The organism is Pseudoalteromonas sp. 31A1, assembly GCF_011378815.1.
Taxonomy (GTDB): Bacteria; Pseudomonadota; Gammaproteobacteria; order Enterobacterales; family Alteromonadaceae; genus Pseudoalteromonas; species Pseudoalteromonas arctica.
This window is the reverse complement of record NZ_WTKY01000024.1, coordinates 1-49482: the sequence shown is the minus strand read 5'-3', so window position 1 is coordinate 49482 and position 49482 is coordinate 1. Positions and strand designations below refer to the sequence as shown.

Annotated in this window: 42 protein-coding genes and 10 tRNA genes; 16 read left to right on the top strand and 36 right to left on the bottom strand. The window is 39.6% G+C overall.

Features of this window, described 5'->3' with window-relative positions; all coding sequences use genetic code 11:
• Nucleotides 1-334: 334 nt before the first annotated feature.
• On the top strand, nt 335-1750 hold the full coding sequence (locus GQR52_RS17895; protein ID WP_165729316.1) for a sodium:alanine symporter family protein: 1416 nt from the start codon (nt 335-337) through the stop codon (nt 1748-1750).
• A 926-nt stretch (nt 1751-2676) separates the two neighbouring features.
• Here the strand turns inward: GQR52_RS17895 and GQR52_RS17890 are convergent.
• From GQR52_RS17890 to GQR52_RS17835, 12 genes are all read right to left on the bottom strand, one after another.
• Nucleotides 2677-2763 (bottom strand) — tRNA-Leu (locus GQR52_RS17890).
• A 38-nt stretch (nt 2764-2801) separates the two neighbouring features.
• Nucleotides 2802-2875 (bottom strand) — tRNA-Cys (locus GQR52_RS17885).
• Nucleotides 2876-2894: 19 nt separating this feature from the next.
• A tRNA-Gly gene (locus GQR52_RS17880) sits at nt 2895-2970 on the bottom strand.
• Nucleotides 2971-3019: 49 nt separating this feature from the next.
• Nucleotides 3020-3106: transfer RNA gene (locus GQR52_RS17875), tRNA-Leu, on the bottom strand.
• 39 nt (nt 3107-3145) lie between these two features.
• Nucleotides 3146-3221: transfer RNA gene (locus tag GQR52_RS17870), tRNA-Gly, on the bottom strand.
• Nucleotides 3222-3285: 64 nt separating this feature from the next.
• A tRNA-Leu gene (locus GQR52_RS17865) sits at nt 3286-3372 on the bottom strand.
• A 37-nt stretch (nt 3373-3409) separates the two neighbouring features.
• Nucleotides 3410-3483, bottom strand: a tRNA-Cys gene (locus GQR52_RS17860).
• 32 nt (nt 3484-3515) lie between these two features.
• Nucleotides 3516-3591, bottom strand: a tRNA-Gly gene (locus tag GQR52_RS17855).
• Nucleotides 3592-3803: 212 nt separating this feature from the next.
• Nucleotides 3804-4349: a CDP-diacylglycerol--glycerol-3-phosphate 3-phosphatidyltransferase gene (gene pgsA / locus GQR52_RS17850; RefSeq protein WP_032827134.1), complete on the bottom strand. Its 546-nt coding sequence runs from the start codon at nt 4347-4349 to the stop codon at nt 3804-3806.
• Nucleotides 4350-4391: 42 nt separating this feature from the next.
• Nucleotides 4392-6215, bottom strand: a complete 1824-nt coding sequence (uvrC, locus tag GQR52_RS17845) for an excinuclease ABC subunit UvrC (protein ID WP_021032122.1) — start codon at nt 6213-6215, stop codon at nt 4392-4394.
• 9 nt (nt 6216-6224) lie between these two features.
• Nucleotides 6225-6875 (bottom strand): UvrY/SirA/GacA family response regulator transcription factor, encoded by a 651-nt coding sequence (uvrY, locus tag GQR52_RS17840; RefSeq protein ID WP_002963136.1) that lies wholly within the window; start codon nt 6873-6875, stop codon nt 6225-6227.
• A 108-nt stretch (nt 6876-6983) separates the two neighbouring features.
• A complete protein-coding gene (locus GQR52_RS17835) occupies nt 6984-8135 on the bottom strand; it encodes a dicarboxylate/amino acid:cation symporter (protein ID WP_165729315.1) in 1152 nt (383 codons plus the stop codon).
• A gap of 362 nt (nt 8136-8497) precedes the next feature.
• On the opposite strand from GQR52_RS17835, the gene cysK reads away from it, so the two are divergent.
• Together cysK and GQR52_RS17825 are read left to right on the top strand one after the other, a co-directional pair.
• A complete protein-coding gene (cysK, locus tag GQR52_RS17830) occupies nt 8498-9466 on the top strand; it encodes a cysteine synthase A (protein ID WP_002963138.1) in 969 nt (322 codons plus the stop codon).
• A 142-nt stretch (nt 9467-9608) separates the two neighbouring features.
• Nucleotides 9609-10043 (top strand): hypothetical protein, encoded by a 435-nt coding sequence (locus GQR52_RS17825; protein WP_007587009.1) that lies wholly within the window; start codon nt 9609-9611, stop codon nt 10041-10043.
• A 76-nt stretch (nt 10044-10119) separates the two neighbouring features.
• Here GQR52_RS17825 and GQR52_RS17820 read toward each other — a convergent pair whose 3' ends face one another.
• Nucleotides 10120-12396, bottom strand: a complete 2277-nt coding sequence (locus tag GQR52_RS17820) for an acyl-CoA dehydrogenase (RefSeq protein ID WP_165729314.1) — start codon at nt 12394-12396, stop codon at nt 10120-10122.
• A gap of 167 nt (nt 12397-12563) precedes the next feature.
• Here GQR52_RS17820 and GQR52_RS17815 point away from each other — a divergent pair, with 167 nt between their 5' ends.
• Nucleotides 12564-14411, top strand: a complete 1848-nt coding sequence (locus GQR52_RS17815; protein ID WP_165729313.1) for a M2 family metallopeptidase — start codon at nt 12564-12566, stop codon at nt 14409-14411.
• 67 nt (nt 14412-14478) lie between these two features.
• Here the strand turns inward: GQR52_RS17815 and GQR52_RS17810 are convergent, their stop codons facing one another.
• The 8 genes from GQR52_RS17810 to GQR52_RS17775 form a co-directional block, all read right to left on the bottom strand.
• Complete coding sequence (locus GQR52_RS17810; protein WP_165729312.1) at nt 14479-15282, bottom strand: putative porin; 804 nt, start codon at nt 15280-15282, stop codon at nt 14479-14481.
• 666 nt (nt 15283-15948) lie between these two features.
• A complete protein-coding gene (locus GQR52_RS17805) occupies nt 15949-16743 on the bottom strand; it encodes a putative porin (RefSeq protein WP_002962833.1) in 795 nt (264 codons plus the stop codon).
• A 201-nt stretch (nt 16744-16944) separates the two neighbouring features.
• Nucleotides 16945-17319: a PH domain-containing protein gene (locus tag GQR52_RS17800; protein ID WP_165729311.1), complete on the bottom strand. Its 375-nt coding sequence runs from the start codon at nt 17317-17319 to the stop codon at nt 16945-16947.
• A complete protein-coding gene (locus GQR52_RS17795; RefSeq protein WP_007377980.1) occupies nt 17319-18227 on the bottom strand; it encodes an ABC transporter ATP-binding protein in 909 nt (302 codons plus the stop codon). The genes GQR52_RS17800 and GQR52_RS17795 overlap by 1 nt, the downstream gene beginning before the upstream one ends.
• Nucleotides 18224-19051 carry an ABC transporter permease subunit gene (locus GQR52_RS17790; protein ID WP_165729310.1) on the bottom strand — a complete coding sequence of 276 codons (828 nt, stop codon included), beginning with the start codon at nt 19049-19051 and terminating at the stop codon, nt 18224-18226. Before GQR52_RS17790 ends, GQR52_RS17795 begins: the two co-directional genes overlap by 4 nt.
• Before the next feature lie 143 nt (nt 19052-19194).
• Nucleotides 19195-20376: a cystathionine beta-lyase gene (locus GQR52_RS17785; RefSeq protein WP_165729309.1), complete on the bottom strand. Its 1182-nt coding sequence runs from the start codon at nt 20374-20376 to the stop codon at nt 19195-19197.
• Nucleotides 20377-20385: 9 nt separating this feature from the next.
• Nucleotides 20386-21306, bottom strand: a complete 921-nt coding sequence (gene nudC / locus GQR52_RS17780) for an NAD(+) diphosphatase (protein ID WP_165722920.1) — start codon at nt 21304-21306, stop codon at nt 20386-20388.
• Nucleotides 21307-21480: 174 nt separating this feature from the next.
• Nucleotides 21481-21984 (bottom strand): NYN domain-containing protein, encoded by a 504-nt coding sequence (locus tag GQR52_RS17775; protein ID WP_007586991.1) that lies wholly within the window; start codon nt 21982-21984, stop codon nt 21481-21483.
• Nucleotides 21985-22134: 150 nt separating this feature from the next.
• On the opposite strand from GQR52_RS17775, the gene GQR52_RS17770 reads away from it, so the two are divergent.
• Together GQR52_RS17770 and GQR52_RS17765 are read left to right on the top strand one after the other, a co-directional pair.
• A complete protein-coding gene (locus GQR52_RS17770; protein ID WP_165729308.1) occupies nt 22135-22758 on the top strand; it encodes a hypothetical protein in 624 nt (207 codons plus the stop codon).
• Nucleotides 22758-23501: a DUF3307 domain-containing protein gene (locus tag GQR52_RS17765; protein ID WP_010555314.1), complete on the top strand. Its 744-nt coding sequence runs from the start codon at nt 22758-22760 to the stop codon at nt 23499-23501. The genes GQR52_RS17770 and GQR52_RS17765 overlap by 1 nt, the downstream gene beginning before the upstream one ends.
• Nucleotides 23502-23628: 127 nt before the next feature.
• On the opposite strand, the gene GQR52_RS17760 is transcribed toward GQR52_RS17765, so the two are convergent.
• Nucleotides 23629-25023, bottom strand: coding sequence for a DEAD/DEAH box helicase (locus GQR52_RS17760; protein WP_165729307.1), 1395 nt, complete (start codon nt 25021-25023; stop codon nt 23629-23631).
• Nucleotides 25024-25223: 200 nt separating this feature from the next.
• Nucleotides 25224-26063 (bottom strand): 2OG-Fe(II) oxygenase family protein, encoded by an 840-nt coding sequence (locus tag GQR52_RS17755; RefSeq protein ID WP_024594124.1) that lies wholly within the window; start codon nt 26061-26063, stop codon nt 25224-25226.
• Nucleotides 26064-26590: 527 nt separating this feature from the next.
• Here GQR52_RS17755 and GQR52_RS17750 point away from each other — a divergent pair.
• Nucleotides 26591-27793, top strand: coding sequence for a bifunctional alpha/beta hydrolase/OsmC family protein (locus GQR52_RS17750; RefSeq protein WP_165729306.1), 1203 nt, complete (start codon nt 26591-26593; stop codon nt 27791-27793).
• 56 nt (nt 27794-27849) lie between these two features.
• On the opposite strand, the gene GQR52_RS17745 is transcribed toward GQR52_RS17750, so the two are convergent.
• Nucleotides 27850-28599 carry an alpha/beta hydrolase gene (locus GQR52_RS17745; protein ID WP_165729305.1) on the bottom strand — a complete coding sequence of 250 codons (750 nt, stop codon included), beginning with the start codon at nt 28597-28599 and terminating at the stop codon, nt 27850-27852.
• A gap of 129 nt (nt 28600-28728) precedes the next feature.
• Between GQR52_RS17745 and GQR52_RS17740 the strand changes: the two genes are divergently transcribed.
• Nucleotides 28729-29052, top strand: coding sequence for a hypothetical protein (locus GQR52_RS17740; protein WP_010555318.1), 324 nt, complete (start codon nt 28729-28731; stop codon nt 29050-29052).
• Nucleotides 29053-29124: 72 nt separating this feature from the next.
• On the opposite strand, the gene GQR52_RS17735 is transcribed toward GQR52_RS17740, so the two are convergent.
• The 3 genes from GQR52_RS17735 to aspS form a co-directional block, all read right to left on the bottom strand.
• Entirely contained in the window at nt 29125-29721 is a 597-nt protein-coding gene (locus tag GQR52_RS17735; RefSeq protein WP_165729304.1) for a pentapeptide repeat-containing protein, read from the bottom strand.
• A gap of 16 nt (nt 29722-29737) precedes the next feature.
• Entirely contained in the window at nt 29738-29968 is a 231-nt protein-coding gene (locus GQR52_RS17730; RefSeq protein ID WP_165729303.1) for a hypothetical protein, read from the bottom strand.
• Between the two features lie 130 nt (nt 29969-30098).
• Complete coding sequence (aspS, locus tag GQR52_RS17725) at nt 30099-31877, bottom strand: aspartate--tRNA ligase (protein ID WP_165729302.1); 1779 nt, start codon at nt 31875-31877, stop codon at nt 30099-30101.
• A 512-nt stretch (nt 31878-32389) separates the two neighbouring features.
• Between aspS and GQR52_RS17720 the strand changes: the two genes are divergently transcribed.
• Both GQR52_RS17720 and GQR52_RS17715 read left to right on the top strand, forming a co-directional pair.
• A complete protein-coding gene (locus GQR52_RS17720; RefSeq protein ID WP_165729301.1) occupies nt 32390-33238 on the top strand; it encodes a DUF72 domain-containing protein in 849 nt (282 codons plus the stop codon).
• Between the two features lie 22 nt (nt 33239-33260).
• Nucleotides 33261-33761 carry a YgjP-like metallopeptidase domain-containing protein gene (locus GQR52_RS17715; RefSeq protein WP_165729300.1) on the top strand — a complete coding sequence of 167 codons (501 nt, stop codon included), beginning with the start codon at nt 33261-33263 and terminating at the stop codon, nt 33759-33761.
• A gap of 7 nt (nt 33762-33768) precedes the next feature.
• Here the strand turns inward: GQR52_RS17715 and GQR52_RS17710 are convergent, their stop codons facing one another.
• Both GQR52_RS17710 and GQR52_RS17705 read right to left on the bottom strand, forming a co-directional pair.
• The gene (locus GQR52_RS17710; protein WP_165729299.1) at nt 33769-34557 is read right to left on the bottom strand and encodes a hypothetical protein; all 789 of its coding nucleotides are present in this window, start codon (nt 34555-34557) and stop codon (nt 33769-33771) included.
• A gap of 164 nt (nt 34558-34721) precedes the next feature.
• On the bottom strand, nt 34722-35411 hold the full coding sequence (locus GQR52_RS17705; protein ID WP_165729298.1) for a DUF3334 family protein: 690 nt from the start codon (nt 35409-35411) through the stop codon (nt 34722-34724).
• A gap of 116 nt (nt 35412-35527) precedes the next feature.
• On the opposite strand from GQR52_RS17705, the gene cmoA reads away from it, so the two are divergent.
• From cmoA to GQR52_RS17680, 5 genes are all read left to right on the top strand, one after another.
• The gene (gene cmoA / locus GQR52_RS17700) at nt 35528-36253 is read left to right on the top strand and encodes a carboxy-S-adenosyl-L-methionine synthase CmoA (protein WP_007378000.1); all 726 of its coding nucleotides are present in this window, start codon (nt 35528-35530) and stop codon (nt 36251-36253) included.
• A 12-nt stretch (nt 36254-36265) separates the two neighbouring features.
• Nucleotides 36266-37234, top strand: a complete 969-nt coding sequence (gene cmoB / locus GQR52_RS17695) for a tRNA 5-methoxyuridine(34)/uridine 5-oxyacetic acid(34) synthase CmoB (protein WP_165729297.1) — start codon at nt 36266-36268, stop codon at nt 37232-37234.
• Between the two features lie 191 nt (nt 37235-37425).
• A complete protein-coding gene (gene purM / locus GQR52_RS17690; RefSeq protein ID WP_165729296.1) occupies nt 37426-38478 on the top strand; it encodes a phosphoribosylformylglycinamidine cyclo-ligase in 1053 nt (350 codons plus the stop codon).
• Nucleotides 38478-39125 (top strand): phosphoribosylglycinamide formyltransferase, encoded by a 648-nt coding sequence (gene purN / locus GQR52_RS17685; protein ID WP_165729295.1) that lies wholly within the window; start codon nt 38478-38480, stop codon nt 39123-39125. The genes purM and purN overlap by 1 nt, the downstream gene beginning before the upstream one ends.
• Before the next feature lie 16 nt (nt 39126-39141).
• On the top strand, nt 39142-39876 hold the full coding sequence (locus GQR52_RS17680) for a DUF3108 domain-containing protein (protein ID WP_165729317.1): 735 nt from the start codon (nt 39142-39144) through the stop codon (nt 39874-39876).
• Between the two features lie 31 nt (nt 39877-39907).
• Here the strand turns inward: GQR52_RS17680 and GQR52_RS17675 are convergent, their stop codons facing one another.
• Nucleotides 39908-40672, bottom strand: a complete 765-nt coding sequence (locus GQR52_RS17675; protein WP_165729294.1) for a class II glutamine amidotransferase — start codon at nt 40670-40672, stop codon at nt 39908-39910.
• A 324-nt stretch (nt 40673-40996) separates the two neighbouring features.
• Between GQR52_RS17675 and fadE the strand changes: the two genes are divergently transcribed.
• Nucleotides 40997-43453: an acyl-CoA dehydrogenase FadE gene (gene fadE, locus GQR52_RS17670; protein ID WP_165729293.1), complete on the top strand. Its 2457-nt coding sequence runs from the start codon at nt 40997-40999 to the stop codon at nt 43451-43453.
• Between the two features lie 125 nt (nt 43454-43578).
• Here the strand turns inward: fadE and GQR52_RS17665 are convergent, their stop codons facing one another.
• The 6 genes from GQR52_RS17665 to GQR52_RS17640 form a co-directional block, all read right to left on the bottom strand.
• On the bottom strand, nt 43579-44700 hold the full coding sequence (locus tag GQR52_RS17665; protein WP_165729292.1) for a PepSY-associated TM helix domain-containing protein: 1122 nt from the start codon (nt 44698-44700) through the stop codon (nt 43579-43581).
• An 18-nt stretch (nt 44701-44718) separates the two neighbouring features.
• Nucleotides 44719-46755 carry a TonB-dependent receptor gene (locus tag GQR52_RS17660; RefSeq protein WP_165729291.1) on the bottom strand — a complete coding sequence of 679 codons (2037 nt, stop codon included), beginning with the start codon at nt 46753-46755 and terminating at the stop codon, nt 44719-44721.
• A gap of 209 nt (nt 46756-46964) precedes the next feature.
• On the bottom strand, nt 46965-48323 hold the full coding sequence (locus GQR52_RS17655) for a histidine kinase sensor domain-containing protein (RefSeq protein WP_165729290.1): 1359 nt from the start codon (nt 48321-48323) through the stop codon (nt 46965-46967).
• A complete protein-coding gene (locus GQR52_RS17650; protein ID WP_165729289.1) occupies nt 48320-49033 on the bottom strand; it encodes a response regulator transcription factor in 714 nt (237 codons plus the stop codon). Before GQR52_RS17650 ends, GQR52_RS17655 begins: the two co-directional genes overlap by 4 nt.
• Nucleotides 49034-49262: 229 nt before the next feature.
• Nucleotides 49263-49339: transfer RNA gene (locus GQR52_RS17645), tRNA-Asp, on the bottom strand.
• Between the two features lie 54 nt (nt 49340-49393).
• Nucleotides 49394-49470: transfer RNA gene (locus GQR52_RS17640), tRNA-Asp, on the bottom strand.
• Between the last annotated feature and the right edge of the window lie 12 nt (nt 49471-49482).

The following is a 49482-nucleotide window of genomic DNA, read 5'->3' as shown; positions in this document are numbered from 1 at the left end:
TCAACACTTAGTTTTAAACTTTCTTTTGGAAGATTTAAAACCGAAGTTTTATTTAACTCTCTGAGTTGTTCCTGCCTCGCTATGCGTTGTCCGCTGCGCGTCGCCATATCCCGTCTCAGTGGGGTCGCATTATAGGGAGCTGCGGATTTTACGCAAGCGTTATTTGCATAAAATAGTAATTAAAATTAAGCCCCAAGCAAGCGCACACGATAAGCACAAGTTACCCACAAAACCCTGTTGATAACTCTGTTTTTGAACTTTAAAACTAAACACTTTTATCCTGATGTGATAAGTTGCGGTCACTTTTTTTAACTCATGTATTTAGGCAGTATCCATGACAGACATAATAAACAGTATAAGTGCCCTTCTATGGGGCCAAGTTCTCGTCTACTTATTAATAGCAGCGGGCCTCTTCTTTACTTTTCGACTAGGCTTTATTCAATTTGTGCAATTCCCGCATATGTTCAAAGTTATGTTTGGATCTCGTAAATGTGCCGATAACGAAATTTCATCCTTTCAGGCTTTTTGTACTTCATTAGCAGCTCGTGTCGGTACTGGTAATATGGCTGGTGTTGCTGTTGCTTTATATCTAGGTGGTCCAGGTGCTATTTTCTGGATGTGGCTTATTGCATTAATAGGTATGGCTACAAGTTTTGCCGAGAGTACTTTAGCTCAGGCTTATAAAACAAAAGATGCAGATGGTAATTTTAGAGGTGGCCCTGCTTATTACATGCAAAACGGTTTAGGCAAACGTTGGATGGGGATTTTATTCTCGTTATGTTTAATTTTAGCCTTTGGTTTAGTATTTAACGCAGTACAGTCAAACTCTATTGCTGCAGCATTTGAAGTAGCGTTTGATGTACCTAAGTATATAGTAGGCATTTGCTTGGTTATCGGCTCTGGTATTATTATTTTTGGTGGATTGAAAACGATTTCTCGTTTTGCAGAAATGGTTGTGCCGTTTATGGCATTAGCTTACTTATTAGTTGCCCTTTACGTATGCGCTATCAACTTCACTGCATTACCTGATGTAATTGTACTTATAGTAAAAAGTGCTTTTGGTATTGAACAAGCCGGTGCAGGTGCAATTGGTTATGGTGTTACGCAAGCGATGATCCAAGGTATAAAGCGTGGTTTGTTTTCAAACGAAGCTGGTATGGGTAGTGCAGCTAATGCCGCTGCAACTGCAACGCCTTACCCTCCTCACCCCGCATCACAAGGTTATGTGCAAATGCTAGGTGTATTTATTGATACTATTGTTATTTGTACAGCGACAGCTTCTCTTATTCTGTTATCGCAGCAATTAGTACCTGAATCTGGTGTTATGGGGATTGAACTTACACAAGCGGCGTTACAAGAACATGTTGGTGACTGGGGTACTTACTTTATTGCAATCGCTATACTCTTTTTTGCTTTTACTTCTATTGTGGCTAATTACTCTTACGCTGAAACAAATTTAATGTTTTTAGAGCACAACTCTAATAAAGGGATGTTTATCTTTAGGCTTGTTGTTTTGGGTATGGTGATGTTTGGTGCTATTGGTGAGCTTGGTTTAATTTGGACGTTAGCAGATATATCAATGGGTTTAATGGCCATTGTAAACGTTATAGCGTTATTTATGCTTTCAGGAGTTGTTGTATGGCTATCGAAAGATTATAACGAGCAACGTAAGAAAGGTCTAATACCTACCTTTGATAAAAGTAAACATCCAAAACTCGATAAAGAGGTTGACCCCGAAGCCTGGAAATAAACAACAAACAGCGAGCTACGGCTCGCTTTTTTAGTTCTAAAAATAAAAAGTCCTGACACATAGCACTCGATCATTTATAAGTAAAAGCTGTTACGGACGATAAGAACCGTATAGACATTATCTGATTATCAGCCTAGATAAGACAACCTACAAAAACAGATGTTTAATGCCCACAGCTCTGCATTATGTATAAGCACTTTATTGTTTACCTATTTGAAGTTCTCACCATAACTCTAGACTTACTCTTACCCGCGATTTTTAACTTCCAATGAGCATGTGTTAGCAACCAATTCGACAACTATACCAACCTGCATAAATCTCTGAGCAATTTAACGAATTAAATTGCACTATAACGTCGTTAAAAATTTTTATTTAGAACACTAGATACAAAAATTTTTGCCTAAATCTAGCGTAATTTCCTTAACCTTAAATAGACCCCATATATAAGCAGATTGGTATTACTTTATGCTACCAGCACATAAGTGTTTGAACTTTGCTTTCAAGGTTATTTGCTCTCGAGGTGTAGATTGCTTTACTGTTTTGAATTTTTTAAAGCTAATGGCCTACTTTACTGGTTGTTATCATAAGTCTATGACGCTTAGTTCAGTTCAAAGTGTATTCATCAGCATAAAGTACTGTGTGTCGCTAAGGATTGCATGGCTGGTTTATTTGAGGCGCTATAGGATTGGGTTTGGAAATATTACATTATGCTTACTCATATATATCTTTAATACGATAGATATACAAACTCTTAATGAACTATCACACAACCCTATTATTGGGTAGACCATGCATAAAATAGTGCATATCAAGATAATATAAATCATAGAAAACATAAAAATGATAAATCAAGATTTTTACTGGATATTTTATAGATATCAGAAGATTTATTGGATATTTTTTAAGCAGAGCGCTTAATAGAGAGATGGTGCCCGAGGCCGGACTTGAACCGGCACGACTTGTTAGTCGAGGGATTTTAAATCCCTTGTGTCTACCAATTCCACCACTCGGGCATCGAGTTTGCTAATTAAAGCGTGTGGAGTAAATTATATGGAGGCGGAACCCGGAGTCGAACCGAGGTAAACGGATTTGCAATCCGGTGCATGGCCACTCTGCCATTCCGCCTAAATGTATCCAAATAATTTGGAGCGGTACACGAGGCTCGAACTCGTGACCTCGACCTTGGCAAGGTCGCGCTCTACCAACTGAGCTAGTACCGCAAAATACTGTTTTATCAACTTCAAATCATCTTGGTAAAATAATTTAAAGTGGTGCCCGAGGCCGGACTTGAACCGGCACGACTTGTTAGTCGAGGGATTTTAAATCCCTTGTGTCTACCAATTCCACCACTCGGGCATCGAGTTTGCTATTAAAAGCAAGTGGATAAAACTAATATGGAGCGGTACACGAGGCTCGAACTCGTGACCTCGACCTTGGCAAGGTCGCGCTCTACCAACTGAGCTAGTACCGCATCATATTAATTCTAAATTAACTATTTTATAAATTACACTTGGTAATGTAATTAAACCACAAAGTGGTGCCCGAGGCCGGACTTGAACCGGCACGACTTGTTAGTCGAGGGATTTTAAATCCCTTGTGTCTACCAATTCCACCACTCGGGCATCGAGTTTGCTAATTAAAGCGTGTGGAGTGTTGAAATGGAGGCGGAACCCGGAGTCGAACCGAGGTAAACGGATTTGCAATCCGGTGCATGGCCACTCTGCCATTCCGCCCCAATACTGGAGTAATAACCTTGAGATAAACTTGGAGCGGTACACGAGGCTCGAACTCGTGACCTCGACCTTGGCAAGGTCGCGCTCTACCAACTGAGCTAGTACCGCATTTTATTTATCAGTTATTTGAATTAACACATGATGATTTATGTGAACATTCAGGTAACTGATTAATTACCGTTTTGTTTATCTCGGGGGCTATGCCCTCTCAACACGGACGCATTCTACAGAGATTATTAAACGCGTCAATACAAAAAATGCTAGTTTTGAACTGTTTGCTTGTTTTTTATCTAAAACGGTGCGTTATTATACATTTAGAGTTAATTTTTAGTCAATTCACCCCATGCTGCACGTAAATATTGCATCATAGAACTCAAGGTTAAAAAGGTCGCAATGTACAGTAGTCCAAAACTTAAATAGTTCATCCACGTATCATATTGCCAAATCAAACCGATAATGGCTAACATTTGTGCAGCCGTCTTTATTTTACCCATATTTGATACAGCTACATTACCACGCTTACCCTGCTCTGCCATCCATTCACGAAGTGCAGATATGATAATTTCACGGCTTATTATAATAAGAGCAGGTATTGTCATATACATTGACTGGTACTGATCAGATAACGCTACAAGTGCAGCACATACCATTACTTTGTCAGCAACAGGATCTAAAAAAGCACCAAAAGGAGTTGATTGCTCAAGCTTTCTTGCCAAATAACCGTCTAATATATCGGTGATCGATGCAAGCCAAAAAATAAAGGCGGCAGCAAAAAAAGCCCAGCTATAAGGCAAATAAAATATCACCAAAAAAACGGGGATAAGAAAAAGTCTAAATGTTGTGAGTGTGTTTGGAATATTCCACATAACTACTTGGATATGTCTTTTTTGCTATATTCGCATGTAGGGCTAGCCCTTGTCATGCAAATGGTTAAATATCTTCTCAGCCATGTCAGGGCTGATCCCAGGAACTTTCTTTAACTGTTCTATATTAGCAGCTTTTACACCCTGCATGCCCCCTAAATATTTTAATAATGTTTGGCGACGCTTAGAACCTACTCCATTTATTTCTTCTAGTAGTGATTGTGTACGTTGTTTTTGTCGTTTATTACGATGCCCTGCAATAGCAAAACGGTGAGACTCATCACGTATATGCTGAATCAAATGAAGCGCAGGCGCATCTGAATCCATCGGAATGGTTTTGCGTCCACCGTCAATCAATAGTGTTTCAAGACCGGGTTTACGACTCGTTCCTTTTGCAACACCGACTAATAAAGGCATTTTAGTGTGCGGCCAATTAGAAAAGTACTGCTCAGCGCGTCCTAACTGCCCCTTACCGCCATCAATAAAGATAACGTCTGGAATTTTGTCTTCGTCTACTAACTTGTTATAGCGCTTGTTAAGTGCAAATTCCATTGCAGCATAATCATCGCCACCTGTAATACCTGTTACGTTGTAGCGCCTATACTCTTTTGTATTTGGGCCTTGTGAGTCAAATACAACACAACTTGCAACGGTGTTCTCCCCCATGGTGTGGCTTATATCAAAACACTCCATTCGGGTAATATCGTCAAGTCGCAGTGTTGCTTTTAATTGTGCATAACGTTTATTAATAGAGTCTTGGGTACTTTGTTTAACCGCAATACTGTTTAATGCATTTTTATTGGCCAGTTGTAAGTATTGCGCACGCTCACCACGAGTGACCACTTTAAGGATTACTTTGCGCTCACTTATTTGTGTAAGCGCTTCGCCGAGTGCCCCGCTCTCTTCTATTTCAAACGGTAATATGATTTCTTTTGCAATACGCCCTGTTGCTCCTGGCGCTAAATAGTACTGTCCTAAAAATGAAGTCAATATTTCTTGCTCACTCGAATCTTTAGGTACTTTTGGAAAATAGGTTTTACTACCCAGTACTTTATGATCGCGGATCATTAATAAATGAATGCCGTTTAACCCGTTTAAATGCGCAAAACCGACAACATCCATTTCTGCAAAGTTACCAGAAATAGACTGTTGCTCCTGCATTTTACGAAGTAGCATTATTTGGTCGCGAACTTTTGCCGCCAATTCAAAGTTTAATTGCAGGCTGGCTGCTTCCATTTTTTTTATTAAATCAGCAATAACTTCGTGAGATTTACCCGTTAAAAATTTACGAACATAGTCAACTTGCTCACTGTAATCATCATCAGTTACTTTATTTACACATGGAGCTGAGCAACGTTTAAGTTGATATTGCAGACACGGGCGACTTCTTGCGCGGTAATAAGCATCTTCACATTGACGAACAGGAAATATTTTTTGCATTAACCGCAAGCTTTCAGATACCGCTCCTGCGCTTGGGAAAGGCCCAAAGTACTCACCTTTAATTTTACGACTGCCACGATGAAATGCTAAACGAGGGTGTTTATGGCTAGTGAGTAAAATATAGGGGTACGACTTATCGTCGCGTAATAATATGTTGTACCGAGGCTGATATTTTTTTATTAGATTATTTTCTAGCAGCAGCGCTTCGGTTTCAGTATTGGTGAGGGTGACTTCAATGTTACAAATATTACTCACTAAAACGCGTGTTTTGCTATCGGTAATATTACTTCTAAAGTAACTGCTCACACGCTTTTTTAGATGCTTTGCTTTACCAACATAAATAACTTGGTTGTCACTATCAAGCATGCGGTATACGCCCGGCTCACTTGATAGCGTTTTGAGAAAATGTACGTGATCGAATTCAGACATAAATTATAGTTAGTACGAAACGTCTATATCAATCATTTTATGACGAATAGCTAAATGGGTAAGCTCAACATCACCACCTACATTTAACTTTTCAAACATACGGTAACGATAGCTATTTACTGTTTTAGAGCTTAGATTTAAGCGTTCAGCTATATTTTGTGCTTTTTCACCTTTGGTGATCATAAGCATAATTTGCAGTTCGCGCTCAGATAAACTCTGAAAAGGGTTTTCATCTGTGCGGCCTGTCACTTGTGCAAGCGCTATCTGCTGTGCAATTTCAGGTGCAATGTAACGCTGACCAGCATGAACACAACGAATGGCACGAACCATTTCATCAGAACCTGCACCTTTAGTTAAAAAGCCATGTGCACCAATTTGCATTACCTTGCTCGGAAACGGGTCTTCACAATTAACAGTAAGCACAATAATTTTTACATCTGGGCAGTAACGACAAATCTTTTTAGTCGCTTCTAATCCGCCCATGCCTGGCATATTCATATCCATTAATACTATGTTTGGCGCATGCTGACGACAAAACTGTACAGCCTCTTCGCCAGTTTTAGCTTCGCCAATTACTTTAAACCCTCGTACGTCATCAAGAATACGCTTGATTCCTGTTCGTACAAGTTCATGGTCATCAACTAAAAGTACATTAATCAATGGAACATCCTCACTTACCTAACAACATGCAATTTAATTAAATTAATTTGCCACAGTAACATACATAAAGCGAAACAATAATTAATATTATTGCCTCGCTCTAATAGTTTAAGATGACGATTTTTCGCTAAATCTGTCAACCCATAACGCAATGATACCATCACCCGTTACATTACACGCAGTACCAAAGCTATCTTGTGCTAAATAAAGTGCAATCATTAATGCAACAGCACCTTCATTAAACCCAAGCATGCTTGTTAATAAACCAAGCGCCGACATGACTGCACCACCTGGCGCACCCGGTGCTGCAATCATTACTACACCTAACATCATAATAAACGGTAGCATACCCATTAATGAAGGAACTTCCATGCTTGGCGATAAAAACATAACAGCCATTGCACAGGTTACTATAGTGATAGTTGAGCCAGATAAGTGAATAGTCGCGCAAAGTGGCACTGTAAAGTTAGCTACATCTTCTTTAACGTTATTTGCTTTACTTGATTGAAGCGATACTGGAATCGTTGCTGCACTTGACATAGTACCTAACGCTGTAAAGTAAGCTGGTAGCATATTTTTAACTAATTCGATTGGATTACGTTTTAACAATATACCTGTCGCTATATATAAAACGCTTAACCATAACCAATGCATAACAAGCGCTGCAATTAGTACTACACCAAATGTTTGCAACGTATCTACCACAGTGCCTGCCACCGTCATTTCGGCAAATACGCCAGCAATGTAAAATGGTAAAGCTGGAATAATTACTTTCGATAATAACCCGTCCACTACATCACGACCCTGATCAGACACCTTTTTAAGCGTATCAAGTTCTAGTTGGCTCATGCCTATACCAAATACAAAAGCAGTCACTAATGCGGTCATTACACCCATCAGAGGTGGAATTTCTAAATCAATAAAACTACCTATTTCAGTAGCAACTTCTGTTTCAAATGTAATGCCACCACTTAAAAAAGGTATAACAGCACTTACTAATAAAAATGCAAGCGTACCGGCAATAATGGTAGAGCTGTAAGCAAACCCTACTGTTTTACCAAGTAAGTGACCAGACCCTTTTGGTAGGCCAGCAATACCCGATGCAATAAAAAATAAAATGATAAGAGGGATGGTAAAGGAGATAATTTGACCAATCAGCTCTTTTACTGTAAATAAAAGTTCAACACCAGTTATAGGTACATACAGTCCGACTAAGATACCGGCCACAATACCGGCAATTAATTTTAAGATTAACTTCATTGTGATTGCTTAATTGAATTTAGATACGTGTTTTTATCATGTTTTAGACGCATTGTGTGATAAAACTATTCAAGTTACATTCATATGCACAAATAACGAACAAATACAGCTTGATCCAATGCTCTTTCGAACATTTTTTGACTAAACGAGTTTTTACTCTTTAAATTTCAAATTAAGCCCGCACCTATAATAACTAAAGCACCGTTAATAATTGATTTTTATTTCGGCTGGTTATAAGCCCAATAGATATATGTTATAGCCAAACTTTACTTTAGTTTTTTTAAACTCACAGTAAAGTGTGTTTATATAGTTAGTAGCAAAGGCTATTAACACGTTGATCAGATTGCATCCAAAGGAACATTATGTCTACTATTTTTGAAGATAACTCACTAAGCATCGGTAATACACCGCTGGTAAAACTTAACCGTGTTACAGGTGGGAATGTATACGCTAAAGTTGAATCTCGTAATCCAAGCTTTAGTATCAAATGCCGCATTGGTGCATCGATGATTTGGGAAGCTGAAAAATCAGGTCAGCTTGTTGAAGGTAAAGAACTTATAGAACCAACATCGGGGAACACCGGTATTGCACTTGCATTTGTTGCAGCAGCACGTGGTTACAAGTTAACACTTACTATGCCAAACACCATGAGCCTAGAACGTCGCAAGCTATTAAAAGCATTAGGTGCAAATCTAGTGCTTACCGACGGTGCTAAAGGTATGAATGGCGCAATTGAGAAAGCAAAAGAAATTCAAGCAACAGCACCTGATAAGTATATTTTATTACAACAATTCGAAAACCCTGCAAACCCAAAAATTCACTTTGAAACAACAGGCCCTGAAATTTACGATGCGCTTGACGGCAAAGTAGACTTTTTTGTAGCAGGTGTAGGTACTGGTGGTACTATTACAGGTGTTAGCCGCTACCTTAAAACAGAAAAAGGTTTAAACGTTAAGTCTATTGCTGTTGAGCCAACTAACTCTCCTGTTATTAGCCAAACGCTTGCCGGTGAAGAAATTAAACCTGGCCCTCATAAAATCCAAGGTATTGGTGCAGGCTTTATCCCTGGCAACTTAGATATGGACTTAATTGATGGTGCCGAGCTTGTATCTAACGAAGACGCAATTGCAATGGCGCATCAGTTAATGAAAAAAGAAGGTATTTTAGTCGGTATTTCGTCAGGTGCTGCGGTTGTTGCAGCTAAGCGAATTGCTGAAAAACCTGAAAACGCAGATAAAAATATTGTTGTTATCCTACCTAGTGCAACTGAGCGTTACTTATCAAGCCCAATGTTTGATGAAGAATTTAGTGAGCAAGAGTTAGTACAATAAGTAATTTTAAGATTTTTAAAAGGATGCTTTAGGCATCCTTTTTTATTATTTATTATCCAATTTTCTATTTATTGCCCCCCATACCTTTACATCTTCCTAGATAAACCACACACTTTAAAAAAACTAATTAATAATAACTAATATGAAAAAAATCACGAGTTTATTAAGTTTGGTTATCTGTTTATTTTTATCAGCCTGTGGAGACGATACCAAAACACTTGGCGACACTCCTGGCGATACAGCAACCGCTTATTTTGATGCGCTTTATAACCAACAAGACCTTCAAAAAGCCAGCACCATGGCAACACCCAATCTTACGCGCATCATGAAATCCTACGGCACTGCAAAACAGTTTTCCCGTAACTTAGTAAATATGCAATATGATGAAGTAACCATTGAAGTTGATATGACCAATATGAGCATCCGTGAACAATACGGTGATAACGCCAAAATAAACCTTATTTTTACCGGCTATTTAAATGGTGATAAAATTGACGAAATGCGCAGTGTAAAAATGCTTCGTAAAAAGGGCAAATGGTACATAGATAAAATAGTTGCCGACCCTTACGCTCGTTAAAATAAATGAATTAAACATAAAAAGGCCTTACATTTGTAAGGCCTTTTTCGCTTTAGTTAGTATTTAAAGTACTGCGCTACAGCTCACCTGGTTGAAAATTATCAACTGCGATGGCTTTCTTTCGTAACTTATTAGCGTGATGCATTGCATCTGCATCAGTTTGCTCTAATAACTTATTTTCAAGCGCATAATTTATAGCACCTTCAATATCAAGCGTTGCAGGCACACTGCCCTTACGCTGCCATTGTTTTAGATCTTTAAACTGCGCTTGCATATCATGCATAGCTAAAAATGCGCTTTCCATGACCCCTGTACCTGCATTTTCATCTACATAACATAAATGCGTTAAGCGGTTTCTAAATACACCCGGTTGAGTCATACGCTCACAAATACTTTGTGCAATTTCATCACCTGGTCTGTGGTAATGGTTTCCAAGCGGGAATACGATACGTTTAAGGGTAAAATTAACAACCGGATTTGAAAAGTTTTTAAAGAAGCCATTAAACGCTTGGCCAATTTCAAATAATGAGTTCTCAATAGCATATTTTACAAATGGTAAATCAGCTTGTTGGCGCCCTTCGTCTTCATAACGTTTTAAAACAGTTGATGCTAAGTACAAATGACTTAATACATCACCCAAACGTGCCGATATCATTTCTTTTCGTTTAAGCTCACCGCCAAGCATTAACATAGCCACGTCTGTGCAAATAGCTAAGCCTCGGCTCATTCTGCTCAGCTGCTTATAATAAACAGCCGTTTCACCACCTACAGGCGCTTTAGCAAAATAACTACGTGTTAAGCCATGCACAAATGCCATACCTGCATTACTTGCTGCAAATATTATATGGTTCATTAATAAACCATCAAATTGTTCAAGTGCTGCGTCGTCATCTTCCATTGCAGCGGCTTCCATTTCTTTTAAAACAAATGGATGACAGCGTGTTGCACCTTGGCCAAATATCATTAAGTTACGCGTTAAAATATTCGCGCCTTCAACCGTAATTGATACTGGGATACCCATATAGCCATGTGCCAAATAGTTATTAGGCCCTACTTGAATTCCTTTACCTGAATGAATATCCATTGCATCATTCATTACCGTACGACCCATTTCAGTCATATGGTATTTAGCAATCGCTGTTACAACCGACGGGCTTAATTTTAAATCAATCGCACCTGCGGTCATTAATCTGCACGACTCAAGTGTGTAAGTTAAACCACCAATACGTGCAAGTGCCTCTTGCACACCTTCAAACTGCCCTATTGATACACCAAACTGCTGGCGTACCATGGCGTATGCCGATGTCATTTTTGAAGCTAAATGTCCAGTTGCTGCACTTAATGCCGGTAGTGATATACCACGCCCTGCACTTAAACACTCAACAAGCATTCTCCAGCCACGCCCTGCACACTCTTGCCCACCAATGATCCAGTCCAGTGGTATAAATACATCTTTACCGTAAGTGGTACCATTCATAAAGGCCATATTAAGCGGATAATGACGCTCACCCGTTTCGACACCCGGATGATCGGTTGGTATTAGAGCACATGTAATGCCTAGCTCTTTCTTATCACCTAATAAAGTATCAGGGTCATACATTTTAAATGCTAAGCCGAGTACAGTAGCCACTGGTGCAAGTGTAATGTAACGCTTTGACCAATTTAAACGCAGGCCCATTACTTGCTCTCCATTGTGCTCACCCATACACACCACGCCCGAATCAGGAATGCTGCCAGCATCAGAGCCCGCCTCTGGTCCCGTTAATGCAAAACAAGGAACATCTGTACCATTAGCTAAACTTGGCAGCCAACGATCTTGCTGCTCTTTAGTACCATAGTGAAGAAGTAACTCGCCCGGACCTAAGCTATTAGGCACCATAACAGTGACTGCGGCTGTTAAGCTTTTAGTCGAAATTTTTGATACTATCGTTGAATTAGCAATTGCCGAGAACTCACGACCGCCAAATTTTTCAGGAATGATCAGCGCAAAAAAACCTTCTTTTTTTAGGTAATCCCACACTTCTTTTGGTAAGTCTTTGTCTTTTTGTACAATTTGATAATCATCAAGCATCGCCAATAAGGTTTCTACTTGGTTAGCCATAAATGCGTTTTCTTTATCGCTAAGCTCTGGTTTAGGAAAGCGGTGCAGTTTTTGCCAGTCTGGGTTACCACTAAATAACTCACCATCCCACCAAACATCACCTGCTTCCATCGCCTCTCGCTCTGTTTGCGATAATGGCGGAAGCACCTTTTTGAACATTTTAAACGTAGGACGACTAATCAAGTTTAGGCGAATATCTTTAACCGCAAAAATAACCACCACCACGACCAGCAATATTATAAATATTAACATGCGCACATTCCTTACACATTGAATGAAAATAGTAACTTAATTATGACCCATCTTAATTTAAATACAATCATTGAACGACGAGTCGAGAGCCTTAACGCATTCATTTTATTGTTTTAAACATCACTGCTATTATCAACGTTTTAATAACAATAAATTAAAGGAATAGCATGACCCCCTTTCGATTTAAACTAAGTATGAGCGCCTTAATGGTAGCAAGTACTCTTGCTTTAACGGCCTGCGATGCGCAAGTAACTATAGACACTACCGATTCAGCACACACTAAAAAAGCTGTAACAGCTAAAGATGCAAAAACATTTATAACAAACACAGAAAAAGAACTAAGTGCACTTTATTTAGAATCGAGCCGTGCAGAGTGGATTTACGCAAACTTTATTACTCATGATACGTCGGCTCTATCGGCTGAAGTTAACCGTAAAATGACAGAAACAGTCGTGCGTTTAGCAAATGAAGCTGCAAAATACGACGAACTAGAGCTTGATTACGATGCTCGCCGTAAGCTTGATAAACTAAAACTAGCACTTACACTTCCTGCCCCACAAGACGCTGATAAAACAGCACAACTTTCACAAATTGTCGCAGAGCTTGGCGGGCTATATGGTAAAGGTAAATACTGTAAAGAAGACGGCACCTGTTTAAGCCTTGGCGACATGACTTCAAAAATGGCCACCAGCCGAGATTACAACGAACTACTTGATTTATGGCAAGGCTGGCGTGAAATATCAAAACCCATGCGCCCACTTTACGAGCAACAAGTAGCACTTACCAACGAAGGTGCAAAGGAGCTTGGTTATGCCGATACGGGCGCTATGTGGCGCAGTAAATACGATATGCCTGCTGATGACTTCACCACTGAGCTTGACCGTATTTGGGGCCAAGTTAAACCACTGTATAACTCGCTACACTGCCATGTTCGCGCAAAGTTAGGTGAAAAGTACGGCACCGACAAAGTACCTCAAGATCAGCCAATACCAGCGCACTTACTTGGTAATATGTGGGCGCAAGCATGGGGTAATATTTACGATGTAGTTGCACCAGAAAACGCCGATCCGGGTTACGACGTAACCGAGTTATTAGCTCAAAATAATTACGACGAACTTAAAATGGTAAAAGGGGCTGAAAACTTTTTTACCTCAATGGGTTTTGACGCACTACCAGAGACATTTTACGAGCGTTCACTGTTTGTAAAACCAAAAGACAGAGATGTGCAGTGTCATGCATCAGCATGGAATATCGATAGCAAAGACGATTTACGCATTAAAATGTGTATTCAGCGCACAGGCGAAGAGTTTTCAGTTATTCACCATGAATTAGGTCATAATTTTTATCAACGCGCATACAACAAGCAGCCTTTATTTTATCAAGAAAGTGCAAACGATGGTTTTCATGAAGCCATTGGTGACACCATTGCCTTATCGGTTACACCGGGTTACTTAAAAGAAATCGGCTTACTTGAACAAGTACCTGATGAATCTAAAGATATTGGTTTATTAATGAAAATGGCACTTGATAAAGTCGCCTTTGTGCCGTTTAGCTTAATGGTTGATCAGTGGCGCTGGCAGGTATTTTCAGGGGAAGTAGCACCGGAAAATTACAATAAAGCATGGTGGGAACTACGTGAAAAATACCAAGGAGTGCAAGCGCCTATCGCACGTAGCGAAAATGATTTTGATCCGGGTGCTAAGTACCACGTTCCGGGTAACACGCCTTATACACGTTACTTTTTAGCGCATATTTTGCAATTTGAGTTTCATCGCAGCTTATGTGAAATTGCCGGTAACGATAAAGCCATTCATCGCTGCTCTATTTATAACTCAAAAGAAGCAGGGGATAAGCTAAACGCTATGCTTGAAATGGGTTCGTCTCGCCCTTGGCAAGAGGCGCTTGAAACTGTAACAGGTAAGCCGCAAATGGATGCAACAGCAATGCTCGATTACTTTGCACCATTACAAACTTATTTAGATAAACAAAACGAAGGCCGCAACTGCGGCTGGTAAATAGCGCTGAATAAAAAGCCCGCTCAAATGAGCGGGCTTTTTATTCATATTCTAATTTTCTGTTAAATTAGAACTGTAAGCTTACATTTGCAAAGTAGGCATCATAATCAGAATCATCCCAGTTATTGCCGTAACCTGCTTTTAAACCAACATTGTTGTTGAAAAAGTGTTGAGCACCAAGAGTGTAATCATCATTTTTATTAACTGTAACAAAAACCGATGTTGCTTTGCTGAAATAGTAGTTAGATGCTAATTCCCAGTTACTTGAACCGCCATCAACATCTTCAAATTTACCTTCAACAGTCAAGTAGTTACCTTGCTGTAAATCAACAAAGTACTTAGCTGCTACTGCACGGTAATCAAACTCATCATCTGCTGTTACTGTAAAGCCAATATAATCAGTGCTGTTTAACTGGTGGTTATATGCCAAATCAAACACAAACTGATTGTCAGCATCTTCTACATCAACAAACGTAGCTTTTAATACAAGGTTTGGATTAAAGAAGTAACCCGCTGAAAGTTCAATTACATCCGTGCTTGAGCCAAAATCACTATCGAAATTATTGTACTGTGCACCTAATACAAAATCTTCTACAAAATACTCACCGCCAACGCTAGTAACATCTCCAAGATCATTATCACTGTATGCACCATAAACATTTGTTTGCTTATTGATGTATTCAAATTGATCATAAGGACCTAGCGTCGCTTTTGGAGAAAAATAATATGTTGAGTCAACACTTACTGTGTCATCACCATCTACGTCCACATATCCTACATGGCTGATTGATTGGTAAGTATCTGCAGCTATTGCAGTGGTTGCAGCACTTGATAATAAAATGCTCGAAATGATAACGGCTAATTTTTTCATTTTAAATTCCCTATAAATATTACTTTTTATGCCTCAGCTGTCTAGCCAAAGTCGGGGCGCATCCTAACGCCAAAAAAATGAACAAAAACTGAATAAAAGGTCAGATTAAACCCAGTGGAGTTGTAATAATTTATACGTAAATGTAAATACAAAGTATCTTCCAAATCTACAAGACAATATCATGTCATCATTTAAATTTAAAAAGTAACAAATACGGTACAAACTGTCGCTAAATTGAACACAACTTAATTATTCGATAAACCTCATCAATATAATTTCCTCTCACTAAATTTTTTTAATTTCTCAAAAAAATTACTCTGTTTAATTCATTATTTCTGTATTTATAATGAAAAATAGGTTTGTATCAGTGCATATTTTTATCTGTTTTTTTCCAATAACCATTGTTTACTAGCAAAAACAACTCCAATACTTACTATTTTATAGCTATTATCATCGACCGCACTTAATGACTTTAATAACAATTTAGCCATTCATGGCGACTCTATTTATAACTCAAAGGAGTTATTTAGATGAGCATAATAAAGGCCGTAATTATGACTGGTAAAAGTTTATAGTTAAAAGCTCAAACGTTTAAAAACGACAAAGCCCGCTAAATTTAGCGGGCTTTTTAATATTACTTTTGTATTAACTAAGTACGGGACTTAATTAAAACTGAAAACGCATGTTAGCAAAGTACGCATCGTTATCAGAATCATCAGCGTTGTTTTCGTAACCCACCTTTACACCAATATTTTTATTGATGAAGTGTTGAGCACCAAAGCTATAAGTATCTTGCTTATTGTAGTTAGCAAATACAGATGTTGCTTTTGAGAAGTAGTAGTTAGTTTCTGCTACCCATTGGTTTTCTGCATCATCAATGCTTTCGTATTTACCTTCAAAAGTAAGGTAGTTACCTTGCTGTAAATCAATAAAGTATTTAGCAGCTACTGCACGGTAATCAAAATCGTCGTCTGATGTAAGTGTAACACCTACGTAATCAGTGCTGTTTAGCATGTAGTTGTAAGCTAAATCAAATAATGCGTAATCATCGCCGTCTTTGTTTTCAACTAGTGTTACTTTTGCAAGTAAATCAGGGTTGAAAAAGTAACCACCCGTCAGTTTATAAAGCTCACTGTTAGAACCTGAATCTGGGTCTAGGTTTTCGTAAGATGCGCCAACAACAAATTCATTAATGAAGTATTCACCACCAACTGATGTTAAATCGCCAAAGTCGTCATCAGCGTAGCCACCATATACGTTAGTTTGTTTATTGATGTATTCAAACTGATCGTACGGACCTAACGTTTTTTTAGGAGATAAGTAGTAAATAGAATCTACAGCAACGGTGTCGTTGTTATCGCTATTTTTATAGCTTAGGTTACTAATTGAATTATAGCTGTCTGCAGCAGCCGCAGTGCTAGATAATAAAATGCTCGAAATAATAACTGCTAATTTTTTCATTGTAAGACTTCCCTATGTACATTGCTTTTTATGCTCTAGCTGTATTGCTAAAGTCGAGGCACATGCTAACGTTAGGAAACTGAATGAAAACTTAACTAACCAGTTGTATTTATTAAGTTAATTGTAAGGAAGTGTTGTAAACTGTAAAATTAAAGTAGTTGCAACATCTAGTCAACAACTACTTAAAACATGTACCGCAGCTTAAAGCGCGTATTGGCTAATAATACGATAAACATCGTTAATATTATCGCCAGACTTAAACTCTTTACTAATTGGTGTTGGATCTGAGCCAACCCATATTTTTAGCTCGGCATCTAAGTCAAAATGGCCTGCACTTTCTTTACTAAACTTGGTAATTTTAGAGTAAGCAATACTCACCATTTCCATTTTAGAGCCGGTCATACCTTGCTTATCAATTAAGATTAAGCGCTTATTAGTAAAAATAAACATATCACGTACTACTTTATATGCTTTTTCTACTTGCTCGCCGTCAATTAATGTATTGGCGAGGGTTTTCTCTAAATCAGAATCGTCAACTTCGCTTGCATTACCCATAAGTCCGCTAAGTAAACCCATTATACTTTCTCCTGTTTAAATATTTGATTCTCTAATGTGTGACCATTAACTAACTGCCTGTACTGCCAGTGTTGTTGATGACAAAAATTCAGTAGTGCAATATCAAGTGGATCGCTCGTTGGTTGATACTCAACAACATATTCTTTATGCTGGCTCATATACACTCGGCTCACCCCTGCAATTGCTTGAAGCTGTTGCTCAACATTTTGATAAGCTTCGCTTAGCATTAATGTATAAAAGTGTTTATCAGTATTATTTGTTTTTGTTTGATGCTCGCTTAGTACGCCTTTATCTAAATGAAGCACCTGTGAGCATAGTCGTTCAAGCTCAGTTAAATCGTGAGAGCTTAAAATAAACGTAGCCTGTTCACTTAATTCAGATACTAGCTCGCGTACTTCTCTGGCATGAATCGGATCAAGCCCTGCGGTTGCTTCATCAAGCATTACAATTTGTGGCGCGCCAATAAGTGCTTGCGCTATCGTAACGCGCTTGCGCATACCGTGCGATAAATCCCCTGCACGCTGCTTTGCAATTTCTTTTAAGCCAACCAAGTCAAGTACACGTAGCGCCTCAGTTTGGCTTTGCTTAGCGCCCATACCTTGCAGTTTTGCATAAAAGGCGAGTTGCTTATCTATATTAAAACGAGGGTCAAGTTGTGCGTCTTGCGGTAATGCACTTACTTTATTAAATAAAGCAGCGCTCCCTGGCTTATGCCCTAATATTTCAAGGCTGCCTTTACTTGGCGCTATATAGCCGCACAACAAACTAAATAAGGTGGTTTTACCCGCACCATTTGGCCCAACAAGCGCCACTGGCGCGCCTTTATTAATCTCAAAGTCCACATTATTAAGCGCAAGTTTTGCACCATACGATTTACTCAAACCGCTGGCTGTAATTAATGGTCTCATAGTGAGCTCCTTGCAAAAATACATTGAGCAACGCTTAGTAACACCGCAGTTTGCACAAGGGGAATAGCCACAGCGCTTAATAATGGTAAATTTTGCCCCGCTAATAACTCTATTTGCACACCCGGAAATAAATAATCAAGCAAGCCTAATGCGGGTATTTGCCATTGCAATATACCAACTACAATACCGCCTGCTGCAAAATATAAAATTGCCAATACAATAGATAAACGCGATGAGCGAGCAAAGGTATTTATTAACGTCATAAGTGCTACAAATGGACACAGAGTAATCACTAATATTAAAAATATAGAAAGCGCACGGGCAAAACCACCAGCCAGTAAACTTGGATCTCTAAACCCTAGTACAGCAAGCGTAGCCACAAGAGTAATGCCCACTAAGCAGGCTAATACCGCTAATTGCCCTAAAAAACGACCAAACAGTATTTCAAAGCGAGTGGAGCGCAGTGATAAAAACCGAAGTGTGCCGCGCTCTCTATCGCCTACCGTTTGGTCGCTACAAATAAATAAACCAAAAACGGGAAAGCTATACAGGGCTATTAACCAGTACATAGCAAATTCGGCCTCAGGCCAATCCAATAATTTACTTAAACCAATAGAACCTGATATATCACGGGCTATTTGCTCAAAATCGGGCGCACTTACAATGCCTACTGCCTGCCCTATTGGGTAGCGCAGTATTATTAGCCACACCAATGCAAAGGCAGCTAATGCAATAAGTCCACGTTTAGTTAAAAACATACGTACAAGCTCAAATCCCGCTATTTGCGTTAATCGCCCTACGTTTATCGGTAATGGTGTTGCCATTGACTATCCTTAATGACTTTTTATTTTCTGTGTATTTATCCACACTAAGTGTAAACACCTTGAATTACCAGCAAAAAAAAGCTCACCTATAGTGAGCTTTGTAACAATACATTTAAATGTAACAGCATAAATTGCGATATAAATTATAAATGCTGCTTATAAACCTCAAGTGCTTGGCTTAAATCGCTAATTAAATCTTCAACATCTTCAAGGCCAATATGCAGGCGAATAACCGGGCCTAAATCCCAACCTGTATTTGAACGCAGCCCTTTCATAGTTAAATTAGCCGTTACTAAACTTTCAAAACCGCCCCACGAAAAGCCCATTTTAATATGCTCAAGGCTATCTAAAAATGCATCAATCGCTTTTTGATTACCGGTTTTCATCACAAATGAAAACAACCCATTACTGCCATCAAAATCACGTTTAAAAAACTCATGCCCTGGGCAGGTTTCAAATGCAGGGTGGCGAATATGATCAACAAGCTCATGTTGTTCAAGCCATTTAGCTACTTCTATTGCTGCTTTTTCATGTTGATTCAAACGCACACCCATTGTACGCAGGCCTCTAAGCGCTAAATACGCATCATCGGCACTGGTACATTGCCCTAGTAAGTACGAGTTTTCGCGCAAGGTTGGCCAGTACTTTTTATTAGCAACAGCCACACCCATCATCACGTCTGAATGGCCGACAATATACTTCGTTGCAGCCTGAATACTAATATCAACACCGTGCTCTAGCGGACGATAATGCAAACCGTTGCCGTAGGTATTATCAAGTATGGTCATTACGCTATGCTCATTGGCTACTTTTACCATAGCAGGCACATCTTGCACTTCCATCGTAATAGAACCTGGAGATTCTAAAAACAATACTTTGGTATTTGGCTGAATGTAGTCTTTAATACCTGCGCCAATGGTTGGCGGGTAGTAGGTTGTTGTAATGCCCAGCCCCACTAAAATTTTATCGCAAAAATCGCGAGTTGGTTCGTACACGTTATCAACCATTAAAATATGATCACCGGTTTTTAAAAACGATAAAAATACTTGGCTAATCGCCGCCGCGCCACAAGGGTATAGTGCACCCCCTTCGCCGCCTTCAAGTTCTGTAATCGCTTCTTGTAGCGCAAAGTGTGTTGTTGTTCCCCGGCGCCCATAAAATAACGTTTTATCGCCACGGGTTTTAGCAGCTTCTTTTAAATCTGCTACAGTATCAAATACAATGGTAGATGCACGCTGTACAACGGGATTTACTACGCCATGTGTATAGGCTTTTTTGCGCCCTGATGATACCAGCTGAGTGTTTTTATTACTTTTACTCGACATTGTTAATCCTTAAGGGTTTGTGCGCCAATGCTCAATTAAATAACGAGAGATAGAGTCGGTTCTAGGCAGCTTTAAATGCTCCCCTTCTTCGTGCCAATTACCAAATTGCTCTAAGTCTTCACGACTAAACCATTTTGCATCGTCTAGCTCTTCTTTATCTACGTTAATTTCCTCAGATGTCGCCTCTGCAAAAAAACCAAGCATAATGGACGATGGGAACGGCCATGGCTGAGATGCAACATAACGTACGTTATCAACCTCTATACCTGCCTCTTCTTTAACTTCACGCGCAACCGCTTGTTCTAGTGTTTCACCTGGGTCAACAAATCCAGCAAGCGACGAATACATACCAATAGGCCACGCGGCTTGGCGACCTAATAAACAGCGTTCTACTCCGTCAGCAAAGACTTTAGTAACGACCATAATTACCGCAGGATCGGTACGCGGGAATGTAGGATGCTTACAGTTTTCGTTTTCACATACACGAGAATGCCCTGCTTCCACTGAACGGTTTTTACTACCGCAGCGCCCACAAAAACGGTGCGTGGCATGCCAATAACATAACCCTCTCGCAAGGGCGGCTATTGAGGCATATTTAATGGTTACTTGAGGCCCATATTGGCGAATATCAAAAAATTGAGCGCCCTCTATTAAAGGCGTAAGTACGCTTTCATCCAGATCAGATACATCCAATGCAAACACACCATGTTTAGCATTATTTAAACCAACAAAAATAGCACTCGTTAAATCTAAATGCGCCACTTGTTGATACGTTAAATAGCTTACTTTAGGGGTATCTTTAATAAATAGGGTTTGATTATTTTTAACTAAAACCCATTTACTTTGCGCCGACATTTGCGCTTTAAGCCACGATGGGTCTTTACGAAAATTTGAGCCTCTGTCTAGTGGCATGTTGCTATAATGAAGCATGTAAGTCCTTGGTAACTCGTTATGCTTTAAAATTACCATAATCATTTAGCAAACCCAATTGATTACAGTAATAAAAAAAGCCTATATAAGGCTTAATTCATCTATTACGGCTTTGTATTAAAATCTCTCATGTTGCAGGCACTTAGCTTGCATTTTTTTAACTATTTTTTACTGTTAAAGTAGCAAAGTATTATCAATTAAATGAAATTGCTCTGCGCTTTGTTTTAATACCTCAGCGGTTAACCGGTCAGCACCGTATACATCGCACGGTACATTATATTGATTTTTTAAATGCCCAAGTAACAAAGCAAAGTCACCATCGCCAGAGAGCAAAATAACCTTATCAAGGCTTTTACCCTGCTCTAACATGTCTATTGTTATACCTACATCCCAATCGCCTTTAGCACTTCCATCACGGCGTTGAATAAATGGCTTTAGCTTTACGTCAAAACCAATCGCACGCAAAATATTTTGAAACTGATTTTGCTTTTCATCACCTCGATAAATAGCGTACGCAAAAGCACACTCAATATTGTATTGCGCCTGCATTACCCGCCAAAACGCATTGTAGTCAAAGTTTTTTCCGTAACTCTCGCGGCACGTGTAATAAATATTTTGCACATCAACAAAAATACCTACGCGTGGTTTCGTGCTTTGCTGCTCGTTTTGTAAAGTCATTTAGTGTCCTAGTGAGGATTAATAGCAATAAAAGTAACGTTATAAAATAAGTGTACCTTGCAATTTATATTTAAGTAACCTAAATTAGTTACATACCCTTATGTAACCAATATTGGTTACATATTAAAAAGTAACCATTTTGAGATTTTTATGATTGGTGTGATCAGCGGCGATATTATTAAATCGCAAACAATCCCTAAGCAGCAATACGATGCCATGCTTTATCAACTAGAGCAAAGTTTGCGAAACATTTCGGGGGAGCAAACACTTTGGAATATATACCGAGGCGATGCCTTTCAGTTACAAGTTAATAATCCTGAGCTCCTTTTTAAAAATGCCATACTTGTATATTTACACCTTAAATCGTCAGGTTATGAGCTACGGCAAAGCTTGGCACTTGGGCAAATAGATAACCCACGCAGCGATATAAAAACAGCAACCGGTTCTGCTTTTACCCTTTCGGGGCACGGCCTTGATAAAATAGGTAATCAACGCTTTGTTTTTAATATTAATGAGCAGCAGCTTGATGAAAGCTTAAATCTTAATTTAGCCTTTGCTGACGTATTACTCACTAAAATCACGCAAAAACAAGCAAATGCCCTGTATGTCTATTTAACATCATCAGACAACAGCCACGCGGCACTGGCTAAAGAGCTTAAAACAAGTCGCGAAAATGTAACAAAACTACTAAATTTAGCGCACTACCAACTTATAGAACGCTTTATTAAGCACACACAACACGTTATAAAAAATATAATTAAAGGAGGTGAATAATGGAGTTTTCACTTTTACTGGTCGCGCTTATTATTGGCCACTTACTCGCTGATTTTTACTGGCAACCTATGAGTTGGGTAAACGACAGAAACACCCGTCACTTTAAAGCCAGTAAGCTTTATTTTCATGTACTTGTGCATGGTGTAACAAGTGCACTCATTATTACCGTGTGGGAATACACATTCGGGTGGCAACAACTAAGCAGTGTTTTAATTGCCACGGCGAGCATTATGTTGAGCCATTACTTTATTGATATAGCTAAATCGTATTCTAATAAAGGCGTGGTGCCTTTTTTACTTGATCAAATAGCGCACATACTCGTTATTATTGCGCTCAGTATTTGGCTAACTGATAACAATAGCTTTATGGCTGCAATTAATAATATGCTCACTGATCCCAAAATACTGTGGGTGGTATGCGGTTATTTAATTATTTTAAGTCCTAGCGCCGTATTTATAAGAATGATGTTAGAGCGTTTAACAAGTAACTTTTCAAGTACTGGTAGCTTACCACTTGCAGGGCAAAGCATAGGTATGCTTGAGCGCGTACTTATGCTGAGCTTTATATTGCTTGACCAATTTGCAGGGCTTGGCTTTTTACTTGCGGCAAAGTCGGTATTTAGGTTTGGCGATTTAAGTGCAAGCAAAGATAAAAAACTTACCGAGTACGTTATGCTCGGCACACTACTTAGCGTAAGTGTTACTTTATTTGTCGGCTTGGGTATTAACTATTTAATCAGGTAGGCAATACAGTAAGTACAAATTACAGGCAATAAAAAACGCGCTGCTTCTATTTATTCAAAAGAAGAGAGCGCGTTTTTTGTATCAGCCTTTAACCAAGTTCTAAATTAATTAAACGCCAATATGATCATTAATCGTTATTTGTGCGACGACGGCGTTGGCCACTACCGCCAACAGATTCACGCTTTGCCCATGGGTTTTGCGCGCTGTCATCTGTTTTAGCAGCTGGCTTTTTAGAACCACCACGGCGTGGGCCGGTACCATTACCACCATTATTTGGCTTTTTACTGTTAGGCTTGCTGCTATCAGATTTAGGCTTATTAAAAGGCTGCTTTTTCTTAGGCTTTTTAGACGGCAGTGGGCGAGCATCTAATGCGCGCTCTGCTACTGGGTTAATAGGCTCAAAACCGTCTTCTTCAGCACGTGGGATAAGCTCACCAATAAAGCGCTCAATACCGTATAAATCAACAGCATCTTCTGTTGTTACAAACGAAATCGCATGACCCGACGCACCGGCACGGCCTGTACGGCCAATACGGTGAACGTAATCTTCATATACATTTGGTAAGTCGTAGTTAACAACATGCGGTAATTCAACAATGTCTAAACCACGTGCAACAATGTCTGTTGCTACTAGTACGCGTACTTCACCACTTTTAAAACCATCAAGTGCTTTAACACGTGCGCCTTGTGATTTATTACCATGGATAGCCGCGCCTACAATGTCATCGCGCTCTAGTTGTTTAACTAAGCGGTTAGCACCGTGCTTTGTGCGGCTAAACACTAATACTTGTTGCCAATCGTTAGTGCGAATCAAGTGGCTTAGCAATGCTGTTTTACGTGTTTTATCTACCGCATAAACACACTGAGTAACACTTTTTGCAGTAGTATTTTTTGCAGCAACTGAAATTTCAACAGGGTCATTAATTAACCCTTTTGCTAATGCACGAATTTCGTCAGAAAATGTAGCCGAAAACATCAAGTTTTGACGTTTAGCAGGCATTTTAGCAATTAAGCGTTTAATGTCGTGGATAAAGCCCATGTCTAACATGCGGTCAGCTTCATCGAGTACAAGCACTTCAACGCTATCAAATTTAACTGCATTTTGATTATGTAAGTCGATTAAACGACCCGGCGTTGCTACTAAAATATCAACACCTTTACGAAGACGCTGCATTTGTGGGTTAATTTTAACGCCACCGTAAACTACAGATGAGCTCACATCTGAATGCTTAGCGTACTCTTCAACGTTTTCGCTTACTTGCAAAGCAAGCTCACGTGTAGGCGTTAAAATAAGTGCACGTACGTGGTTACTTTTAGCTTTAGGGCCTGACGACAAACGCTCAATAAGTGGTAATGTAAAACCCGCTGTTTTACCTGTACCTGTTTGCGCTGCTGCCATAACATCACGGCGTTCAATAATTGCAGGAATTGCTTGAGCCTGAATCGGCGTTGGCGTTTCATAGCCCTTTTCTAAAACCGCATTAACCAAAGACTGTGATAAACCTAAACCTTCAAAACTCATATAAACTCTCTTTTAAATTAGGCTACGTTAGCCAGTTGCGCGCATTATACCTGTAGTAGCTAAGAATGCATGCCATTATTTACGTTGCGGGCAATTGAGCATAGCTTAATAAAATTAAACCGGTGATCAAGTTGCTTAAAAATGCAAAAAACGGCCATAGGCCGTTTTATATTTATACTTAATTACTTTAAGTATAAGAGTTACTTAACACCTAACTCGCGTAAACGTTCTTGCAAGTAGCTATCTGCCGTGTAGCGCTCTGAAAGCACAACATCTGGATGCGGATGTAAAAATAACGGTAGTGAAATACGCGATTTAGTAGATGCTTTACCCGTTGGGTTAATCACGCGATGAATTGTCGATGGGAAATACCCGCCCGACGCTTCTTGTAGCATGTCGCCGATATTAATAATTAAGCTGCCAAAATCACATGGCACGTCTAACCAACCGCCATCTGTTTTTTGAACTTGTAAACCAGGCTCATTAGAAGCTGGTAATACCGTTAATAAATTAATATCACCGTGAGCAGCAGCGCGAATAGCACCTGGCTCTTCATCACCCGTCATTGGTGGGTAATGTAGGATACGTAACAATGTTTGCTCAGAACCGGCAATCATGTCTTTTAAATCAATCGAAAATTTAGCGCGAACATCAGCTGGCGCTTCAGCCTGAACCCAGCTTAGTAAAGTACCAGCAAATTCACTCGCTAAACGGTAGTATTCACGTACATCAGCTTCGAGCTCTGCAGGAACACGGCCTTTAGGATACACATGAAAGTACTCTTTAATGTCTTTTATTGTAAAGCCTTTCGCTACTTCAGATACTGAAGGCGGAAAATAACCATCTTGAGTTTCTTTAGAGAATAAAAAGTCCTGCTTTTGCTCTGAGTTAAAAAAGTCTTGCCAATTTTTGTAAATAGATTCAACTAAAGACTGTGGAATTGGGTGGTTTTTTAAAACGCCAAATCCAGTATTTCTTAACGATTCAACAAAGTGTGCAGCCGCATCGGGAGCTTTATAATCAACAGTAGGTAATTGCATTGTACGTTCCAGTGAATAGGTTGTGTGAAGTGAACTGCTTTAATAGTAGCAAATTGCCAAGATAAAGTAGAAAAGCCTTCATTATAGCGCTGTGCGAGGATAGACAAATGACCTCAAAAAAATAAGGACATATGTCCGCAAAGTAACGTTTCCACCATTAGGCTTGATCAAGATCAACTTATAAAAAAACGTTGAATTTGCAAGGTTTAGTGCTTATATATGGTCTACTAGGGCGTGCTGACCTTTGGTGGGTGAATTTGTAGCAGACTGTTTGGTATTTAAGCAAGGCAGAGCCTGTGATGTGTGGTTGTTCCCCATAAATAGGCGATAACGCAGCATAAATGCCAAACATGCGCTACCCTTTGGGTTCTTTCTAGGGACGATTAACTCTTTGTTGCTCGGTTTTTACTTAGTCCACTAGGTTACAAACCTCGCGCCGCGATTAAATCGCCCCTAGATTGAACAAATTTCAATCCACAACGGTCAACACGCCCTAATATATTTTATTTGTGTAAATAAGGCTCCCCATGCGACAAAAAGTATCTTTTAAAAGCGGCGATTTAGAACTTGCCGGCCAACTAGAACGCCCCGCCGGCGACATAAAGTTTTATGCGCTATTTGCACACTGCTTCACATGCGGAAAAGACATAGCAGCAGCCACACGTATAAGCCGTGCACTTACGCAGCAAGGCATAGCCGTACTGCGTTTTGACTTTACGGGTTTAGGTAATAGCGATGGCGACTTTGCTAACAGTAACTTTTCATCAAACATTCAAGATTTAGTTTCAGCGGCTGATCATCTGCGTGAGCATTTTGCAGCGCCGCAATTACTTATTGGCCACAGTTTAGGCGGCGCTGCGGTACTTGCTGCTGCTGAGCACATTCCTGAAGTATCGGCTATTACAACCATTGGCGCGCCGTCAGATGCACAGCACGTAGCCCATAACTTTGCAGCACACCTTGATGAAATTAACGCAGCCGGTGAAGCGAAGGTAAGCCTAGCAGGCCGAGAATTTACCATTAAAAAACAGTTTATAGACGATATAGCCAAGTACGATAAAAGCCACATTAGTAAACTTAAGCGCGCATTGTTAGTAATGCACTCCCCTATTGATGCGACGGTAAATATTAGTGAAGCCGAAAAAATTTACGCATCAGCTAAGCATCCTAAAAGTTTTATTAGCCTGGATAACGCCGATCACTTACTTACTAATAAAAACGATGCCGACTACGCTGCAGAAATTATTGCAACGTGGGCTAACCGCTACGTCAAGTATGACAAAACAAAATACACAGCAAGCTTAACGGGTGGCAATGTACTTGTTGAAGAAAAAGACCATGTATTTACTCAGCACGTAAGCACTAAAGATCATACTTGGCTTGCAGATGAGCCAATAAAGGTAGGCGGTAAAAACTTAGGCCCCGATCCGTATCATCACTTATTAGCGGGGCTTGGTGCTTGTACAGCAATGACACTACGTATGTACGCTACACGTAAAAATTTAGCGCTAGAGCATGTTAAAGTAGAGCTTGATCACACTCGCGATTACAACAAAGATTGCGACGATTGTGAGCAAACCGGTAACCTAGAAGCCATTACCCGTAAAATCACTCTAGTCGGTGATTTAACACAAGAGCAACGCCAGCGTTTGCTCGAAATAGCCGACAAATGCCCTGTGCATAAAACACTACATAACAACCCTGTTATTGTAAGTGAACTGGTAAAGTAACTAGCATACAAGCAATATAGCGCAGCTAACACTGCGCTATGCTTTAACAAAACTAACTATTTACTATCTAAAAATTCTTTTACTTCTTTACTCATTCTATCCACCAGCCATTTTGGCCCGCCATCGTACATATCGTTATGACGAGATTTTTCTATTAGTGTTTGTGTAACAGGAAACTTATCCAGCTCTGAATCGTTTAACAACACATTCGCATCAGCTGGGTAATCACTACCACGTAGTGTAAACACGCGAATCTTTTTATTACGAGGGATCAACATACGACGATGATCGATCGTAATAATAGTGCTTACTTCATTGGGGTAAATAGAGCCGTATAATACCGAAATATCACCGCCGTTTGAATGCCCAAATAAGGCGAGTTTTGTAAAGTCGTACGCTGGGTATTTACTCGATAACTCATTAACTAAAAACTTAAGCGTTACCACACCACGATGCCAGTTTTCCATACGAGTGGTTAAGTAAGGCTGTTCACGGTTTAGGTAAGGGTCGGTTTTTAGTTCATGTGCAACGGCTACTGTTAAGTATCCGCGTTGATTAAACGCATCACTGGCAAACGTATACTTGTTATGACTAATACCGTAGCCCGCATTAATAAATGCCACAGGGCACTTTGCTTGCTCTGTACACTTAGCATTGTTACTTGGTAATGTAATATTGATAGGAATAGTGCGATTGCGGCTTTTATCGGTTATAACGTCGTCGGTTGCATAGCTTGTAGTGCTTATTATTGATGTAGTTAAGGTGAGTGCGCTTAACATAAAAAGCTTTTTAAGTGCTTTTTGCATATTTAAACTTATATAAATTATTGTTTTTAATTAAAAATAACTTTTACTTTATAGGTTTGCATTCTCTATTGTCAAACTATGCGATAATAGTCGCCATTGTTTTAATATATTTAGTAAAAGATCCAATAAATGAAATCATACAATAGCATTCAAGAACGTATAGAAATCCTAGAAGACAAACTAACTGCAATACATGACGAAATCGAAACACTAAAAGCACCTGCTAAAAATAACAATGAACGTATTATTTTTAAGTTTATTGAAACAGGCAGCACTGGTAAAACGAAGGATTTTGTACGTGAGTTAGGTATTAAATCACCACGTGACGGTTTGTTTTCATCAGGTGACGTTACAAAACTAATTAAAGATGGCGCTGAAGATATTTCACCTGCGTTATTAGAAATCGCAAGACAGCTTGCCAGTGCACGTAATAAAAATGGCCCAAGCCGTTAATTACCCAGTCACGTAGTATCTAGAAGCCCAGCCAAGCTGTCGCTTCTAGATATGTAATTATATTAAACTAAATTAATCACATAGTTCTATATTAAGGCTGGTAAGCAAATTAAGTGCTTCGAAGCGATCAAACTTAGCATTCGCTAAGATATTATTATTCAAATCTATATTAAACGCTGTAGCACCTACAAAATCACATTTTGTTAAGTTAGTTTGAAAAAACTCACTATCGCGAAAATCTGTTCCTGTAAATTCACTACTGCTTAAATCAGCGTGTCTAAAATCAACATTTTTGGCAAAGCAGTGTGTTAGTTTGAGGGCTTTGAGGGTTAATTCAAAAAAAGAGCTATTACTGAGCTCACAATAATTAAAACTCACCGGTGCGTTAATACTAAGCGCTGGCCAATCTACATCAGCCCATTGCAAACTATTTAATTTACAGTGGCTAAAACTTACATTTTCAAGCGAACTGTAGTTCCATTTAAGTGACGATAAATTACAGTTTTTAAAACTACATTCTATAAATCGGCAATTTTTAAACTGCCCCCCTGAAAAGTCGCAATCGATAAATATACATTCTTCAAACTCAGAGTTTTCAGTTAGCTGCTCTGCGTACTGCAAAGCATTAAATTGCTCATCAAAATACTGGTTATTGTTACTTAACAACACAATTTACCTATTAAATTTAACCTGCGTAGCCATTATTTTTAGGTAAATCTTTTTTAAGAGCAAGCACTGCAATAAAAATCAAACCAAACAATGGAAATAGCGCAAAACAGCCACCCACAAACGCTAAAACACCTGGCATAGTACTTTTACGCTTACCTATTTTGTAGCTAATTACAGCAAAAATAGGGATGCATAATATAATAAAAAAAGCTAAAAACTCACCAAATAAGGTTAGATGAAACGACATAAGAACTCCTTTTCAATATGGATAATAGCAATCGGCACAAACCTTTAAACTGCTTTAAATTTAACCACAAAAAAAACCTTAAGCATATAACTTAAGGGTTTTTAAATTTAGCTTAAAAGCTAAGCAAAAATTACTCTTCGCTTGATACTTCTTTTTCTACAACACTAATTGCAAGCTCAGCTAACGAATCAAGGTTAGGTTTACTTGGCGCGTTAGTTAATAAACACGATGCTTGTGTTGTTTTAGGGAAAGCAATAACGTCACGAATATTATCGGTACCACATAAAAGCATTGCTAAACGGTCAAGACCAAATGCTAAACCTGCATGTGGTGGTGTGCCGTATTTAAGTGCATCAAGTAAAAAGCCAAACTTATCTTGTTGCTCTTGCTCGTTAATACCTAAAATTCTAAATGCAGTTTCTTGCATTTCTGCATTATGAATACGTACAGAACCACCACCCACTTCGTAGCCGTTTAATACCATATCGTAGGCATCTGAAATTGCTGCTGCTGGGTTTGCTTCAAGCTCACTTGCAGTAATATCTTTTGGTGCAGTGAATGGATGATGTACTGCATGTAATGTGCCTTCGTCATCTTCTTCAAACATTGGGAAGTCTACAACCCAAAGTGGTGCCCAGCTATTAAGGTTAGTGATTTCTAAATCAACACCAATCTTAACGCGCAGTGCGCCCATAGCTTCATTTACTGTGTTGCGCTTATCGGCACCGAATAAAATAATATCGCCCGACTGTGCATTAGTACGCTCAAGCAATTTAGTAATTACGTCTTCGTTTAAAAACTTAGCCACTGGTGATTGAACGCCTTCAGCGCCTACAGTGTGGTCGTTTACTTTCATCCACGCCATGCCTTTAGCGCCGTAAATACCAATAAACTTAGTGTAATCGTCAAGTTGTTTACGAGAAAGCTTAGCGCCACCCGGTACTGTTAATACAGCAACACGGCCTTTTTCGTCGTTAGCCGGACCTGAAAAAACATTAAACTCTACGTCTTTCACTAAATCAGCAATATCAACTAATTTCATTGGGTTACGTAAATCAGGCTTATCAGAACCGTAAAGGCTCATTGCCTCGCTGTAAGGCATGATTGGAAAATCGCCTAAATCAACGTTTAACAATGTTTGCCACATTTCGCGGATCATTTTTTCAGTCATACCACGTACTTGATCAGAGCTCATGAACGAGGTTTCTATATCTATTTGGGTAAATTCTGGTTGGCGATCGGCACGTAAATCTTCATCACGGAAACATTTAACAATTTGGTAGTAACGGTCAAAACCCGACATCATCAACAATTGCTTAAACAACTGCGGCGACTGTGGTAATGCGTAAAAGCTACCTTTATGAACACGGCTCGGTACTAAGTAATCGCGTGCGCCTTCTGGCGTTGCTTTAGTAAGTACAGGTGTTTCGATGTCTAAAAAGCCGTTTTCATCTAAAAAGCGACGAACAAAGCTGCTTGCTTTAGCACGTAATTTAATACGATCACTCATTTCTAAACGACGTAAATCTAAGTAACGGTACTTTAAACGACGCTCTTCTGAGTTTACTTGGTTAAAATCAAGTGGTAATGGCTCAGAGCGGTTAATAATATTAAGCTCTTTACCTAAAATTTCGATCTCCCCTGTTGCCATGTCTTTATTTACTTGGCTGTCTGGGCGTGCGCGAACAACACCTTTTAACTGAACACAAAATTCTTGGCGAAGTGTGTTAGCCGAACTCATTAACTCTTCAATGTCAGAGTCGAATACAACTTGTACTAAACCTTCTCTATCGCGTAAATCGACAAAGATAAGTCCACCAAGGTCACGTCGTTTGTTGATCCAGCCACATAGTTCTACTTCTTGATCTACGTGAGTTTTATTTAGCTGTCCGCAATATATAGAGCGCATAGTTTTCCTGTCAGATAAAAGGCTTAAACGGTTAAAGTTATTTGTTTTAAGGCGTGTGATTTAAAAAACAGGTCACCACAATACAAATAAAGCCGCTAGCAATCTAAAAATAATCAAATTAAGCCCTGCATTATACTCAACTAACATTAAGATGCTAGGGCGTGTTGAACGTTGGTGGTTGAATTTGCAGCAGTATGTTTGGCTTTTAGGCAAGGCAGAGCCTATGCAGTGTGGTTACTCCCCATAAATAGGCGATAACGCAGCATAAATGCCAAACATGCGCTGCCCTTTGGGTTCTTTCTAGGGACGATTAACTCTTTGTTACTCGGTTTTTACTTAGCCCACTAGGTTACAAACCTCGCGCCGCGATTAAATCGTCCCTAGATTGAACAAATTTCAATCTACAAAGGTCAACACGCCCTAGCCGTGTACGGCTTTTACCCCTGAATTTACAGCAGCTCGTTTTGTTATTTGCTACACTATCGCCACTTTATAATAAGGCGCTAGTTTGTATGTTATATATTGGATGCCCGCAGTGGTCGAGTAATGCATGGAAAGGCAATTTATTTTCAAGCCAATGTAAAAACGCCGATATGCTTAGCCAATACGCCCAACATTTTAATTCTGTTGAAGGCAACACCAGCTTTTACGCCGATCCATCGCCAAGCACCGTATTGCGCTGGGCAAATAGCGTACCCGACGATTTTAAATTTACTTTTAAGTTTAATCGTCGCTTTAGCCATGAACTACACCTTACTAATATACAAACCGAGCTTACTGATTGGCTTAACTTGTTCTCCCCTATTTTAGAAAAAACGGGGCAAATCATGCTGCAATTGCCAAAAGCCTTTGGCCCAAACGATTTACCCAAACTCGCACAGTTTATTAGCCTGTTACCAAAAGAGATTAATTACGGTGTAGAGGTACGTCATACTGCATTTTTCAAAAAAGGTGAAGCCGAAATAGCGCTTAATCAGCTATTAATGGCGAACAATATAAATCGCATATCAATGGATACACGCGCTCTATTTGCCGTAAAACCAACAACCGAAGCGCTAATAGATGCACAGCAAAAAAAACCTCATTTACCAGTGCACGCTATTGCTACAGGCTCGCAGCCTATGGCACGCTTTGTAATAGCCAATTTGCAAAACGACTATAAACCCTTTTATAAGCCGTGGCTGAGCAAAGTAAAACAATGGCTTGATGAAGGTAAAACACCGTATGTGTTTTTTCATACCGCCGATAACCGAGAAGCGCCGTTATTAGCTCGCCAGTTTTGCCAGGACCTAGGTTATAATCACAAAGCATTAAACCCCTTTACTGGCGAAAAAGAAGCCCACCAGCCGGCACTTTTTTAAACAATAAAATTAGAGAATATAAATGAGTGAATACGCACGTTACTTTACCGGCTACCCTGCAAACATTGTTGAGCAGGTATTAAGCCTAATCAACAACAAAAAGGTAAGTAACTACTTACTTAAAAAATACCCGCAAGCGCATACCATAACCAGCGATAAGCTACTTTATAGCTACGCCACCGAACTTAAAAAACAATATTTAAAAAACGCCCCGCCGTTTGGTCGCGCTGCATTTAAAAAACAAGGCGACATGGTCACCAACGCACTTGGTACGCACACTTACCGTATGCAAGGTAAAACCCGTAAGCACGATTTAGCGATTAACAGCGACTTGCTGCGCGCCCCCGAGCTACTACTGAAAGCATTAGTAGTTCACGAGCTCGCCCATTTTAAAGAGAAAGACCATAACAAAGGCTTTTACCAACTTTGCTGCCACATGGAACCGAGTTACCACCAATTGGAATTAGATTTAAGGATATTTTGTGTGGTAGTGGCGATGGGAGAGAATCCGTATGGCTTGTAATCTCAGATCAGTTTCCATTGTTACTTCTCTCTTCCCAGATTGAAATGTATTTATCCTTCAAAATTTGTAGAGAATCTTCAAATCTTCGGTGTGTTTCTTGCGATTCACTTAACATCCTAGCTAATTCTTCAGCACTATTGTTCAAGCAAGCTCGATATATTTCGATATTCTCTTTAAAGTTATTTATCTGTCCTGAGCATTTAGTTGCGTATATATGAATAAATTCTGCACTTTCACTATCAAATTTATCAAGGTATCTCTTTAAAACTAGCGACGTAGAGTGTGCTTTCCAAGCGTAAGAAGTGGTTCTATATGATAAGGTAGCTAGCCCAACTTCATTTTTTTCTGTTAAATCCTGAACAGCTTCGCAACCTAGTGATTCAAGTTCATCAAAAGTATTAATGAAAAATGATAGCAACTGTTGCTGTTTTTCATGCTTTATGCGCTTTTGGAATGCATCACGTTGGTCTTTTTGAGACTCAATAGCTAACTTTTCAGAAGCAAGCCTATCCTCTGCTGCCTGTTTATTTGCTAGAGCTTGAACTTTATTACTATCCGATTGAAGATAAACGGTATATATAATCGCAGTAAAAGATAAAAAAGAAAGTATCGGACCGAGCACTCCACCAAAAAAACTACCAAAGTGTGACCAAGTCTCTGAAGTCCCTCCGGACCCTACACCTAAACCTTTGAACCAAAGTGTAAATATGCCAACCATTGAAGCTATTGCTAATACAATTAGGGAAATCAAAACCCCCTTAAAAATTTTATTATTTTTCTTATCGATAACTGCCATGTAATCGCCCTTTCCCTTAAACTTTAATTTTTATGAATAAAAAAACGCGATATCAAATCGCGTTTTTATGCAGTCGTATCAACCTACTGAAGGTTGATAACTGAAAATTGATAGCTGAGCAAACGTTGGGTTTCGTTTCACTCAAACCAACCTACGTAATAAACTTAAAGTCCTAAGCCTGCCATAAAGTCGTCATCTGCATCATCTTGCACAACGTCTTTAGCCTTTGCGCTTTCTTTTTCAGCCTTCTTTTTAGCTTCGTTTTCAATTATGTCGTCTGGGTCTAGTGCTTCTGCAATATCAAAGTCGTGTAATTTAATAAACTCTGTTTTATCCATCGCTAATTCCAAGTAAAATATATTTTGTTTACTTGTGGTGAATGTTACGCGGCGGGCTTGCGGGCGATCCATCGTGGTATCTACCGATATTTGCACTTGCTTGTTTATTGCCATCATTTTTGGCTGATTTTGCGTAATAGAAGTATGTAACTGCTCACGCACTTTAGAAGTAAAGTCGCCAACAATTTGGTTCATCAACTCGCCTAGTACGTTTGATACGTCGTCTGATAAATGGCTATGCGCTATTTCATTCTCAGGCATACCCATATTACGCATGTAATCGCCATAAATTTCCATCGCCGCTTGCGAAGTAAAGTTGGTAATTACAAGGCCGGTAAAACCGCCGTCAAATAAAACAAAGCAGCCAATATCTGGTCGCATACATGTACGCGTTATTTTTTGTACCATAGCAGAGTAGCTAATACCATTACCGCTGGCTGATGTGAGTACGCCTGTCACTGAATGACAAAGGGTTGCTAATATATCGTCTGTGCTGATGACCTTACTTTTGCTCATTTAATCTTCTCTTTTATACTTATTATTCATAATTCTAGTCAAGCTACTGAATTTATCACTGACTATCCAGTATAAAATGTTAAAATAACTCTATTATTTACAAAGAGACTGCCTTCGTGACCATAAAAGACAGTATTTATGCCTCTGAGCAACAAGTAAAAGATTTTAGCTTTGACCAAAATGTAGTCGAAGTTTTCCCAGATATGATTCAGCGCTCGGTACCGGGCTACGCAACGATTGTCAGTACAATGGGTAAGCTTGCGGGTGAGTATGCACAAAGTAACTCAAATCTTTATGATTTAGGCTGTTCACTGGGTGCAGTAACGCTTAGCATGCGACGAAATATTCGCACCGATAACTGCCATATAATAGCGGTAGATAATTCTCAAGCTATGGTTGAGCGTTGTAAGGTACATTTACAAGGTTTTAAATCAGATGTGCCTGTTACTGTTACTTTAGGCGATATTAACGAGCTTGAGATTCAAAACGCCTCAGTAGTAGCAATGAACTTTACGCTGCAGTTTATTCCACACGCACAGCGCCAAGCCGTGCTTGAAAAAATATACGCTAACTTAAAGCCCGGTGGCGTGCTGCTACTTAGCGAAAAAATTAAAGCTGAAAACGAGCAATGCGACAATTTATTGATTGATTTGCACCACGACTTTAAACGACACAATGGTTACTCTGAGCTTGAAATAAGCCAAAAGCGTACCGCCATCGAAAACGTTATGCGCCCAGATACACTAAGCGCTCACTTTACTCGCTTACAAGATATTGGTTTTAGCCAAACTCAAGTGTGGTATCAATGTTTTAATTTTTGCTCAATGGTAGCAATTAAATAAAGAGAGTCATCCATGTCTCAATGGTTTAACCAATTTTACGCATCTATCGCACAAAGCCCACTTAGTCATTGGCTAGAAACCTTGCCTGCACAATTAAAACATTGGCAAAACGAGGCTAGCCACGGTGATTTACCTAAATGGCAAAAAGTACTTAAAAACTTGCCAGAGGTGGCTACAACACACGTTGATATTTCTACTAAGGTAGAAATTGGCGCACCAGGGGAGATGAGTGATGGCGAGCTAAAGCAAGCCATGCATTTATTAAAACGCATGATGCCATGGCGCAAAGGCCCATTTAGTGTGCACGGAATTGAAATAGACACAGAGTGGCGCAGTGATTGGAAGTGGGACAGACTCCTACCTCATATTGAGCCATTAAAAGGCCGCACTGTTTTAGATATTGGTTGTGGCTCTGGTTATCATTTATGGCGTATGCGCGGTGAAGGTGCAGAGTTTGTAGTGGGTATTGATCCGTCTGATTTATTTTTATGTCAGTTTCAGGCAATTAAACACTACAACCCAGACGAAAACGTACATTTACTGCCACTAGGCGTTGAAGCATTACCCGAACTTAAAGCGTTTGATACGGTTTTTTCGATGGGCGTACTTTATCATCGTCGCTCACCTATCGACTTTTTAGCACAGTTAAAAGCGCAGCTTCGCCCAGGCGGCGAACTCGTACTTGAAACGCTAGTAATTGAAGGCGACGAAAATACAGTGCTAGTCCCTACTGATCGCTACGCTAAAATGCGCAACGTGTGGTTTATTCCAAGTACTGCAGCATTAAAACTGTGGATGGAACGCGTTGGCTTTAAAGATGTACAAATAAAAGATTGCGCTATTACCACGCTTGAAGAGCAACGCAAAACCGACTGGATGGAAAACGAGTCGTTAATAGACTTTTTAGATCCAAACGATACAAGTAAAACAATTGAAGGCTACCCCGCTCCACTTCGAGCCATATTAACCGCAAAAGCATAGCTGTTAATTTAACGTCTTTAATTACTAAAAAAACGCCTGCTGGCGTTTTTTTGTTTATTTAAGCAACAGACAGCGGACAAGTGTCCTTGTTAATTATTTCAAAATTACATTTGCGCTAGCCGCGACCTTGCAATTGTTGTAAAATACGCGCGTTTCTAAGCAACCCAAAACAACTATTTTGAGGAAAACCTGTGAGCGAACAAAAACAGTCTCTAAGCTATAAAGACGCGGGCGTAGATATCGACGCTGGTAATGCACTTGTTGAGCGTATTAAAGGCGTAGTTAAAAAAACTCGTCGTCCTGAAGTAATGGGCGGAATTGGTGGTTTTGGCGCACTTTGCGAAATTCCTGAAGGCTACAAGCAACCAGTCTTAGTTGCAGGCACAGATGGCGTTGGTACTAAACTACGTTTAGCAATCGACTTAAAAAAACACGATACGGTTGGTATTGATTTGGTTGCAATGTGTGTAAACGACTTAATTGTTCAAGGTGCTGAACCCCTGTTTTTTCTAGATTACTATGCAACTGGTAAACTAGATGTAGACACAGCAGCTGACGTAGTTACAGGTATTGGCAAAGGTTGTGAAATTTCAGGTTGTGCCCTAATTGGTGGCGAAACAGCTGAAATGCCAGGTATGTATGATGGTGAAGACTACGACATGGCAGGCTTTTGTACAGGCGTTGTAGAAAAATCAAAAATTATTGATGGCACAAAAGTAGCAGCAGGCGATCAGCTTATTGCACTTGCTTCAAGCGGTCCTCATTCAAATGGCTTCTCTTTAATTCGTAAAGTACTTGAAGTGTCAAAAGCTGATACCAGCGCTGACTTTGAAGGTAAAACATTAGGCGAAACTTTACTTGAGCCTACGCGTATTTACGTAAAACCTTTACTTGAGTTATTCAAAAACGTTGACGTGCATGCACTTTCGCATATTACTGGCGGCGGTTTTTGGGAAAACATTCCACGCGTATTACCAGAGTCTGCAAAAGCAGTAGTTAAAGGTGATAGCTGGCAGTGGCCACCAATTTTTAACTGGTTACAAGAAAACGGTAATATTACTACCCACGAAATGTACCGTACATTTAACTGTGGTGTAGGTATGGTTTTAGTTGTACCTGCAGACAAACTTGAGCAAAGCTTAACAATGCTAAAAGACTTGGGCGAAAATGCATGGCACCTTGGTGAAATTCAAGATGCAGCAGCTGGCGAAGAGCAAGTTGAAATTGTAGGTGGTGCTAAGTAATGGCACCCACTCGTCTGGTAGTTTTAATCTCTGGTAGTGGCTCTAATTTACAAGCCATCATAGATGCCTGCGAACGTGGCGAGATAAACGGACATATAGCGGCTGTTATTAGTAATAAAGCAGACGCTTATGGCCTAGAGCGTGCAAAGCAAGCCGGTATTGCTACAAAAGTGCTCAGTCATAAAGATTTTGACTCGCGCGAAGTGTACGATGCGCAATTAATGAACGTTATCGACTCTTTTATGCCAAATCTAGTTGTATTAGCTGGGTTTATGCGTATTCTTACTCCTGGCTTAGTGCAAAAATATGTTGGAAAAATGTTGAACATTCATCCATCTTTGTTGCCTAAGTATCAGGGGCTGAATACCCACCAAAGAGCAATTGATGCAAAAGACGATGTTCATGGCGTAAGTGTTCACTTTGTTACTGAGGAATTAGACGGCGGTCCCGTTATTCTTCAGGCGCAAATACCTGTACTCAAGGATGATACAGCAGAGACATTAGCAAAACGCGTGCATGAGCAAGAGCATATAATTTATCCTTTGGTGGTGAAGTGGTTCAGTGAACACAGACTTACTATGGAAGCAGATTATGCAGTTCTTGACAAAAAACAACTTCCTGCACACGGCGCGCACTACCCACAATAAAAAAATAAGTGCCCTGCTGTTATGTGCGGGCGCTTTACTTCCAACTAGCCTAATTGCAGGCGAATTGACCCAATATCAAGCTAACTACGATATTTTACGCAAAGGTAAAAATCATGGTGAGGCTGTTCGTGAGCTCAAAAAAATGGGCGACGATACTTATGAACTAACATACCACAGCAATATTGAGTGGATGATTTTCTCTGATTCTCGTGAAGAAACATCAAAGTTTACCTTTAAAGATGGCAAGGTTACCCCGCATCATTACAATATGATCCGCACCGGTACAGGCCCAGATAAAGATTATAAAATTGATTTTGACACAACAAACAAAGTAGTGACTAGCAGCGCTAGCGAATACCCACTTAAATGCGAATGGACTGATGACTTTCAGGATGCTATTTCGTACCAAGTGCAAGTGCGCGAAGGATTGAAAAAAGGCGAAACAAGCTTTTCATTCCCGCTTATTGATAAAAAAGGTAACCGACGCGACTACAACTTTGAAGTTGTTGAAAAAGAGATGATCTCCCTACCCATCGGTAATGTAGAAGCTATTAAAGTAAAGCGTTTATACGATAACGATAAACGCCAAGCAATTGCATGGTTTGCGCCAGAAATGGATTACATGCTGGTACGTATGTGGAAAGGCGAAAAAGGTATGGAGCAGTTTGAAGTTCAAATGAATTCTTTTACTGTTACTGCACCTACAGCTGTTGCGCCTGCTACAGCACAACAACCTCAAGAAGCTAACTAGCTTTAAATAAATCAGTAATAAAATAGGTGGGCTAAATTAGCTCACCCATTTTAAACAATGCAAATTCCCCCGGCTCCATTTCTTGCCAACGCTCATCATTCGTCAAAGGCCTTGTGGCTATAACCGTTACTACATCGTTTGGTGTGGTCTCTTGTTGAAAATCAACCACCATGTCGGCATCAATCAACGTTGCTTTACCAAATGGCGCACGGCGCGTTATGTAATGTAAGTTATTAGTGCAATACGCTAAAACAAACACCCCATCGGTCAATAGCATATTAAACACGCCTTTTTCACGCAACGTATGCGAGAGCTTAGCCGCGTATCTAAAAACCGATGCCATATTACTTGGACGTTTTGGGTATTTTTCGCGAATTTTATCAAGCAACCAACAAAAAGCGAGTTCGCTATCGGTGTTCCCCACTGGGCGATAATATTCTGTTTTTAAATCATGATAATTTGATAGTTGCCCGTTGTGTGCATAGGTGAGCTCGCGCCCCCACAACTCTCGTGTAAACGGATGGGTGTTCTCAAGGCACACTCTACCGCGGTTCCCTTGGCGAATATGGCTAATAACCGAGACACTTTTAATTGGGTATGCTTTAACGAGTTTAGCTATTTCAGATTGATAACTCGGCTCAGGATCTTTAAAGGTTCTACAGCCTTTACCTTCGTAAAACGTAATACCCCACCCATCTTTATGCGGGCCGGTATTTCCACCGCGCTCTAAAAGGCCTGAAAAACTAAAACAAATATCAGTAGGCACATTGGCTGACATGCCAAGTAATTCACACATTAATAAAATAACCCTTAAAAACCATACATTAAAATAAATAGCGTTATATTTGTGTATTAAGCGTACACTAATTTGCAGCCCGCTATAACGGCTATACTTACTTAAAAAGTGTCATTTTGCTATTAGATTTATTTATTTTTACGTTAACACTACTTACGGTTAATGCTTTGGCTATACGATAGTTATTGTGCGTTCCTCTGTCGGGTAATTAAATATCGTATTTAAGTTACTTTCTACTACAATTTAACATCGTTATGTACTTGAAAATTACTGTTACTAGCGCTACTCTAAGTGAGGTGGTCTGACCTCTATTAAGGAATAAAAATGACACTCATATTTACACTGGTTCTAATCGCGTTGCTTTGCACTGCGGTTTACCACAGAGCAAGTTGGAACACAGCACTTGGTGTTTCGGCTATAACTTTATTAATTGGTACCTTTGCAGGTGCTTTTGGTTTAATTAGCTGGTTGATCTTTTTGATCATCGCGGTTCCTCTTTCTGTTACTGGCCTTCGTCAGCAATATATCATCAAGCCTATTTTTGCTACGTTTAAAAAAGTAACGCCAAGCATGTCTGATACTGAAAAATCAGCTATTGATGCCGGTACGACGTGGTGGGAAGCTGACTTATTTTGCGGTAACCCAGATTGGAAAAAACTTCACCAATACCCAGTTCCTAAACTTACTATTGAAGAGCAAGCCTTTGTTGATGGCCCTGTTGAAGTAGTATGTAGCATGTTGGACGATTGGGAAGCAACGCACGAGTTAACCGACCTTCCTCAAGATGTATGGCAATATCTAAAAGATAATAAATTCTTTGCCATGATCATCAAAAAAGAATACGGCGGTTTAGAGTTTTCTGCATTTGCACAGTCATGTGTACTTCAAAAACTAACAAGTAAATCAACATTACTTTCGTCAATTGTTGGTGTACCGAACTCTTTAGGCCCAGGTGAATTATTACAACACTATGGTACAAAAGAACAAAAAGATCATTACTTACCGCGCCTAGCGAGCGGTCAAGAAATTCCATGTTTTGCATTAACGTCGCCAGAAGCGGGTTCTGATGCAAGCTCAATTCCAGACTACGGTGTGGTATGTAAAGGGCAATGGAATGGTGAAGAAGTAGTGGGTGTTAGTTTAACGTGGAATAAGCGTTACATTACACTTGCCCCAGTTGCTACCGTACTTGGACTTGCGTTTAAATTACAAGATCCAGATGGCTTAATTGGCGACAATAAAGAGCCAGGCATTACCTGTGCACTTATTCCAACGGATACTCCTGGAGTTGAAATTGGTCGTCGACATTTCCCGCTTAACGTACCATTTCAAAATGGTCCAACTCGCGGTAAAGATATTTTCGTACCACTTGATTACATTATTGGTGGCCCAGATATGGCCGGTCAAGGCTGGCGCATGTTGGTTGAATGTTTATCGGTTGGTCGTGCAATCACATTGCCGTCAAACTCTGCCGGTGGCATTAAAATGATTGCCATTGCGACAGGTGCGTATAGCCGCATTCGTCGTCAGTTCCGTTTACCTATTGGTAAAATGGAAGGTGTTGAAGAGTCACTAGCTAAATTAGCTGGTTACGCTTACAGCTCTGATGCTGCGGTTAGTATGTCTACGGGTGCGGTTGATTTAGGCGAAAAGCCATCGGTTGTTTCTGCCATTATTAAATACCACCTTACAGAGCAAATGCGTGATGCAACTATTCATGCGATGGATGTACTCGGCGGTAAGGGCATCATGCTTGGGCCAAATAACTATTTAGGTCGTGGCTATCAAGGTGCACCTATTGCCATTACCGTTGAAGGTGCAAACATCTTGACCCGTAATATGATTATTTATGGTCAAGGTGCAATTCGCTGTCATCCATTTGTACTAACAGAGCTTGGTGCATGTGAAATAGAAGACCGCGAAGAAGCGCTTAATGTATTTGATAAAGCGCTAATGGGTCACATTGGTTTTACTATGTCGAACCTTGTACGTACTAAGTGGCTTGCACTTACAGGTGCTCGTTTTACAAGTGTGCCGTACAACGACGAAACAGCTGAATTTTACCGTATAGCGTCACGCTTTAGTGCATCACTTGCTCTTATGTCTGACATTAGCATGGCAGTATTTGGTGGTTCACTAAAACGTAAAGAACGTATTTCAGCACGTTTAGGTGACTTACTTAGTTACTTATACTTAGTGTCTGCAACGCTTAAGCGTTACAACGATGAAGGCCGTAAAAAAGAAGATTTTGCGCTAGTAAAATGGAGTTGCCAAGATCACCTTTACCATTGCCAACGTGCACTTGCTGATTTAATTAATAACATGCCTTCGGCTCCACTACGCGCCGTGTTAAAAGTATTGTTATTCCCGTTTGGTCGCCCGGTTCGTAAACCAACTGACCAACTTGAGCATAAACTTGCGCAACTACTACAAGTACCTAGCGAAACGCGTAACCGTTTAGCAAGCTATGTATACTTAACAAATGAGCCGCTTAACCTTGTAGGTCGTCAAGAGCAAACGCTTAAAGACGTACTTGCTGTTGAGCCATTATTTGAAAGAGTATGTAAAGAAAAAGGCCTTAAACTGCCATTCTTCCAGCTTGATAAAGTAGCGCAAATGGGGCTTGAAGCAGGCATATTAAGCCAAGCAGAGGCTGATAAACTAGCTGCTGTTGAGCAATCTCGTTTAGATGTTATTAACGTTGATGACTTTGACCCAGCTGACTTACTTGCAGGCAAAGCCGCGCGTAATAGCGTTAAAAAAGAAGCTGATGCGGCTTAATTAACTAAGTAAGCATTTGAATACTAAAAGCCAGCGCCTAATGCGCTGGCTTTTTTGTGTAAAATAAATTGTTATATATCAAATCGCACATATCAAGCAATCAAATACTCGTCGACAAGTGTAAATTAGCGCTTATTTATCAATCGCTTCCATGCTAAAACTATGCCTGTATACACTAAAAAACATGCGAACAATGATGCCAAACCAGCTAATGTTTGCCCTAAAAAACCAAAGTATTCACCGGTATGTAAAAATCGAGATGTTCCCCATGCTTGATCGCCTCGCGTCCAATCCGATTTTTTAAACGTTTTAGTTACGTCGCCCGTGTGAGTATCTAAAAATAATGAATACGCATATTCTTGACGATTCCCAATACTGGTATCAATATAAAAACGTGCTTCGTGTTTTTTGTCACCTAATTCTAACCACATTGAATACCAATCAGCGGCACCATTATTAATTGCATGTATTTGAGCTTGTTGGAATAGAGCATCGTAAGGTACTTTATCAGCCGATAAATCTAATACTGGTAGATGCTTTTCTCGCTCCGGTACGTTTTGCCCAAACGCGCCATATAACGCTTTATTCGCCCAGTCAAAATGAAACAAAGTAGCCGTTAATGACAAAACGAGTAAAACCGGTAAACACCAAATTCCAAAAACTAAATGCCACTGCCTATTTCGATGATGTGATGATTTGTAACTCTTTGCTAGTAATAAATATCCTTTTAATGCAGAGCGATTAAATCGCTTTGGTAACCACAGATAAGCACCCGATAGTAATAAAAAGATAAAAAATAGATTAGCGTAGCCATTTATATTTTTGCCAATCACTTGTGAAGCGCCATGCAGTAATAAATAACGATGTATATCAGTTACAACGTGAAAAAAACCAGCCGCTATCCCCTCTCCTTCACGAATAACATCTCCCGTATAAGGGTGTAATAAGTAGCTATGTTTTCCCGCCCAGGCAGGAATAGCAGCCCCTTCTCGATTTACCCAACGAATATAAATATGTGATTGACTCGGATGCGATTCTTGCAAAATATCTACAACATCATCAGTCGATAGCCGCTGTTGAGCATAGGTGCTTTTTACAGTAAATCGCATTTCATCTAGCTCAACAATCTGTCGCTCATAGGTTAATAAAAAACCCGTGAACGACATGCTAAAAATAAATAAACCGGCGATTAAACCTATAATTAAGTGAGCCCAAAAGACCCACTTTTTAAACAATTTTAAGAACATAAAATAAGTTACTTATTCTTAAAACTGATAAGAAATCGATAAGCGAATATCGCGCCCAGATTCGTATGGACCAACAACAGTGTCAAATACTTCACTGTAATCACCCACACTTGAATGATCGATATATAACTCATTAAATAAGTTAGTAACAGCAACATTAAATAATAATGCATTTGTCACATTCCACTGCCCATATAAATCAACAGTGGTATAGCTTGGTTTATTTAGGGTATATAAAGAATCGGTCCAACCAAGGTCAACAGCTTGATGAAGAGTATTAATATCGAGTGAATCGACTTTAATTACACTAAAACCAACCTTTGCATCGGTGTTAATGTCGTAATCAACGCCGGCAACCCATGTATTGCCTCTGCTATTACCTAAACCGACAAACTCATAGCCATTAATATCAATTGCATCATAACTTACACTGTACAACCCATCACGTGGGTCAAGCTCTGTATCAGTAGCTGAAAATCCAATGAAGAAATCAAATGAATTTAAACGATATGCTAGGTCAAACTCAAACCCTTTAGTCTCTAACGTGCCTATATTGTTATAAACCGAGTTTCCTTCATACCCTTCAAATATCACATCATCTAAAGACGAATTATAAATACTTGCCTTAGCGGATAAATTTTCATTAGTGTACGTTATGGATGCTTCAATATTAGCTACGGTCTCAGGTACTAAACTTTCATCCGCTACTGGAATATCTGAACCGTCATATAAATATCCATCAATGGTAAAGCCATCCCCTATTTGTTTACCACGCGCGGCTTCAGCATACCCAAGCCCTACTGTCCAAGCATCATTAATATCGTATGCTAAACCGATATTAAAGCTCACTTCATTGTCGTCTAAACTCGATGCGCTTTCTGTAATTGCAGTCCCATAATATTCATCTAATAGGATGTCTTGTTTAAACTTATAACTATCAAAACGCACCCCATAACTCAGTAAAAGTTGTGGAGTAATATCACTATAACCTTGTGCATAAACACCCAGTACACTGCCTTGTTCTGAATTTTCTTTTGCACCAGCTGCAGACCCACTCGATACTTCATCGTTTCTATAATCAATGCCATAAACAAATTTATGTTCATCAATAATACTTGTATTACGAATATCTAAGCCATATGTGTCAATGTCAGCAAGCCAAGCAAATCGGCCGCCATTAAAAGATGATTCGGTTTTGTATGCTGTCGCCTCTAAATACAATAAGTTATTGTGAGAAAATATATAATTAGCAACGTAAGTCTCTCGCTCTGCTTCACTTGGGTACAAAGCATCACCCTCTTGTACCGCCCAGTTAGGGCGTGCTGAAAAATCCCCTTCTTCGTCGCGTTTTTCAATACTTACCGACAAATGATGATTATCTGCTAACTCACCACTGGCTTTAATAAACATCATATCTTGATCGGCGGCCGTACCATAAATAGTATCGCCATCACCATCTTCCATGTTCTCGCGATTCACAGTACTGAAATATCCTAGTACGCCCCATGTATCACTTAATTTACCGTATACACTAGTGCTTAAACGCGTACCGTCATTTGAAAAGTAACTTGCTTTAACACGTCCACCAAATTGTTCACCTTGATTAAGTAAGTCTTGCGCGTCTTTAGTTTTAAAGCGGATAGAGCCGCCAATCGCACCAGGACCACTTGTTGCTTCGCCGGCACCTGCTTGCACATCTATTTGCTGTAATAGGTCAGGATCTATTGTTACACGACCAATATGATGAAATAACGTTGATGTTTGCTGTGCACCATCAACCGTTATATTTAATAAAGAATCTTCAACACCACGAATATAGATCTTTTGTGCAACGCCTACCGAGCCGCCCACGCTAACAGAAGGTGAATGTCGAAAAATGTCAGCCAGATCACTTGCTTGATATTGTTCTATTTCTTCAGCTGTAATACTCAAATTAGTTGCAGAACCAACTACAGATATTTTTTCAACAGACGCTGTACTTTTAGTAAGTTCTTGCGCGTATATAGGTGAACTAAATGATGCACAAATGGCACTCATTAAGGCTAATTTTTTCAAGGGGGACGTTCCTTCTTAATTGCAAATAAGAAGGATTATCATTTTCTTTTAATGAAAAGCATAGCAACTTTACATTTGTTACATTTAGGACATATACAAAGACGCGTTAGGTGCAACCTACTTTAGTTGCCTAAAAATATGTAAGTAAGGGCGTGAACAGGACGAGAAAGCGTTGCTCAGTTTTACAAGCACACAATATGAAATGTAATTTATACACCTTTAGGAACCGTTACAGTCATTACTAAACCACCTGCAGTATCATTTTTAGCACATACTGTTGCAGCAATCGCATGTAATTGCCTTTGTGCTAAAGCAAGCCCTAAACCAAAGCTATCACTGTTGCATGAGCGAGCTGAATCAATCCGGAAAAAAGGTCTAAAAATAGTATTTAAATGCTCTTTAGGTACTCCTGGACCTTGATCTGCAATAATAATTTTATATTCATGTTTATAATCAATGAGGCTAATCCGTACTTTTTTATTAATGGGTGTGTAACGTAGTGCATTTCTAAGTATATTCTCCAGTGCTTGACCTAAAGCTCTGTGATTACTGTTTTCAATATGGGCTTGATTAGGTAAGTCAGCAGAAATAAGTTTATCTGGGTACTCAAAACGCCCATCTTCAATGAGGATTTCGAGTAAATCGACTAAATCCAAAGATTCGATGCGCAACTGAGGTGACTCGTTATCTAACCAGGATAACGTAAGTGTGTCATCCACTAACTTACGGATATGCTGTGACTCTTTGTGAATACGCTCTAATTTGATTTGCGTGTCTTCTACACCCTTTTCCCTGTGAGTGAGTAAATTGTCAGTTGCTATATCTAAACGTGTTAAAGGTGTTCTCAACTCGTGAGACAAATCAGTTAATAATACACGTTGATGCATAATTTGATCACTGATCCGCTCTGCCATTAAATCAAATGTTTCAGCTAGCTGAGATAGTTCATCATTGCGTGAGCCCAACTGCTCCCGAACTCTGACACTAAAGTCTCCTTTGCTAAATGCCCTACTTGCTAAGTCGAGTTCTTTAATAGGGTGCATAATATGACGATATAACACAATCGATAAACACACCAATATCAGCATTGGCAATAAAACTTGTAACGACAAACGTGTTAAATTCCAAAGTGATCCTGGGTGCATTCTTTGCGGCAACTGCACAACAAGGCTAGTTGCACCATCTTTAAAGGGTAATTGCATAACGGGTGCATGCTCAAAATACAGATGGATTTTCCAATCAATACTTCGCCCCAAGTTATACCCTGTATACTCATAACGATGAGAGCGATTACCTGCTAACTCAATCACATTGGCTTTAGCAATTACAGCCCAAATACTCTCTTGTTGTTGTAAATCATCAACCCAACGCTCAAGTTCGCTCATATCGCCTTGATCAAATATAACCTCAGCCTTTTTTTGCCAATTAATTAACTCTTCTCGACTTGAATCACTTAGCATGCTCATATCATTTTCAAAATGATTAACCGCGACATTAATTAAATAAAACATCGCAACAACACCAGTACCAATAATTAAGCACAGCTTCCAAAATAAACGTCGTGTCATTTAATACAGTACCCTTGCCCATGCACAGTGTGTAAACGGCTGCCATCCCAGCCGGCGTTATTTAATTTTTTTCGTATACGACTCATATGCATATCTAAACTACGATCGTACTGACTGAAACGCTTGTTAAGCGCCACTTGATATAAAAAAGGTTTTAACAGTATTTGTTCTTGGTTTTTCATTAAAATTTGCAGCAAGGCAAACTCAATAGGCGTAAAAGCTAATAGCTCACAATGCAGAAAAACTTGCTGGTGTAGGCTATCTATTTCAAGTCCATCAATATTAGCAATGTAAGGGGTATTTGTGTCTTGTTTAAAAACGCGCCTTAGTACTGAATCTACGCGTAGTAATAATTCTTGGCTATTAAACGGTTTTGCTAAGTAATCATCTGCACCAGCTGATAGACCTAGAATGCGCTCTTCTTCAGCATGTTTTGCCGATACAATTATTACAGGGATGTTATTACAACTACGTAAAATATTAAGTACTGCTAAACCGTCTTTGCCCGGCAACATAACATCTAATAAAATAAGACTAAAACGTTGAGCAACCGCTAAATCAAGCGCTTGATTACCATCAAAACACTGTGTAACAGAGTATCCTTGGTTGGCTAGTAATTCAGTAATTTGATCATTAAGTAATGTATCGTCTTCAACAACTAAAATATCAAAATCAGATTTGTTGCGTTGATAGGCCTGTGGTGCAGACATAGAAAGCCATAATTTTTATAGTATTAAAACAAATTAAAGCAAATGGTAATACAAATCAATATCAAAAGCAGTATGCAGGAAGAAAGTTAATTTTTTGAGTGCTTTGAGTGTTTTGAGTGTTTTGAGTGTTTTGAGTGTTTTGAGTGTTTTTAGTGTTTTTAGTGTTTTTAGTGTTTTTAGTGTTTTTAGTGTTTTTTAAACATAAACTTGTTATTGAGGAAATAACAAGTGGCGGAGTGGACGGGACTCGAACCCGCGACCCCCGGCGTGACAGGCCGGTATTCTAACCAACTGAACTACCACTCCGCAGTGGTATGTGCATGGGGTAATGCACTTACTAATTTTAATCATGATATCAAATGGCGGAGTGGACGGGACTCGAACCCGCGACCCCCGGCGTGACAGGCCGGTATTCTAACCAACTGAACTACCACTCCGCAGAGATATCA

Bases quoted from the DNA above. Each gene is read 5' to 3' on its own strand.
- GQR52_RS17760 (WP_165729307.1), bottom strand. From the start codon at position 25,023: ATGAGTTTTGAAGGTTTAGGTTTATCACAGTCTTTGGTTAATGCGGTT.
- GQR52_RS17755 (WP_024594124.1), bottom strand. From the start codon at position 26,063: ATGCAATTACCTACTGTTGATTATAAAGCTCCCGATGCGGCTGCACAC.
- GQR52_RS17765 (WP_010555314.1), top strand. From the start codon at position 22,758: ATGGAGTTTTCACTTTTACTGGTCGCGCTTATTATTGGCCACTTACTC.
- GQR52_RS17815 (WP_165729313.1), top strand. From the start codon at position 12,564: ATGACCCCCTTTCGATTTAAACTAAGTATGAGCGCCTTAATGGTAGCA.
- purN (WP_165729295.1), top strand. From the start codon at position 38,478: ATGGCACCCACTCGTCTGGTAGTTTTAATCTCTGGTAGTGGCTCTAAT.
- fadE (WP_165729293.1), top strand. From the start codon at position 40,997: ATGACACTCATATTTACACTGGTTCTAATCGCGTTGCTTTGCACTGCG.
- GQR52_RS17770 (WP_165729308.1), top strand. From the start codon at position 22,135: ATGATTGGTGTGATCAGCGGCGATATTATTAAATCGCAAACAATCCCT.
- GQR52_RS17675 (WP_165729294.1), bottom strand. From the start codon at position 40,672: ATGTGTGAATTACTTGGCATGTCAGCCAATGTGCCTACTGATATTTGT.
- GQR52_RS17720 (WP_165729301.1), top strand. From the start codon at position 32,390: ATGTTATATATTGGATGCCCGCAGTGGTCGAGTAATGCATGGAAAGGC.
- GQR52_RS17650 (WP_165729289.1), bottom strand. From the start codon at position 49,033: ATGTCTGCACCACAGGCCTATCAACGCAACAAATCTGATTTTGATATT.
- GQR52_RS17710 (WP_165729299.1), bottom strand. From the start codon at position 34,557: ATGGCAGTTATCGATAAGAAAAATAATAAAATTTTTAAGGGGGTTTTG.
- GQR52_RS17775 (WP_007586991.1), bottom strand. From the start codon at position 21,984: ATGACTTTACAAAACGAGCAGCAAAGCACGAAACCACGCGTAGGTATT.
- cmoB (WP_165729297.1), top strand. From the start codon at position 36,266: ATGTCTCAATGGTTTAACCAATTTTACGCATCTATCGCACAAAGCCCA.
- GQR52_RS17895 (WP_165729316.1), top strand. From the start codon at position 335: ATGACAGACATAATAAACAGTATAAGTGCCCTTCTATGGGGCCAAGTT.
- cysK (WP_002963138.1), top strand. From the start codon at position 8,498: ATGTCTACTATTTTTGAAGATAACTCACTAAGCATCGGTAATACACCG.
- GQR52_RS17750 (WP_165729306.1), top strand. From the start codon at position 26,591: ATGCGACAAAAAGTATCTTTTAAAAGCGGCGATTTAGAACTTGCCGGC.
- GQR52_RS17825 (WP_007587009.1), top strand. From the start codon at position 9,609: ATGAAAAAAATCACGAGTTTATTAAGTTTGGTTATCTGTTTATTTTTA.
- GQR52_RS17705 (WP_165729298.1), bottom strand. From the start codon at position 35,411: ATGAGCAAAAGTAAGGTCATCAGCACAGACGATATATTAGCAACCCTT.
- GQR52_RS17655 (WP_165729290.1), bottom strand. From the start codon at position 48,323: ATGACACGACGTTTATTTTGGAAGCTGTGCTTAATTATTGGTACTGGT.
- GQR52_RS17745 (WP_165729305.1), bottom strand. From the start codon at position 28,599: ATGCAAAAAGCACTTAAAAAGCTTTTTATGTTAAGCGCACTCACCTTA.
- GQR52_RS17805 (WP_002962833.1), bottom strand. From the start codon at position 16,743: ATGAAAAAATTAGCAGTTATTATTTCGAGCATTTTATTATCTAGCACT.
- GQR52_RS17795 (WP_007377980.1), bottom strand. From the start codon at position 18,227: ATGAGACCATTAATTACAGCCAGCGGTTTGAGTAAATCGTATGGTGCA.
- GQR52_RS17715 (WP_165729300.1), top strand. From the start codon at position 33,261: ATGAGTGAATACGCACGTTACTTTACCGGCTACCCTGCAAACATTGTT.
- uvrC (WP_021032122.1), bottom strand. From the start codon at position 6,215: ATGTCTGAATTCGATCACGTACATTTTCTCAAAACGCTATCAAGTGAG.
- GQR52_RS17740 (WP_010555318.1), top strand. From the start codon at position 28,729: ATGAAATCATACAATAGCATTCAAGAACGTATAGAAATCCTAGAAGAC.
- pgsA (WP_032827134.1), bottom strand. From the start codon at position 4,349: ATGTGGAATATTCCAAACACACTCACAACATTTAGACTTTTTCTTATC.
- GQR52_RS17820 (WP_165729314.1), bottom strand. From the start codon at position 12,396: ATGTTAATATTTATAATATTGCTGGTCGTGGTGGTGGTTATTTTTGCG.
- GQR52_RS17785 (WP_165729309.1), bottom strand. From the start codon at position 20,376: ATGTCGAGTAAAAGTAATAAAAACACTCAGCTGGTATCATCAGGGCGC.
- nudC (WP_165722920.1), bottom strand. From the start codon at position 21,306: ATGCTTCATTATAGCAACATGCCACTAGACAGAGGCTCAAATTTTCGT.
- GQR52_RS17800 (WP_165729311.1), bottom strand. From the start codon at position 17,319: ATGGGTTTACTTAGCGGACTTATGGGTAATGCAAGCGAAGTTGACGAT.
- GQR52_RS17835 (WP_165729315.1), bottom strand. From the start codon at position 8,135: ATGAAGTTAATCTTAAAATTAATTGCCGGTATTGTGGCCGGTATCTTA.
- GQR52_RS17730 (WP_165729303.1), bottom strand. From the start codon at position 29,968: ATGTCGTTTCATCTAACCTTATTTGGTGAGTTTTTAGCTTTTTTTATT.
- GQR52_RS17665 (WP_165729292.1), bottom strand. From the start codon at position 44,700: ATGTTCTTAAAATTGTTTAAAAAGTGGGTCTTTTGGGCTCACTTAATT.
- GQR52_RS17810 (WP_165729312.1), bottom strand. From the start codon at position 15,282: ATGAAAAAATTAGCCGTTATCATTTCGAGCATTTTATTATCAAGTGCT.
- aspS (WP_165729302.1), bottom strand. From the start codon at position 31,877: ATGCGCTCTATATATTGCGGACAGCTAAATAAAACTCACGTAGATCAA.
- GQR52_RS17790 (WP_165729310.1), bottom strand. From the start codon at position 19,051: ATGGCAACACCATTACCGATAAACGTAGGGCGATTAACGCAAATAGCG.